Origin of the sequence: Bacillus cereus group sp. BfR-BA-01379 (assembly GCF_022663605.1) — a bacterium.
Classification (GTDB): domain Bacteria; phylum Bacillota; class Bacilli; order Bacillales; family Bacillaceae_G; genus Bacillus_A; species Bacillus_A mobilis.
This window is the reverse complement of sequence record NZ_JAKUFT010000013.1, coordinates 1-57,671: the sequence shown is the minus strand read 5'-3', so window position 1 is coordinate 57,671 and position 57,671 is coordinate 1. Positions and strand designations below refer to the sequence as shown.

Genomic DNA, 57,671 nt, shown 5'->3' with positions numbered 1-57,671 from the left:
TTCATCTAGTTCTTGATTATGTAATTCTTTTAAGCGATTTTCTAATCGTTCACGATATTTTTGCGTAACAATCGGTGCATGCGGAATAATTGCATTTACACAATTGTGAATCTCTTGTAAACGATACGCTATATCTTTATGTAATCGTTCTCCTTCGCCATCTCTCATCGTTTTTAACATATGAGCAGCTTGGCGAACAGCCTCATATAAACTGTTCTCAAATTGTTCATTTACATTTTCTACTTCTTCAATCGCTGTTACTTCTGGCATTGCCATTAATTGCTGAAGTGTAATAGAATCTTGTAATTGAAATTTTCCTTTTATATCTTCCATAATCGATTGGTACTGCTCAAGAAGCGACCAATTCACACTTAATTTTCTTTCAACAAGCCCTTCACCCGTTATACTAATAGACACTTCAATGCGTCCACGCCGAACTTGCTCTGCAATTATTTTACGAATTTTGTCTTCAAATACCATCATTTGCTTCGGAAGTCGAATACTCATCTCTAAAAAACGGTGGTTCACCGATTTCATTTCTACTGTAATTTGAAAAGTATCATTTTCTACTTTCGATCTTCCAAATCCTGTCATACTACAAATCATTTTTATCACATCCAAGCCATGAAATAACTCAATGAAAAAGGTAATAGAGACAAGGCTCTACTACCTTCTGTAAATTATATCACATTTTCATATCATTGACTATTTCAAGTTTAATCCCTTCTTATATAATACTGGCTTTTCCTTCTTCCCCTTTTTCCCTGTTAATAAAGAACCTACTAGTAAGAAGGTCGGAATTGATGACAAACCTCCAATTAACAACCAATCTCTCGCTTGTATTGGCATTGTACTAAAGATCGGTTGTAGTGGTGGGTAATATATAACCACCAACATTAACAGTAAAGAAATGATAACCGCTCCTACTAAATACACGTTCCCAAACGGATTACGGTGGAAAATAGAATGTTCACTTCGGCAATCAAATACATGAATAAGTTGCGCAAGCACCAACGTCGCAAACGCCACAGTTTGTGCATATTTTAGTTCATTTGGATGTTGATTATATGCAATAATAAACGCCACTAACGTCACTGCCCCAATTAGAAAGCCACGACTTATAATTTTCCAGGCAAGCCCTCTAGCAAATACCCCTTCTTTCGGATGACGCGGCGTTCTCTTCATCACGTCTCCTTCCGCCTTATCCAATCCTAATGCCATCGCCGGTAAACCGTCAGTAACTAAGTTCACCCATAAAATTTGAATGGGAACCATTGGCAGCGGTAATGCAAGTAACATGGCAAATAACATGACTAAAATTTCTCCTACGTTTGATGCTAATAAATAACGAATAAACTTACGTATATTCTCGTATATATTTCTACCTTCTTTAATTGCTGATTTAATCGTAGCAAAATTATCATCTAGCAAAACAAGAGAAGAAGCTTCTTTCGCAACGTCTGTTCCTGTAATTCCCATCGCTATCCCAATATCCGCTGTTTTTATAGCCGGAGCATCGTTTACTCCATCACCTGTCATCGCTACTATATGCCCTTTATTTTGCAACGCCTTAACAATTTTCAATTTATGTTCAGGTGATACTCGAGCAAATACATACGTATCTTCTACAACACTTTCTAGTTCCTCTACATCCATATTCGCGAGTTCTACTCCTTCAACAACACGTCCACCAGGTGGTAAAACCCCTAATTGTTCCGCAATTGCCATTGCTGTCACTTTATGATCTCCTGTAATCATCACTGTTCGAATACCAGCTTCTCTGCACTCTTTTACAGCCTGTTCTACCTCTGGTCTTGGCGGATCAATCATTCCCTGTATCCCGACCAACATAAAATCTTTTTCAACGTCTCGTTCATGTTCAATAGAATCTGTTACTTTTAATGGCTTAAATGCAACTGCAATTGTTCGAAGCGCTTGACTACCTAAACTATGAATAGCCGCCTGTACTTCTTTTCTATACAACTCACTTAACGGTTGTTGCTTATCCCCCCATAAAATCGTTTGACTCATTTGCAGGAGGACATCTGGTGCTCCCTTCGTAACAAGAAATTTTTTCCCCTCTCTATCTCGCACAATAACACTCATCATTTTTCGAGTTGAATCGAATGGAAATTCACGAATAATTTCAAATTTCCCTTTCAGTGCCTCACGCGTTATCCCCGCTTTCATTGCTGCAGCTACAAGTGCTCCCTCAGTTGGATCTCCATCTAATACATACGCCTTTTTCTTTTGAATAATATTTGCGTTATTACATAGTAAGCCAAATGTAAGTAGTTGATACAGTGCTTTTGTTTTAGCTGGATCGAATTCTTTTTCACCTTTCAAAAAAGAACCATTAGGTTCATATCCTTGCCCCGTCACTTTCCATAACTCTCCACCTGACCACATATGTGTCACCATCATTTTGTTTTGCGTCATTGTTCCTGTTTTATCAGAGCATATAACAGAAGCGCATCCTAACGTTTCTACCGCTGGTAACTTCCTTACAATTGCCCTCTTTTTAATCATACGCTGTACACCAAGCGATAAAGCTACTGTAACAATTGCTGGTAACCCTTCAGGAATAGCAGCAACAGCTAGCGACACGCCTGCTAAAAACATATGATACACTTCATTCCCTTGATACACACCGGCTAATACGACAAGTGCTGTCAAAATAAGAGCCACAATAATTAATATTTTTCCGAGTTGCTCTAATCTTCTTTGCAGTGGTGTTTCCATTTGCTCTGCATTTTGTAACATATTTGCAATTTGACCCATCGCTGTATTCATACCCGTCGCTACAACGACCCCTGTTCCAGCTCCTCGTGTAATCATCGTACCCATAAAAGCCATATTTTTTTGATCACCAATTGAAACATCTTGCCCTTGCAGAGCTTCTACCTTCTTCTGCACCGGTACTGACTCTCCTGTCAAAGCTGATTCTTCGATATATAAACTCGATGCCTCAACAAGACGTACATCCGCTCCAATACGATCACCACTAGAAAATTTAATAACATCCCCTAAAACGAGTGCTTTAGACGGTGCCTTTACCCACTTTCCATTCCGCAGTACAGTAACTTGCGGGGCGGCTAGCTCTTTTAAAGCTTCCAATGACTTTTCAGCCTTTCTTTCTTGGAAAAAGCCGAGAATACCATTGATAATAACAATTGCCACAATCGCAATAGAATCAATGTATTCCCCTAAAAAAGCCGAAACGATTGTTGCACCAAATAAAACAAGTACCATGAAATCTTTAAATTGCGCTAAAAAGACCATTAGTGCAGAAGGCCTTTTTGCTTCATCCAATTCATTTGTACCAAATTTCTTTATTCGCCCTTCTGCTTCTTTCTCTGTCAGTCCAACCTTCACATTCGTATTCGTTCTTTCTTCTACTTCATGTGCGCGCATTCCATACCAGTTCATCCTGCTATCGACCTCCTGATTCCAGACATACTCTATTGAAAGCTTATTCAGCCTCGTCCAAAAAAATGCTATAATTAACTTTTAGTTAGAAAGGAGTGTTCATTTATGGCATTCGATGGATTATTTACAAGAGCAATTACACATGAAATTGCAAATTCTCTTTACACAGGAAGAATTTCTAAGATATACCAACCTTCAAAATACGAGATTTTATTACATATTCGAGCAAACGGAAAAAATCAAAAACTGATTCTTTCCGCTCATCCGACATATGCACGTTTACACTTAACAAATCAAAATTACGATTCACCTGCACTTCCGCCAATGTTTTGTATGCTTCTTCGTAAGCATTTGGAAGGTGGATTCATTGAAAAAATTGAACAAATTGATTTAGAGCGCATTATTCAAATTACAGTTCGCAGTAGAAATGAAATTGGTGACGAATCGCAAAAAACATTAGTAATTGAAATAATGGGACGACATAGTAACATCATTTTAGTAGACACAAAAACAAACAATATTTTAGATAGCTTAAAACACGTTTCTTTAGCAGTAAACCGACATCGAACTGTATATGCTGGAGCGGAATATGTTGCACCACCAGCACAACATAAAATTAACCCACTTCAGATCGAAACAAATGATGAATTTATTAGACCGCTAGACTTTCTATCTGGAAACATGGATAAACAGCTTGTCGGCACCTTTACGGGAATATCGCCGTTATTTGCAAAAGAAGTAGTGAAAAAAGCAGGTATGGTAAATGAAAAAGCATTAGCGGACGCATTTTTCTCCATACAAAAACCTTTACTAACCCATACATATTCACCAACAATGACTACTTCAAATGGGAAAGAATTCTTTTATCTTTTCCCTCTTGCACACTTGCAAGGAGAAAACAAGACATTCTCATCTGTTAGTGAATTGCTAGACCGTTTCTTTTTCGGAAAAGCAGAGCGCGACCGTGTAAAACAACAAGCTTATGATTTAGAGCGCTTTATGCAAAACGAAAAAAATAAAAATGAGAAGAAGCTCATTAAACTAGAAAAAACATTACAAGATGCCGGAAAAGCAGATAAATATCAGCTATTTGGAGAACTACTTACAGCCAATATGTACGCTTTGAAAAAAGGTGATAAAGATATTGAAGTCGTTAACTATTACGACGAAAATGGCGGAACTGTAAAAATTACATTAGATCCTTTAAAAACACCATCTGACAATGCGCAACGCTATTTTCAAAAGTACCAAAAAGCGAAAAATTCAGTTGTTGTTGTAGAAGAACAAATCGAAAAAACAAATGAAGAAATTCTTTATTTTGATAGCTTACTTCAACAAATGGAAGCTGCTTCTTCAAAAGATATTGAAGAAATTCGTGAGGAATTAGCTGAAGAAGGTTATATGCGCAATCGTAAAACGAAAAACGCAAAGAAAAAACCTACCAAACCAGTATTAGATAAATATTTTGCAAGTGATGGTACAGAGATTTTCGTTGGTAAAAACAATAAACAAAATGATTATTTAACAACTAAGTTTGCCCGTCGTGATGAAATTTGGTTACATACGAAAGATATACCTGGGTCTCATGTTGTCATTCGTTCTCTTGAACCTACCGAAGAAACTTTGTTAGAAGCTGCTAAAATCGCTGCCTATTTTAGTAAAGCAAAAGATTCTAGTTCTGTTCCTGTAGATTTCACCAAAGTACGCCATGTCAAAAAACCGAGTGGTGCAAAGCTTGGGTTTGTTACGTACGATAATCAGCAAACCGTATATGTAACACCGGATGCTGATACTGTAATGAAATTAAAAGCGTAAATATAAAAAATGCGTTGTTTATAAGCAACGCATTTTTTATTTTTTTTCAATTTAGTTGCTATATCCATTCAATATTGTCAAAAAAATTGACAGTGTCATTTCACGTTTGTATAAATTTTTTTACAGCATGTAAATAAAGTACGAGGGTAACTCCAATCAATATTTTTTTATCCCCCTGCTATTTATTGAAGCAATCTGGATTTTATGAATAAACCGTCTCCCGCAAATGGTGGGCTATTTTCTTATCTCCCCTAAAATATATGTTTTCCCTACTATCCTTTCTTCAAATATACATTTTGGCACACTATTTGCTTTATTCAATACTGTGAATAGGGGGAATGAACATGATTTTAAAAATTAATAAAATCCAAAATCAACTACAAAACTATGAAATTGACGGATTACTGATTACAAAAAAAGAAAATCGCCAATATGCAACAGGCTTTACAGGTAGTGCTGGCGTCGTCTTAATCTCTGCGGATAAAGCTGTTTTTATCACTGATTTTCGCTATGTAGATCAAGCGAAATCACAAATAAAAGATGCTGAAATTATTATGCATACAGGAAATTTAGAAAAAGAAATTGCAAATCAAGTATCGAAATTAAACATTCAAAAACTCGGAATTGAAGAAAACAACATGACATTGCAACAATATAAAAACTTACAAAAATACGTACATGCGGAAATGGTTCAAGTGTGCGAAATCATCGAAAATATTCGTATCATTAAAGACACGCCTGAAATAGAAACAATGAAAATCGCAGCTAATATTGCTGACGAAGCATTTCACCACATCCTTACGTTTCTAAAACCAGGAATTAGTGAAAATGATGTACGAGATGAATTAGAATTTTTCATGCGAAAAAAAGGGGCTACATCCTCTTCCTTCCAAATCATTGTAGCTTCTGGCGTCCGTTCTTCACTTCCTCATGGAGTTGCATCAAATAAAATAATCGAACGAGGCGACGTCGTTACATTAGATTTCGGTGCACTTTATAATGGATATTGTTCCGATATAACACGTACTGTAGCAATTGGGGAACCGTCAGAAGAATTCAAAAAGATATACAATATTGTACGAGAAGCGTTAAAACGTGGGACGGAAGCAATTAAACCTGGGGAAACTGCGAAAAATATCGATGATATAACGAGAGATTACATTACAGAACATGGATACGGTCAATATTTTGGACACTCTACTGGTCATGGTCTTGGGTTAGAAATTCATGAGCCTCTCCGCTTATCCCAAGAAAGTAAAGCTACTTTAGAAGAAGGTATGGTTGTTACAGTGGAACCAGGCATTTATATACCAAACTGGGGCGGTTGTAGGATTGAAGATGATATTGTCATTACAAAAGACGGATATGAAGTTATTACAAAATCAAATCGGGAACTAATTGTTATCCCTTGTTAAAATCATAGCCTTTTTAAAGGAGTTTTTCGTTGCACATAGAATTCTTTCTCTGGAGTCATCGTTTAAAGAGGGGGAATTTAAATTGAATTTTGTAATTGATAAAATAGATGGTTTACAGCCTGAATTTTCAAAACTTGTTTCCATGATGAATTATGCTCGCTACACAACAATGCAAGCGGTGGAAGGTTTAACAATTGAAAAACTTGATTATTTGTATGATGAAGAAGCAAATTCAGTCGGCATGTTATTGTACCATATGGCCGCTATTGAATTTTACTACCAGATTCATACTTTTGAAGACCGTGAACCTACGGAGGCCGAGTTAGAACGGTGGTTACCTGCTATTGAGTTAGGAGCTCTTGGCCGCGAGAAAATAAAAGGAAACTCTATAGAATTTTACATAAACACATTACAAGAAATACGTTCTAAAACGATCGAGACTTTTCAATCGTTACCTGATGAATGGCTATTTAAAACGACAGACTTTTGGTATGACAAACCAGCAAACAACTACTTTAAATGGTTTCACGTTTTTGAAGATGAAATCAATCATCGCGGACAAATTCGTTTAATTAAAAAGATGCAAAAAGCTCCTTCAGTAAAATGAGAAAATGCCACCGAATAAGGTGGCATTTTCTTTTATTCATTAGTGAATAGCTTTTCATTTACTTTTTTGGCGACTACCGCTACCAACGTTAAAATGCATATTAAATATATCAATTTCGCAATAAATAACCACCCTTGAAACATTACAATTCCATCTATTATCTCATTTCCTTTCAATAACAAAAATGGAATCGTGCTTATTACAATGATAAACTCGATGCTGAAAACAATTTTCTTTTTTCGGCTATATGCCTTCCATTCTTTCCAGCGATACATAGGTGCAAAAATCAATACTCCTATACATAATATAACTGGCACCCATTCACTTTTAAGAAATTGCCCTGAAACAACTGATAATAGTAAACAAACGAGCACGCCATAATACCCTATTCTCTCTCTCATTCATAATCCCCCATTCTACTTCTTCTTTAATATGTAACTTGCTATGCTTATAACAATTTTTAGAAAAATAACTACTACAATGACAATATAAAGACCTTTTACAGACGACATCCATTCTTGAAAAATAGACATTTTCTCCATTTGCTTCTGCCCTTCTATTAAAATAAACCCTACGACAAACGAACTAACAACAATGATACCTATCATAACTCCAATACTTTTCTTACTATATTGTTTCATATCATCCCAGTTATATAAAAATATAAACACAAACCCGAAAACAGATATGATACTGATCCATTCATTGTTTGTAAACAGGTTTAAAATGATTAATAGACTACAAGATATAACGAATCCCCAAAATCCAATTTTTTTGTGCATAAGCCCTCCTTAAATTCCATTTTTAGGATTAATTGTATTGTAACATCCATTTACTATTACAGTACATGAAATTTCACTTTTTCTTTTTCCTATACTCACATACTTTCACTGCTTTCATACAATGAACTACACGAACGCCTAAAGGATGTGAATGTTATGGGAGTTGAATTAACGCTGTTACATGCTCTCTATATTCTTTGTTTACTCACTATTATTACCTTTTTTATTCTCCGGAAAGATACGACGATTATTTGTATCGTTTTTATCTTTTTATTAGCATTAACTGCTACAAGTTCTATCCCTCTTGCCATTAGCGGTATTTTTCAAAGTTTCATTTATGCTATTACTGAACTATTACCAACTATATTAATCATCTCCATTATCGTATCCATGAGCAATCTACTCGTTCATACTGGCATAAATGATACGATGATTTCACCATTTACAAAGATGATTCGTACCCCTACCCTCGCCTACTGGATTATCGGCCTTTTAATGATGACTATTTCTTTCTTCTTTTGGCCTTCTCCGGCTGTCGCCTTAATGGGAGCTATTTTATTGCCTGTCGCTGTACGCGTCGGTCTCCCCCCAATTGGAGCTGCCATTGCTATGAACTTATTCGGGCACGGCATCGCCTTATCTGGAGACTTCGTTATTCAAGGTGCACCGAAATTAACAGCAGATGCTGCTGGTCTTCCTGTTTCCAGCGTTGTTTCTGCCAGTGTTCCGCTCGTTATCGTTATGGGCATTGTGACAACTTCCGTCGCATTTTTCTTCTTACGAAAAGAATTTCATACAGGCTTATCGATGCAAGAATCTATTCCATCAACCGAGTCTTCTAAAACGCTCACTTCATTATCTTCTCGGACAAAAAAATGGCTCGCTATTTGCATTCCAATCATATATGCCATCGATATCCTTTGCATGATTCAATTTAAACTACAAGGCAGCGACGCAACTGCACTTATCGGCGGGACGACTGTTATTATGATTATCATCATCTCCCTTATCGCCTACAAAGGTAATGGACTAAATAAAACGACCGATTATTTTATAGAAGGGCTACAATTTGGATTTAAAATCTTTGGTCCAGTTATCCCAATTGCCGCACTCTTTTATTTAGGAGATAGCGGGTTTGTGAAAATTATCGGGGACTATTTACCGAAAGGTTCACATGGAATCATTAACGACTTAGGGATCGCCTTATCTCAAACTGTCCCTTTAAACCAATATGTATCAGCGGGAACATTAACTATCGTTGGTGTCATAACAGGCTTAGATGGATCTGGCTTTTCTGGTATATCACTTGCTGGTTCGATTGCCAATCTTTTTGGAACAGCACTTGGGCATGGAACAGCTACATTAACAGCACTTGGACAAATTGCTGCAATCTGGACCGGAGGCGGGACTTTAATTCCTTGGGCGCTTATTCCTGCCGCTGCCATTTGTAAAGTGGATCCGTTTGAACTTGCACGTCGAAACTTTTTACCAGTTATGATTGGCTTAATTGTAACCACCATCGTTGCGATGTTTATCCTATAACATAAGCAAGTGTTCTCTTGCTTATGTTTTTTCATTGTAAAATTCATCATGAATTATTGGCTTTCAAAAGGGATTATGTATATGTTAGCGAAGTTATATTAGGAGAGTATTTATTTCAAAACGTTTACGAGAAACAGATTACTTCCATTCGAAAAGGGGACATAACTATGAATGAATTGATTTTCGTCTTATTAATTTGTCCATTACTTATCTTTATCGTTTCTGTTATTGGAACACGCAAGACGAAAACGTATTACGTCATGCCGATTGTAACGTTTGCTAGTTTTTTAATAATAGGTGTTATCGCCTTTACTCCAAAATTTTTCTTTTGGGTTGGCATGTACAGCATCTTCTCATTTATTGTTTCTTATATGACGCTATTGTTTGTGAGAGGATATGAGGTTGCGGAAAATGCTAAATAGTTATTAACGAGGAGATTGTCATATGATTCTTTTTGATATTGATGGAACTTCATATGAAATTGTAACAATAATATAAAAAAACGACCGCGTTCCCCCGCGGTCGTTTTTTTTTCGTGTTACGCTGTGATCCAAGCTTCGTTTGCTGGATTTTTACGCCACTCTTGTAATTTTTTCATTTCAGCTGGTCCGATCATACCTTTTTCTGCTGCTACTTCAGTTAATGCACTGTAGTCGCTTAAAGAATATGATGCTACGTTAGCTGATTCTAGTTTTTCTTTTCCTGCTTCTAGCTCGTATGTGAAGATTGATACGATTCCTAATACTTCACAGCCAGCTTCGCGAAGTGCTTCTACACATGTAATTGCACTACCGCCAGTTGAAATTAGGTCCTCTACTACTACTACTTTTTGACCTTTTTCAGCTTTTCCTTCGATTTGGTTCCCTTTACCGTGACCTTTTGCTTTACTACGTACGTAGCACATTGGTAAATCCATACGATCACTTACCCATGCAGCGTGCGCAATACCAGCAGTTGCTGTTCCTGCAATAACTTCTACAGTTGGGAAGTGCTCTTTAATTAACTCTTCTAATCCAGCTGCAATTGCTTGACGTACTTTTGGATAAGATAAAGTTAAACGGTTATCACAATAAATTGGTGATTTCATACCTGAAGACCAAGTGAATGGATCATTCGGTTGTAAAAATACTGCTCCAATTTCTAATAAATGCGATGCGATTTCTTTTTTCATACTGTTACACCTTCCCACTGTTGTTTTACTGTTTTATACGCTTCAAGCGGATTTTCTGCTTTTGTAATACTACGTCCAACTACGATGTAGCTTGAGCCAAGTTCCCTCGCACGTTTCGGTGTTGCTACGCGCACCTGGTCATTTACATCATCGCTTGCAAGACGAATCCCCGGTGTTACTGTTACAAATTCATTTCCGCATACTTCACGTAATTTTGGAACTTCAAGTGTTGAACAAACAACGCCATCAAGTCCACTTTCTTTCGTTAGTTTTGCATAATGAGCAACCGCTTCTTCTAACGTTTTCTCAATGCCGATCTCTTTTTTCATCATAGCTTCCGAAGTGCTTGTTAGTTGTGTAACTGCAATACAAATCGGTCTCTCTTTTCCTTCTTGCTTACCTTCCTCTAATCCCTCAATCGCAGCTTTCATCATACTGCTTCCCCCAGCAGCATGAACATTTACCATATCAACATCTAGACTAGCTAGGCTACGCATAGCGCTTTTTACTGTATTCGGAATATCATGAAGTTTTAAATCTAGAAAGATCTTATGTCCTTTTTCTTTTAAGTACGTAATAATCGCAGGGCCTTCTTTATAAAATAACTCCATACCAACTTTGACAAATAACTCTTCCCCTTCAAAGTGGCGCAAGAATTGTTCTACATCTTGTTTCCCTGGAAAATCTAGTGCAACGATTAACGACTGTGACATGTTTGCTTCCAGCTCCTTCCTTGACATTCCGAAATGTGATCAAATCCTAATTCATCTAATAGTGCTGGTAACTCTTCAATAATTGTCGGACATACGAACGGATCGATAAAGTTCGCTGTACCTACTGCAACTGCGCTTGCGCCAGCGTAGAAGAATTCAATTACATCTTCCGCTGTTTCAATACCACCCATTCCGATAATTGGAATGTTAACCGCTTGGCTTACTTCATGTACCATACGAATCGCTACTGGCTTAATCGCAGGACCTGATAATCCGCCTGTACGGTTTGCTAAAATTGGTTTAGCTGTTTTTAAATCTAGACGCATACCAAGCAATGTATTAATCATCGTTAAACCGTCTGCACCTGCATTTTCAATCGCTTTTGCAATTTCCACAATGTTTGCCACGTTCGGTGACAACTTCACGTATACAGGTACTTCAGAAACCTCTTTTACTCGCTTCGTTAAATCAGCAGCAATTTCAGGATTTGTACCAAAGGCGATACCACCTGTTTTTACGTTCGGACAAGAAATATTTAATTCTAGTGCGTGGACATTAGGCGCTTTAGAAATTTCCTTTGCAACCGCTACGTAATCCTCAGCTTGTGAGCCTGCAACGTTCGCAATGATTGGAAGATCAAATTGTTCTAACCATGGTAATTCAGAATTCATTACTTTTTCTAACCCTGGGTTTTGAAGTCCGATTGCATTTAACATGCCGCCCGGTGTTTCAGCAACACGAGGTGTCGGATTTCCATAACGTGGTTGTTCTGTCGTCGCTTTGATCATGATTGATCCTAGTACACTTAAATCGTAAAACTGTGCATATTCACGACCAAATCCAAAGCATCCAGATGCCGGTATAATTGGATTTTTTAATGATAATCCCGGTAATTCAACTTGCAATCTGTTCATAGTACAACCTCCCCGATTGGAAATACTGGTCCGTCGCTACACACCTTCTTGTAAGAATGTCCACTTGGATCTTCTTGTAAGTGGCATACACATGCGAAACAAGCTCCAATGCCACAGCCCATACGTTCTTCTAAAGAAATATAAGCTTTTTTCTCTTTGTAACGTCCTTCTAATGCACGAAGCATCGCTAACGGACCACATGAATAAAGAATATCAAAGTCAATTCCGTAATTATCAATTACATCTGTGACAAATCCTTTTGTGCCGTGTGTACCGTCTACTGTCGCAACGTACGTATCACCAAGTTCTGCAAATTTCTCTTCATAGAAAACGACATCTTTCGTTTGAAAACCTAAGATGTGAATTACGCGTACACCTTTTGCAACAAGGCGCTGTGATAATTCATAAAGTGGTGGTACGCCAATCCCCCCGCCGACTAGTAAAGCTGTTTGACCAGCTTCTGCTTCTTCTACAGGAAAACCGTGTCCTAGTGGTCCTAGTACGTCTACCATTTCACCTTGTTTTCTAGTTGCTAATGTTTTTGTCCCTTGTCCTTCTGCACGATATAGCATTGTAAATTCGTTCTTCTCTTGATCTACATTACAAATACTAATCGGGCGGCGCAGAAGGGGCGCAATGCCCTCTGCTACCTTAATGTGTACAAACTGCCCTGGTTCGTTCATTTGCTGTACTAACGTTCCTTGAAGCACTAATTCGTAAATGTTTTTTGCGATTTCTTTTTGATTAACGACGATCATATTTTGCTTTTGCATCATGCATGTACCACCTCGTGACGCTTCGTTTGCGTAATTTCTTTCATTGAATGAGCTGAGAATGTCATAGATTCTAGTACTCGTAAGATTGCTCTCGTTGTATCAAGTGATGTTAAGCAAGCCACACCATTTTCTACTGATTCACGGCGAATGCGGAAACCATCACGCGCTGGTTGTTTGCCTTTTGTTAATGTATTGATTACAAACTGCGCTTTTCCTTGACGGATAATGTCTAGTAAGTTGTAGTCTTCAGAATCAATTTTGTTTACAACTTGTACTGGAATATTTTGCTCTGCTAACGATTGTGCTGTTCCAGCTGTTGCTAATAAGTTATAGCCGATTTCATGGAAACGTTTTGCAATTTCCATCGCCTCTTCTTTATCTTTGTCCGCTACAGTAATGATTACTGATCCGTGCGTTGGAATGTTAATTCCAGAAGCAACTAACCCTTTGTATAATGCTTTTTCAAGTGTTAAGTCTTTCCCCATTACTTCCCCTGTTGACTTCATTTCAGGTCCTAATGTTGTATCAACTGAACGTAGTTTCGCAAATGAGAATACCGGTGCTTTTACATACACTTCTTTCTCTTCTGGGTGATAACCAGTTCCGTATCCTTGCTCTACAAGATTTTGACCTAAAATAACTTTCGTTGCAACATTCGCCATCGGTACACCTGTAATTTTACTTAAGAATGGTACTGTACGGCTCGCACGTGGGTTTACTTCAATTACATACACTTGATCTTCAAATACTACAAACTGGATATTTAGTAATCCAACAATATTTAAACCTTTTCCAAGTGCAATTGTATGTTCAATAATTTGTTCTTTCAGTTTTGCAGATAAGCTTTGTGGTGGATATACTCCGATTGAGTCACCAGAGTGAACTCCAGCGCGTTCAATATGTTCCATAATACCTGGAATGAATACATTCTCACCGTCTGAAATTGCATCTACTTCAATTTCTTTACCAACCATGTAACGATCGATTAATACTGGGTGATCAGCGTGAACTTTTACCGCATTTTTCATGTAGTGCAGCAGTTCTTCTTGACGATATACGATTTCCATCGCGCGTCCACCTAATACGTAAGATGGTCTTACTAATACTGGGTACCCAATTTTGTCAGCGATTGCTACCGCTTGCTCTACAGTCGTTGCTGTTTTACCAACTGGTTGCGGGATACCAAGCTGTGTTAGAGCTGCTTCAAACTTATCACGATCTTCTGCACGGTCTAAATCTTCAAGTGATGTTCCTAAGATTTTCACACCGTGAGCTTCTAATTTAGCAGCTAAGTTAATTGCCGTTTGTCCACCGAATTGGACGATAACACCTTCTGGCTTTTCTAAATCGATAATGTGCATTACATCTTCGATTGTTAATGGTTCAAAGTATAGTTTGTCAGAAATACTGAAGTCTGTTGAAACTGTTTCTGGGTTGTTATTAACAATGATTGCCTCATATCCAGCCTCTTTAATTGCCCATACAGAGTGAACTGTTGCATAGTCAAACTCAACACCTTGACCGATACGGATTGGACCAGACCCTAGTACGACAACACTCTTACGATCTGTTCTAACCGATTCATTCTCGTCACCATATGTGCTGTAATAGTATGGTGTTGCAGATTCAAACTCTGCCGCACAAGTATCTACCATTTTATAAATAGGAGTTATATTGCTTTCTTTACGCATATCGTAAATTTCACGCTCTGTTTTGTTCCAAGCTGCTGCAACGTAGTGATCACTGAAGCCCATTTCTTTCGCAGATTGTAGTACTTCCATATTTCCTACATTTGCTTTTACTTCGCGTTCCATATTTACGATGTTTTCAACTTTTTGTAAGAAGAAGAAGTCCATTTCACACCAATCGTTGATCTCTTCTTTCGTTACACCTTGACGAATTGCTTCTGCTACAATAAACAGTCGCTCATCATCAGCTTTTATAATGCGTTTTTTCATTGTCTCTTTATCAAGCTCTTTTAAATGCGCTAACTCTAAGTGATAAACGCCAAGTTCTAAAGAACGGATCGCTTTTAATAATGATTGCTCTAGGTTACGTCCGATTGACATAACTTCACCAGTTGCTTTCATCTGCGTTCCAAGCGTTCTGTTTGCTGATTCAAACTTATCAAATGGCCAGCGCGGAATTTTTGAAACAACATAGTCTAATGCTGGTTCGAAACAAGCGTATGTTTTTTGTGTTACTGGATTTATAATTTCATCTAATGTTAAACCGACTGCAATTTTTGCCGCTAGCTTCGCAATTGGATATCCAGTTGCTTTAGATGCTAGTGCAGATGAACGACTTACACGTGGGTTTACTTCGATTACATAGTATTGGAAGCTATGTGGATCAAGTGCAAGCTGAACGTTACATCCACCTTCAATTCCTAATGCACGAATAATTCGTAATGAAGTGTTTCGTAACATTTGATATTCACGGTCACTTAATGTTTGGCTCGGTGCTACAACGATAGAATCACCTGTGTGAACTCCAACTGGATCGATATTTTCCATGTTACATACTACAATCGCGTTATCATTTGAATCACGCATTACTTCATATTCAATTTCCTTACAACCAGCAATACTCTTTTCTAATAAACATTGTGTTACTGGACTATGTTTTAATCCACCTGATACGATTTCAATTAGTTCTTCTTCATTACTACAGATTCCGCCACCTGTTCCCCCCATTGTAAATGCTGGGCGAACAATAACTGGATATCCAATTTCTTTTACAAATTCATGTGCTTCTTCTAGCGTATGGATAATGGTACTAGATGGAATTGGTTCATTTAATTCCTGCATTAATGTACGGAATAAATCACGATCCTCCGCTTGCTCAATTGCTGATAATTTTGTTCCTAAAATTTCAACTCCGCACTCTTCAAGTATGCCTGATTTCGCAAGTTCAACAGCCATATTCAGACCTGTTTGACCACCTAATGTTGGTAAGATTGCATCTGGACGTTCTTTACGAATGATTCGGCTTACGAATTCTAATGTTAAAGGCTCAATGTATACTTTATCTGCTGTTGCAGTATCTGTCATAATTGTTGCTGGGTTAGAGTTAACAAGGATTACTTTGTAACCTTCTTCTCTAAGAGATTGACAAGCTTGTGTACCAGAGTAGTCAAACTCTGCTGCTTGCCCAATTACAATTGGTCCTGATCCGATTACTAAAATTGTGTTAATGTCTAGGCGTTTTGGCATAACTCTTCCCCTTCTTTCTTGAAGTTTTCAATCATTGCTAAGAAATCTTCGAATAAATCATTTGCATCTTCTGGTCCTGCTGAAGCTTCTGGATGATATTGTACTGTAAATGCTGGGAACTTCGTATGACGAAGACCTTCTACTGTTCCATCATTTAAAGCGACATGTGTAATTTCAAGTTCTGTATTTTTAACTGATTCTTCTTCTACTGCGTAACCATGGTTTTGAGATGTAATTGCTACTTTTCCAGTTGCAAGATGTTTTACTGGATGATTTAAACCACGGTGACCGAATTTTAACTTACTTGTATTCGCACCAGATGCTAGAGCGAACAATTGATGTCCTAGGCAAATTCCGAATAAAGGAACTTTACCGATAATGTCTTTTAACATTTCAATTGCTTCTGGTACATCTTTTGGATCTCCAGGTCCGTTACTTAACATAATTCCATCTGGGCTAAGGCGTAAAATCTCTTCTGCTGTTGTATTGTAAGGTACTACAATTACATCACAATCACGTTTATTTAATTCTCTTAAAATACCATGTTTCATTCCGAAGTCTACAAGTACAACTCGGTGTCCACGGCCTGGGCTTGGGTATGGATCTTTCGTTGATACGCGTTTCACGTGATCTGTAAATACTGTCGCTTTTAATTGGCTCACGATGTATTCTACATCTGCATCCATGTTACATAGACGTCCACGTAATGTACCGTATTGACGAATTTTTCTCGTTAATTTTCTCGTATCAATTCCTGCTAAGCCTGGGATATTTCTTTCTTTTAAGTAATCATTTAACGAAATTTCATTACGGAAGTTTGATGGGTGATCACAAATTTCGTTTACGATTAAACCATTTACAGATGGATGAATCGATTCAAAATCGTCACGGTTGATGCCGTAGTTTCCGATTAATGGGTACGTGAATGTTACGATTTGACCGCAATATGATGGATCAGATAATGTTTCTTGATATCCAGTCATTCCTGTTGTAAATACAACCTCACCTGACTTTTCGATTTCCCCTCCGAAACCTTTTCCAATTAATACTGTTCCATCTTCTAAGATAAGTTGTCTTTTCATACTAATGCACTCTCCTTTTGCCATGCGATCTTACCACCAACGATTGTCATTACCGGCCATCCTTGGCATTTCCAACCTGCGAATGGTGTATTTTTTCCTTTTGATAAGAATGTTGTTGGGTCAATCTCTTCTTCTTGTTCTAAATCAATGATTGTAATATCAGCTGTTCTACCTTCTTTCAGGCGACCTGCTTCTAAGCCGAATGTATCAGCTGGCTTTTCTGTTAAGAATTGAATTAATTGTTCTAATGTAATAATTCCTTTTTTCACAAGGTTTGTGTATAAAAGTGGGAATGCTGTTTCAAAACCAGTAATTCCGAATGGTGCTCTTTCAATTCCTTGTGCTTTCTCTTCCGCTGTATGCGGTGCATGATCAGTTGCGATCATATCGATTGTTCCATCTAGTAGACCTTCAATTAATGCTGCGTGATCTTCTTTTCCACGAAGCGGTGGGTTCATTTTAAAGTTAGGATCAGCTGATGGGATATCATCTTCACATAACACTAGATGATGAGGTGTTACTTCTGCTGTTACTTTAATTCCAGCGCGTTTCGCATCACGGATTACACGTACAGATCCTTTCGTACTTACGTGACATACGTGATAGTGACAATCTGCCGCTTCAGCAAGCAGTATATCCCTTGCAATATGTACAGATTCACATACTGATGGGATACCGTTTAATCCGTGTTTCTCAGAAAACTTCCCTTCATGTACACAACCTTTATTAATAAGAGTATTCTCTTCACAGTGCGCAACCACTGCCATATTTAATTTCGCTGCACGCTTCATAGCAGCTAACATCATGCTAGCATCTTGTACGCCTACACCGTCATCAGTGAAAGCGAATGCTCCAAGTTCTTTTAACGTCTCGAAATCTGTCATTTCAGAACCCGCTTGGCGTACTGTAATTGCTCCGTATGGTAGTACGTTGACATGCGCTTTTTCTTTAATACGATTTTGCAAGTCTTCCATATGTTCTCTGCAATCTGGTACTGGGCGTGTATTTGGCATTGCACAAATTGTAGTGAATCCACCTTTTGCCGCTGCTAGTGTACCTGTTTCAATTGTTTCTTTATGTTCACCACCCGGTTCACGAAGATGTACGTGTACATCTACTAATCCAGGTGCGATTAACTTTCCGTTCACTTCGATTACTTCAGCATTATCTGCCGTAATATTTTCTGCTACCTTAGCGATTTTACCGTCTTGTACGAGAAGATCTGTTGCTACGATTTTTCCTTCTTCATTCATATAACGACCATTTTTAAACAAGTAATTCATGTTTCATTCCTCCTAATACATTTGGTAAGGCGCGTTTTAGTACAGCCATTCTTACGTAAACTCCATTTTCCATTTGTTTAAATATGCGTGAACGCTCACACTCAACAAGTTCACTTGCAATTTCAACATCACGGTTTACAGGAGCTGGATGCATAATAATGCTTCCTTCTTTCATACGCTTTTCTCTTTCCACTGTTAATCCGTGTTTCTCATGATACTCTTTCATAATGTCTGTTTCATAATGATCATGACGCTCATGTTGTACACGAAGTAACATCATTACATCCACTTCTGGAACAAGTTCATCTAATGGTTTGTATGTTCCAAATGTGCTGTCTTCATCTTTCCATTCTTCTGGACTTGCAAAGTAAATTGTTGCACCCAGTTTCGTTAATGCTTCTGCATTAGAACGTGCTACTCGGCTATGACGAACATCTCCTACTATCGCAATCTTTAATCCTTCAAATCTTCCAAACTCTTGTTTAATCGTAAGAAGATCGAGTAGGCACTGCGTTGGGTGGTTTCCACATCCATCTCCAGCGTTTAAGATTGGGATATTTACCTGATCTTTCAGTTCATCGAAGTAGCGATCTTGCTCATGGCGGACGATTACCGCTTTTGTTCCGATTGATTCTAGTGTTCTTATCGTATCGTATAAAGTTTCTCCTTTTTGTACGCTAGATGCATCAGCTGAAAAGTTTAAAACTTCAAGTCCTAATCTCTTCTCAGCAACTTCAAAGCTAAATCTCGTTCTCGTACTATTCTCAAAGAACAAGTTCGCAACAAAAGTTTGCTCTGTCGTTTTGCTCTCTTTTCCATTCGCGAAATCTTCTGCGTCTTTTAGGATTTCTGAAATTTCTACTTCCGATAATTCACTCATCGTTAACAAATGGCTCATCGTCATCCCTCATCTTTCTGATTTTTATGTTACCACTTTTGTATATTTATAACAACCTTTGTATAAAAATACCCTAGTCGTGTGAGACTAGGGTGCAAGAAAGAAGCCACCCTTTCCGGTCTCACAGGACTGAATTAAAAGGTTATTATTATGAAGCAATCTGCTTAGATTGTGTTATTTGTTTCGTTTCTGGTAGTAGTAGATTTAATAGTACACCTACAATTGCTGCTAGTGCCATTCCTTCTACTTGGAACGATTCTCCTACGTGAAGTACCGCTCCACCAATACCGATTACTAGTATTACTGATGCAATCATTAAGTTTCGTTTGTCACTTAGGTCTGTTTTATCATCTACCATCATGCGTAATCCGCTTGATGCGATTACACCGAATAGTAAGATTGATACACCACCCATAACCGGTGTTGGGATCGAATGAATCAGTGCAGAAATCTTACCGATAAACCCGAACATGATTGCGAACACTGCTGACCCGATGAATAAGTATACACTGTATGCTCTCGTAATTGCTAGCACACCAATGTTTTCACCATACGTTGTATTCGGTGGTCCACCGATAAGTGATGCGATTAATGTTGCTACTCCATCACCGAAGATTGAACGGTGTAAACCTGGTTTTTCAATTAAATCTCTTTTAATAACATTTCCAAGTACAATTTGATGTCCGATATGCTCTGAAATTGTTACTAGTGCAACTGGTACCATCAAGAGTACAATCTTCCACGAAAACTCCGGAGTATATGTTACAAATGGTACTGTGAAATCTGGTACAACAAACCATTTTGCCTCAGCTATCGGCTTTAAGTCTACTAGCCCTTGGAAGTAAGCGAAGATATATCCGCCGATAATGCCCAGTAACACTGGTATGATACTGAAAAACCCTCTTCCGAATATAGAGCAGATAATTGTAATTGCTAATGTTACTAACGCTACTGAAAAGTGTGTAAAGCTATATTTGCCATCCGCACCGTTCATCGCCATGTTAACTGCTGTATGTGCTAAAGCTAGACCGATTACCATTACTACTGGACCAACTACGATTGGCGGAAGTAATTTCATAATCCACTCTGATCCTGACTTCTTAATTCCGAGTGAAATTAAGATGTACACAAGTCCTGCTAACAAACCACCGAGCATTGCTGCTCCAGGTCCACCTGCTGTTTTCGCTGTTATTATCGGTGCGATAAAGGCGAATGATGATCCTAGATAGGCAGGTACTTGACCTTTCGTTATAAGAAGAAACGCTAGCGTTCCTAATCCACTTGATATTAATGCTACTGACGGATTCAATCCTGTTAAAAACGGAACCAGCACTGTTGATCCAAACATCGCGAACAAATGTTGTATACTTAAAAATAACCATTTTCCCGGTTTCGGTACTTCATTAACGTCTAACACTGGCTTTTGTTCCATTGTTACATCCTCCTTCAGTTTAATTCTTTGCAATAAAAAAACTCTTTGTGCCTGTGCACAAAGAGTCCTACACTTTCGTATGCCAAATTTGACATATGAAAGCCAAGACCCTTTGGCAGCCTCACAGGACTACATTTAAAAGGGCTTTACTTATCGTATATGCTTACTCGATCTTGTTGATCTGTCTCTTGCAAATCAACTTCGATACGCTCTTCACTTGATGTTGGAATGTTCTTTCCTACATAATCAGCGCGAATTGGTAGTTCACGATGACCTCTATCAACAAGAACCGCCAGTTGGATTTGTGATGGTCTACCTAAATCCATAAGAGCATCCATTGCTGCTCGAACTGTTCTTCCTGTATATAATACATCATCCACAAGGATTACTTTTTTCTTCGTAATATCTACAGGGATATCAGAACCTTTTACAAGTGGTTCTTCGTTTTTCGATTGTAGTGTTAGATCATCACGATATAACGTAATATCTAGCTCTCCAACTTCCATTTCTTTTCCTTCAATTTGACCAATTCGTTCTGCCAAACGTTGTGCAATAAAAATTCCACGAGTTTTAATTCCGACAAGAACACAATTATCGACACCTTTATTTCGTTCCACGATTTCATGACTAATTCGTGTTAAAGCGCGGCGAATCATTTGGTCATCTAAAACGACAGCTTTCTCTTGCATGCTCTACACCTCCAAGCTTTTTTTCTTGCGTGAGAGTAATGGTATAAAAAAAGTCCTCTCAACGTGTGCGAGAGGACTTTTGAAAAAAGGGTACAGCATACCCTATGTATTTCAAACCGTTACCTTCTCAACCTCACGGGGCTGTGTTAAAGGATCATTATTTAACTGTTGTCAGTATCTCAGTTTTCTTATGATTTGTCAATACTATTTTCGTAAAACATTTAATGTTTCTTCGAACACTTCTGGAATCGGTGCCTCAAACTGAATATATTCACCAGTACGAGGGTGGTCAAATCCTAAAATACCTGCGTGAAGTGCTTGTCCATTCATGTCTAATGTTTTCTTCGGACCATACTTTGGATCTCCAGCAAGTGGATAACCAATATATTTCATATGAACACGAATTTGGTGCGTACGTCCCGTTTCTAAGCGACATTCTACAAGTGTAAAATCTTTAAAGCGTTCTAACACTTGGAAGTGCGTAACAGCATTCTTACCATTTTCATCAACTGTCATGCTTTGACGCTCTTTCTTATCGCGACCAATTGGCGCATCGATAGTTCCTTTATCATGCGGAATCACACCGTGTACGATCGCTTTGTAACGTCTTGTTACTGTTTTTGCTACAAGTTGATTTACAAGTGATTCATGCGCCACATCATTTTTAGCAACCATTAATAGGCCTGATGTATCTTTATCAATACGATGCACGATACCTGGACGCATCACACCGTTAATGCCTGATAAGTCTGTACAGTGGTGCATAAGACCGTTCACAAGCGTACCACTTGTATGACCTGGTGCTGGATGTACAACCATACCACGCGGCTTATTAACAACGAGTACATCTGCATCTTCATAATAAATTTCTAAGTTCATATCTTCTGCTTGAATATCTAACTCTTCTGGATCAGGAATCGTTACTGTAATTTCATCGTTTTCTCTAACTTTATAATTCACTTTTACCGACTTTCCATTAACTGTAACAACATCATCTTTAATCCATTGTTGTACTTGTGAACGTGACCATTCACTGTTTATTTCTGCAACGAATTTATCAATTCGCTCGCTTTTTTGTTCTTCTGCAACTGTTACTTGTACTACTTCACTCATTCAATTACTCCTTCGTTTTCTTGCCTTCTAATAATGTTTGAATAATAATTAATACAACACCAATACATAATGCTGAATCAGCTATATTAAATACTGGGTAGTTGTACGAAAAAATATACACGTGAATGAAATCCACTACTTCTTGTCTAAATACACGATCAATAAAGTTACCAATTGCTCCGCCTAAAATTAGACCTAATGAAATTCCTAGAAGCTTGTCTGTTTTTGCGTATTTTTTCATATACATTACGATAAATACTACAAAGACAACTGTAATAATGTAGAAAAACCACATTTTATTTTCTAAAATGCCCCAGGCAGCTCCTCTATTTCGATGTGATGTTATGTATAATACATTATCGATAATCGGAATGCTCGTACCCAATTCCATGTTCTTTACAATTAGCCATTTCGATATTTGATCGATGGCAATGACAAATAACGCTATTACATAATATATCATTTTCATTTCCCCCACAAAGACAGTGTACCTCAAAATTTTAGCATAGCTGCAACCTTTTCACAATGAACCTTTATAGAAGAATAAAATAAATTAAAAAAAGGTAATATAATATCGTTGTGCACATTCATACATTTACTTTTTCATAGAAAAATTCATGTATAGTACGGGCAGTCGGCATCGTCTTCATTTGTTTTACCGAAATTATCCTCCCTGTTTCTTCACAAATACCATACATATCTATTTCCATTTTAAATAATGCACGTTCTACATCTTTTAAATCCTCTTTTATATCATGTAATAACAGTTTTTTCTTTATCTCTTCCTTTATTTCATATCCAAGCTCTTCGCTAAACTCTGTATCATATTTGTGCATGACCTCTTTAGCTAGCCTCTCTTGTAACTCTTTTCGCATCAATTGCAATTCTTCTTTGATTTCCATATACATTTCATTCACGTGTACATTCCTCCCAGCTGCAATGTACGATTAGTGTGTCCGAAATTTCTATGCTTACCTCACACACATTTTTCCTTCATAGGAAAGAGAGTGAAAGTTATTTCAATATATCGTCAATAAAAAAACTGACTGCACTTAGGCACAGTCAGTTTTTTTATTATTTTACATAGTTTTCTTTAACAACTGTTGCACAACGCTCACATAATGTTTCATGTTCCGCATCTTTACCAATTGTTTCTGAAACTACCCAACAACGTTCACATGTTTCACCAGTTGCTTGAGCAACAACAACCGCTGTATGCTCATACTTCGGCGCATCTGCTGGCGCTTCTTCCATCATGCCACCAAGTTTATACTCAGAGACGATGAATAATTGCTTTAAGTCTTCGCTAATAGACTCTAACATAGCTTTCATTTCTGCAGTTGGATATAGCGTAATGCTTGCATTTAATGACTTACCGATTACTTTTTCATTACGAGCTACTTCTAACGCCTTTAATACGTCATCACGCAATGTCATAAATGCATCCCATTTTGTTTTTAATTCTTCCGCACCATCTAATTGTACAGCTTCTGGCATATCAGTTAATTGTACACTTTCTTCTGTTACACCTGGAACGTATGGCCATACTTCATCAGCCGTATGCGGTAAGATTGGTGTTACAAGTTTCGTCAACGCAACAAGAACATCATATAATACAGTTTGAATTGCACGACGATCTTCATGGTTTGCACCCTCAATATATAAAATATCTTTTGCAAAGTCTAAGTAGAATGAACTTAAATCAATTGTACAGAAGTTATGAATTGCATGATATACAGCAGCGAAGTCGTATGTTTCATATGCTTCTTTTACTTTTGTAATTAAGTCATTTAATTTCACTAACATGTAACGATCTACTTCACGAAGTTCAGCTACAGCTACTGTATTTTCACTTGGCTTAAAGTCATCTAAGTTTCCTAATAAGAAACGGAATGTATTACGGATTTTACGATACACTTCTGCTACTTGTTTTAAAATATCATCTGAAATACGTACATCAGATTGATAGTCAACAGAAGATACCCATAAGCGTAAAATGTCTCCGCCTAATTGATCCATAATTTTCTTCGGTACGACGATGTTTCCAATCGACTTACTCATTTTACGTCCTTCACCATCTAATACGAAACCATGGCTTAGTACGCCTTTATATGGAGCTTTACCTGTTACAGCAACTGCTGTTGATAATGAAGAGTTAAACCAACCACGGTACTGGTCAGATCCTTCTAAATATAAATCAGCTGGACGTTGTAAGTCATCGCGCTCTTCTAATACCGCTTGGTGAGAAGAACCTGAATCGAACCATACATCCATGATGTCTGTTTCTTTACGGAATTCACCATTCGGGCTACCTGTATGTGTAAATCCTTCTGGTAATAGATCTTTCGCTTCACGCTCGAACCATACGTTAGAACCGTGCTCACGGAATAAATCTGCTACATGGTTAATTGTTTCATCTGTAATAATTGGATCGCCATTCTCTGCATAGAATACAGGGATTGGTACACCCCATGCACGCTGACGAGAAATACACCAGTCACCACGGTCACGAACCATATTATGAAGACGAGTTTCTCCCCATGCTGGTACCCATTTTGTTTCCGCAACAGCTTCTAATAATTCTTTACGGAACGCTTCAATAGATGCAAACCACTGTGCTGTCGCACGGAAAATAATTGGTTTTTTCGTTCTCCAATCATGTGGGTATGAATGCGTAATGAATGTTAATTTCAGTAACGCGCCTACTTCTTCTAATTTCTCTGTAATTGGCTTGTTAGCTTTATCATAGAATAAGCCTTCAAATCCAGGTGCTTCATTTGTTAATACACCTTTATCATCAACTGGACAAAGTACTTCTAATCCATACTTTTTACCAACAACGAAGTCATCTTCCCCGTGTCCTGGTGCTGTATGAACACAACCTGTACCTGCATCTGTTGTTACGTGATCTCCTAGCATAACTAATGAATCACGATCGTAGAATGGATGTTTTGCAACTGTATACTCAAGTTCGCTACCTTTTACCGTTTTCACAACTTCAGTATTTTCCCACTCTAACGTTTTTGCAACTGTCTCAAATAGTTCAGAAGCAATAATATATTTTTCATCATTTACTTTTACAATAGCGTATTCAAGTTCTGGGTGAACAGAAATACCTAAGTTTGCAGGTAACGTCCAAGGTGTTGTTGTCCAGATAATGAATTTCTCATCACCTTCTAATACGTTCTTTCCGTCTTTTACAGGGAATGCTACGTAAATAGATGCTGATTTTTTATCTTGATATTCAATTTCAGCTTCTGCTAAAGCTGATTCACTCGTTGGAGACCAGTAAACTGGTTTTTGCCCTTTATAGATATAACCTTTTTTCGCCATATCACCAAACACTTTAATTTGTTGCGCTTCATAAGCTGGCTCTAAAGTAATGTATGGGTTATCCCAATCAGCACGTACACCTAAACGCTTAAATTGTTCACGTTGACGTTCTACTTGTTCATATGCATACTCTGCACATAACTTACGGAACTCCGCAACTGTCATTTCTTTACGCTTTACACCTTTATTTGTTAAAGCTTGCTCAATTGGTAAACCGTGTGTATCCCAACCTGGTACATATGGTGCACAGTAGCCAGTCATTGATTTATAACGAACAATAAAGTCTTTTAACACTTTATTTAACGCATGTCCCATATGAATGTCACCATTCGCATATGGAGGTCCATCATGCAATACAAATAAAGGACGACCTTTCGTATGTTCTTGTACCTTTTCATAAATATTCATTTCAGCCCACTGTTCTTGCATTGCAGGCTCACGTTTTGGTAAATTCCCACGCATTGGGAACTCTGTTTTTGGCATTAGTAATGTATTTTTGTACTCCATGCTCCATTCCTCCTTACATGTATAAAAGAAACACTTAAAAAACGGAATAAAAAAGAGACCTTCTCATCCCAAAAAGGGACGAGAAAGTCTCCCGCGGTACCACCCTAGTAGATCCTATACATATGTATACAATCCTCTTTATATTCTTAACGCGAATATACGCCTACGCTTACTCTATTTGTTCAGCGCGGAACTCCAGGGTGATATTCCCATTATCTCCTTATCCTGAGCTTACACCATCCTCAGTTCGCTATATAAGGTATGAAAAGGTACTTATCCCTATCTTCGTTTTTCTTAATAAATATGTTGTTTAAAATTATATGTAATAATGAGAAAAACGTCAAGCTTACACTGTTTCTTCTTTTTTCAACAGTTCATCTACTTCGTCTTCTAACTCAATTAGTTTATCCCAATCATCGTTGTTTAACATTTCAAGCTGTGTTTCTAGTAACATACGGAAACGAGTGCGGAATACTTTCGCTTGTTTCTTTAGCTCTTCAATATCAAAAGCAACTTTTCTTGATTTTACTAACGCTTCGTTAATAATACGGTCTGCATTCTTTTCAGCTTCACGTACGATTAATTTTGCTTCTTTTTGCGCATTACGTTTTACTTCTTCCGCTGCTTCTTGTGCAACAACGATCGATTTGTTTAACGTATCTTCAATATTAGAGAAATGATCTAACTTTCCTTCTAATTGCGCAACTTTTTCTTCTAAAGCTTTTTTCTCACGAATGACTAATTCATAATCTTTGATAATTTGATCAAGAAACTCATTTACTTGATCTTCATCATAGCCACGGAATCCGCGACCAAATTCTTTGTTATGAATATCTAATGGTGTTAACGGCACAACGCCACCTCCAAGTAATTATCTAAATTTCCTCTTTCAATTATATCTTTTCTTCGACAAAATAGGAGGATTTCCTTCTAAAAAAACCATCATTTTAGTATACCATACAAAATTCTCCATTTGTCGCGCTTTGTTCTACCTTCTACAGAAAACAATTTACTTCGTCCATATCCTCTCACTGAAAAAACATCTCCTGGATAACATTCATAAGAAGTTTGCTCCACTGTTTTCCAATTAACCTTTACTAAACCATTTTTTATGAAAGGTTGTACTTTTTGTCTGGATATATGTAACATTTCAGCTAACATAACATCTAAACGAAGTGAAGAAACCGTTCCAGATTTCTCTCCCCACGTTTCTTGCATCTGTAGAATTTTTTCGCCTTGCACTGGTGATAAGGAAACTTTCGTTTTCCCTATAGATTGTAAGTTCATCTCAATATAAGATAGAACTTCTTTTGCGACTACAATTTGGGCACGATCTTCTTGAAGCAAAATATCACCACATTTTTCCCTCGTTAAACCGAGAGACATAAATGTACCTAATATTTGCCTATGCTCTAGCGTATAAAACTTAGAAGGATAGTCAATTTCCAATACTTCTACTTGAAATTCCTCTTCATTCACTACTAGATAGTCCGGATAAATGAGTGCTCTTTTACGCTCCGCATGAGGCGTTGCACCATCAAACTGTACAGCAACATCCCCTTGTCCTATCACCATAGTGACAATTTGTTGTTGTCTTGGATCAAGAAAGTCTGTTAACTTCACTTGATGGTACTCCGCTACTCGCTTCCACTCTAACACCTTATCCACAAAGACCTCTTCATCGGGTCTGAAATGTTCATAGATGCTCATGTATTTAACCTCTTACTATAAGAAATAGCCGAATATACTTACTAAACCCTTCGTAGCAAGCTTTAATGTAAAAATCGCAACGAGTGGAGAGATATCAATCATACCAAGCGGCGGGATAAATCTGCGAAATGGCTCTAAATACGGTTCACAAATACGCGCAAGAATATCTCCAAAAGTTGATTCCTTTGCACCTGGGAACCATGATAGGAGAATGTAAATAATAAGTGCCCACGAGTAAATCTCGATAGCAGTAATTAAAACGTTTAAAACTGTTACCATGGCGTATTACCACCTCTTTATATTTGTGTCTTCTTCTTCACCGAATAACTCTGAAATTGCACCAACAATATCTACATTTTCAGGGGTACACATAAATGTTTTCGGTCCTATTTTTTGAATGTCCCCGCCTATAGCGTATACAGTACCACTTAAAAAGTCAACGATACGTACAGCTTGATCAGTAGACATTCGTTGTAAATTAATTACAACAGCTCGTCTACCTTTTAAATGGTCCGCAATCCCTTGCGCTTCTGAATATGTGCGTGGTTCTAATAAAACAACTTTTGAAGATTGCTTTGCCGTTTCAATGCTCACAACATTTTGTTTCGGTTGCGCTTTTGGAAACGTAACATCTTGTTGTTCTGGCGGATCTTGCTGCTTCTTCATGTCTGTTTGCTCCTTTTCATAACTATATTGAGCTGCTTCTTTTTCTTCCGGTGTATCAAAAAAGAAGTATTTTACTTTTGACCAACTCATAATAAGATTCTCCTTCCTTTTACGCTTTTCCTACTAAAATCGTCCCCAAACGAATATATGTAGCACCTTCTTCAATTGCAATCGTGTAATCATTAGACATTCCCATTGATAACTCTCTACATGGCGCATGTAATAATTCTAGCTCCTGCACCTCTGTTTGCAGCTTACGTAACTCCTTAAAACAGCGTCTGATTTCTTCCTCTTCTCTTGTAAACGGAGCCATTGTCATTAGTCCAACCACTTCAATCTTATCCAGTTCTTGCAAACTTTGAATAAAAGAAATAGTTTCTTCTACTGCCAATCCTTGCTTTGATTCTTCAGATGATGTTTTCACTTGAATAAAACATTTCACTTTCTTATCAGCACGTTTTTGAATTTCTTTTGCAAGTGAAAAACGATCTAACGAATGTAAATAATCAATTTCATTAATGATTTCTTTTACTTTTCTCGTTTGTAATGATCCAATAAAATGCCAATTCACTTTCGAACCGAAATGTTCGTACTTCTGTAAGAAACCTTCATTTCTATTTTCACCTAAATCGATAATTCCAGCTTCAATTACTTCGTTTGTCTTTTCAATTCCTACCGTTTTTGTAACTGCAACAAGTTTAATATCTTGCAACGAACGTCCCGCTCGTACGCAAGATTGTTTAATTGCTTCGTTTACAGTTGTTAATTTTTTTTGTACTGTCACTTGCTTTCTTCCTCCTTAAAACCTATGAAACTCAACATTCTCCCTGTCTTACCTTGATCACGGCGATGAGAGAAAAATAGTTGCTCTTCACAGCTTGTACAAAGAGATGACATTACAATATTCTCTTCTTTTATGCCTGCTTGTACACATAATATACGATTAATTTCTTTTAAATTAATTGCGTACTGCCCATCAGAAACTTTTTTATAAGGGACAGAACCGTTTACTACTTGCTCTGCTGCTGTTAACACTCTATCATCAACAACGTAACAACAAGATCCAATTGCTGGTCCGATTGCAACATGAATTTCATCGCTTGAAATGCCTTCTGCATTCCATTTTTGAATCATTTCCTTTGCAATCTCTTTTACAGTCCCTTTCCATCCAGCATGCGCAAGTCCTATCATACCATGTGATGGCGCATAAAAATAGAGTGGAACACAATCTGCGTAACAAGATGTTAGAAGAACATCATTGTTAGTCGTATAAATGCCATCTGTTTTTGAAATGCCGTCTTCATATGAATAGACGCCACTTCCTTTTTCTTGTTGTCCTACTTTTTCAACATGATGATCATGAACTTGTTCAGAGCAAATCCAGTTTTCTAATGGTTTTTGTAACTTATTTGCTAAAATGCGTCTGTTTTCATGAACGTTCTCCACGATATCATTCACATGTAATCCTAAATTCATCGCATGAAAGGAGCCCGTACTTACCCCACCATCTTTTGTCGTAAATCCAGCAGTAATGTTTCCAAGTTCTTTCCACGCTTGTAAATACAGTATACCGTCCACATATTTAAATGGTTCTCTCATAACAAAGCGACCCCTTTTTAATTAAAATATCATAAAAAAGCATGGTACTTCCTGTCTATTTTACCATACTTTTATTTTTTCATAATCCCAACAGAAAAAAAAGAGGAATTTGTAATATTCTTTATGAAATTGTCGGTGTTTGTATTGATTCTGTTACAGAATTAACAGGATTTACTCTAACAAGTATGACATCTTCCCCAATTTTCACAATTTCCTTCCAAGGAATTACAATTTCTACATCTTTCCCAAAAATCCCTAACATACGTGCCTGTTTGGAAATAATAATAGACCCGATCTTCCCTGTGTTCATATCAATTTCGATATCTCCAATATTCCCAAGCCTTTTTCCATCTGAAACATTTATTATCTCTTTCATCTGCAACTCCGAAATTCTGATCATTTGCATCCTCTCCCTTATATATGACGAATTGAAAAAACACTATTTCTCAAATTTACAGGAAGCACCCTCTACTAATCCCATATAATTTTCATTATATGAACACAACTTCCCTACTATGAGCGAAGACAAACTATATTACATATAAAAAGGTTTCACCATAAATGGTGAAACCTTATCCTTGAATCGTCTTATTCATTTGTTTAATAGCCGATTTCTCTAAACGTGACACTTGCGCTTGAGAAATCCCAATTTCTTCTGCAACTTCCATTTGTGTTTTTCCTTGGAAGAAACGTTTTCGAATAATCATTTTCTCACGATCATTTAAACGCTTCATCCCTTCTTTCAAGGCTAACTCTTCAACCCACTGCTCGTCCTTTTGTTTTTCATCACTTAGCTGATCCATAACAAAAATAGGATCTCCCCCATCGTTATAAATCGGCTCAAATAATGAAACTGGGTCTTGAATCGCATCTAAAGCAAAAACAATTTCTTCATGAGTCACTTCAAGCACTTTTGCAATATCCATTGCTGTAGGTTCTTTTGAATTTTCTGCAATTAATTTTTCTCTTACTTGTAACGCTTTATACGCAATATCTCGTAATGATCGAGATACGCGAATCGGATTGTTATCACGCAAATATCTGCGTATTTCCCCAATAATCATCGGCACAGCATACGTTGAAAATTTTACATTTTGGCCTAAATCAAAATTATCAATGGATTTCATAAGTCCGATGCAACCAACTTGAAATAAATCGTCAACATATTCTCCTCTGTTATTAAATCTTTGGATGACGCTCAGTACAAGACGTAAGTTTCCATTCACTAATTTCTCTCTTGCGCTTATCTCTCCACTTTGCATTTCACGAAATAATTTACGCATTTCATCATTTTTTAGTACGGGAAGTTTAGCTGTATCAACACCGCAAATTTCTACTTTGTTTCTCGTCAAAGTGTTCCCTCCTATCGGGAGTTGCTGTACAGTGTAAAGTATTTCCTTTGAAGGGGATTTTATGCATGCGGTTTTCTCTTCATTTTTCATTTTCGTTGTCTCTTCTCATACAACGAAAGAGAAGAAGACCAGCCTAGATAACGGCTGGTCTTCTTCTTTACACCATTTTATTAAATTCTTTTCGTAATCTTTTTATGATTCTTTTTTCTAAACGTGAAATGTATGACTGTGAAATTCCAAGCATATCCGCCACATCTTTTTGCGTCTTTTCCTCTTCTCCAGCAAGCCCAAACCGGAGTTCCATAATTTGTTTTTCACGATCATTTAATTGATGCAATGCTTTCATTAGAAGATGACGATCTACAGTAGCTTCTAAATCTTTTGTAATAATATCATCATCTGTACCTAATACATCCGATAATAAAAGTTCATTTCCGTCCCAATCGATGTTAAGCGGTTCATCAAAAGAAACTTCTGATCGGTTTTTATTATTCCGGCGCAAATGCATTAAAATTTCATTTTCTATACAACGCGAGGCATATGTTGCTAATTTTATTTTCTTTTCTGGATTAAATGTATTAACCGCTTTAATAAGGCCGATTGTTCCAATACTAATCAAATCTTCAATATTTATCCCTGTATTTTCAAACTTTCTTGCTATATATACAACTAGCCGTAAGTTACGTTCAATCAGTAACGATCTTGCTGCCTGATCTCCTTTTGGCAATTTATTCAAAAGAACTTCCTCTTCTTCTTTCGTTAACGGTGGTGGCAACGCTTCACTTCCACCAATATAATAAATTTCATCGGTCTTAATTCCTAATTTCAACAATACTTTATACCAAAGGTATACTAAATAAAATTTTAATTTCATCATATTATCCCGCCTCCCATTATTAAGCAATTACTACTTTTTGCGAAATTAACATTTTCGGATGCACAATACATTGATACTCTCCATTGGTTGACAACTGTTGTGTATTTAATCCAATCAATACTTTGCTAACTACAATAGAACTACCTTCATAATCAATTTGCACACTGTCTGGCTTAACGGCCCATAAAAATTGACTCTCTACTCCTACTGCTCGGAAAGGAATTAATCTTAATTTTGTCGCCCACCCAGAATCATTCTCTGGTATTTGAGGAATCTCTGTTTTGGAATAAATTTGTTCTGTTAACCACGCTGGCAAGCAATGTTCTAATGATGAAATATGCATAATCATAACGGGTGTTTTTGTTAACGGGTCATAAAGTTGGTTCCCACTATCAATTAAACCTGCGAGTTCTAGTTCCTCTTCAGCTAATTGAATTTTCAATTTCACAATTTGATCATAGTGTATTTTTGTAACCTCTACGCTTTCAATACGCTTTTTAGAAAAATAATAAATTACTGGAAAACCAAAAACAACAAACAACCAGCTAATTGGGTCACCATAAGAAATGGATTGAGATTGAACCAATCCATTTACCATTTCATTCGTTTGCAAAAAGAAATGAGTGCCAATTAACCCTCCGCCAACCATAAAGGTTACAAAGTAAAAAGTAAAAACAGTTTGTGCATAATTTCTAAACGTTGTAAACCCAAATGCTGTATACACAATTAGTAACGAGTACAGTAGTTTCATAATTGGATGTGTCATCATAGAAGCAAAAGGAGTAAAGGCAAAAATAACAATGGTTGAACCTATAAATGCCCCTAACACAAGCCTCCATCTTTTGATCTTCTTTTTTAGCACGGTAGCTGTTAATAAAAGTAAAAGAAAATCAATGCAGGCGTTTAACAACCAAACAACGTCGGCGTAAACAACCAAACAATTCACCTCTTTTTTTGAGTTGAGACTAGTATAATGCATATCCAATAGGAAAGTGTGTCAATTTGCGGAGGTGTTTTTTTGTTATTTTGTGCTTTCTAGACAGAATCTGTCGGTAAAAAATAAAAGTATACATTTCATAGAATACTATACTTGTTTGCTTACATATAAAGTGAAACTTTACAATCCTCACAAATCGGGCTTTTACGAGCAGCCGGACAAATCGAAATATATAAAATAAAAAAAGACCTGCTTAGCAGATCTTTTTCCTGTATAAAACAAAAAAGGAGCATAAAAGCTCCTTTTCTTTTATCGTCTACGACGATTACGTAAGAATGCTGGAATATCGATGTCATCTGAATCTGTATGACGCTCATGCACAACCGGCTCTTCACGTTTCATTTCACGCTTAACTTCACGTTGTTTTGAAGGTTGAGCTACTTGCTGTTGCTGTTGTTGCGTGTGATTCGCAGTCGGACGAATAATCGGTTTTGGTGGCTGTGTTGCAGCACTATCATCAAAACCAGTTGCAATTACAGTTACAACGATATCATCTTTTAATCCTTCGTTAATAACAGAACCGAAGATCATATTTACTTCTGGATCTGAAGCTGAAGCTACAATGTCTGCCGCTTCTTGTACTTCATATAAGCTTAAGTTAGCTCCACCCGTAATGTTCATGATAACACCTTGAGCTCCGTCAATAGATGTTTCTAATAATGGACTAGAAATCGCTTTTTTCGCAGCTTCAGCAGCACGATTTTCTCCATTACCAGAACCAATACCCATTAAAGCAGAACCTCTATTAGACATAATTGTCTTTACGTCTGCGAAGTCTAAGTTAATTAAACCTGGTGTTGCAATTAAATCAGAAATACCTTGAACACCTTGGCGTAATACGTTATCTGCTTCACGGAATGCTTCTAACATCGGCGTATTTTTATCAACAATCTCTAATAAACGATCATTTGGAATTACAATAAGTGTATCTACATTTTCTTTAAATGCCGCAATACCAGATGCTGCTTGTGTTGCACGCTTGCGTCCTTCAAATGTAAATGGACGTGTTACAACACCAACTGTTAATGCACCTAATTCTTTTGCAACTTGAGCAACAACTGGAGCTGCACCAGTTCCAGTTCCGCCGCCCATACCAGCAGTTACGAAGACCATATCTGCACCACGAAGTGCTTCTTGGATCTGTTCTTTACTTTCTTCTGCAGCCTTTTTCCCTACTTCAGGGTTTGCACCTGCACCAAGTCCACGTGTTAATTTTCCACCAATTTGCATTTTTGTTTCAGCTTTTGATAGATTTAATGCTTGTGCATCAGTATTCACAGCGATAAAGTCTACACCTTGTACACCGTGTTCAATCATACGGTTTACAGCATTGTTTCCGCCACCGCCGACACCGATAACTTTTATATTCGCTAATTGATCTTGAGTAGTATCAAACTCTAACATGTCGAAATCCCCCTAGAACCTCATTTTTCGTGTCCAATTTTAATCCCATAAATAACGGAATACACGTTTTACTTTTGACATCATACGGTCATCATTTTGATTATTATTGTTTTGATTACGAGTTTTTTGTTTTGCAGGTTGCTGTTGTACCGGCGTTGGTGCTGGTGCTGGTACTGGTTCAAAATGTTCTTGTTTTTCCTGCACATTTTTTCCACGTAATTTAGCTTTTTGATAAGAATGTTTAATTAATCCTACTCCACTTGTATATTGGGGCTCACGCACACCAATATAATCAGGAGTCGCTATACGAACATTTTCATGTAAAATATCATATGCAAGATCAAGAACACCCGGCATAGAAGCAATTCCACCAGTTAGTACATAACCAGAAGCTACTTGCTTTACTCCTAACTTACGCACTTCATCTTGAACAAACATTAAAATTTCCTCTACACGAGCCTCTATTATATCCGATAATTCCAACTGAGAATATTGTTCTGTTTGATCGCTTCCCATAATAGGAACCGTAAACATCTCTTCTTCAGATGCTGTATCATAAAAAGCATGTCCATATTTCAACTTAATTTGATCTGCATTTTCTGTTGAAGTTTTCAACCCAATCGCAATATCCTTCGTTATATGTTCTCCACCTAACGGTAATACGCTCGTTGCTTGTAACTCTCCATCTTTAAAAATAGATAAAGTTGTAGATCCTCCCCCCATATCAACAAGGGCTACTCCTCTATGTTTTTCATCTGAAGATATAGCAACTGTTGCAGCCGCTAAAGGTTGAAGACAAATATCAACTATTTCAAGACCTGCTTTTTCTACACAACGAAGTAGGTTATGTAGTAAAGTTCTCGAGCCTGTTATAAGTGTACCTTCCATTTCTAATCTTACACCGATCATCCCGCGTGGATCGTTAATCTCGTCAAGACCGTCTACGATGAACTGTCGAGGTACCACATCAATAAACTCACGTTCTGGAGCAATTGACACAACTTGTGCTGCATCTAGAACGCGTAAGACATCTTCATTCCCGATTTCACGATCTTCATTTGAAACAGCGACTACTCCATGACAAGGAAGTAGCTGTACCTGGTTTGCATTGACACCTACTACAACTTGCTCAATGTGGATTCCCACCATGCGCTCAGCTTGTTCAATTGCTTTTTTAATTGATCGAACAGTCTCGTCTATATCAACTATCGATCCCTTCTTTAAACCATTTGATTTTACATTTCCAACACCAATAATGTTTAAGCTGTCATTAACCATTTCACCAATGATGACTTTAACATTGGATGTACCGATGTCAAGACTAACATATATTTCATTGCTGTTCATTCTTTGGCACCTCCTTCTTTATTTATACCATACAACTCAATATATGGAACAACAATCGCAACTTTACTATTTATAAGAAAAATATTCAACGTCTTTATACGTTTCCCTTTTTTAACCCTATATTTTTCTTATTTTTATTTAACATTCATTTAAGAATATCGCAGTAAACTGTGAATAACTGCTTATCTTGAAATAATTCTATTTCAAGTGTAAAGATTACCGCCAAGTATAAGTCTACACTAAGATGTACTCATAGAAAAGTGAAACTTGTACCAATCCTAGTATGAATCTAAGAATTTTTACATCTTTTTCATCAAATGAACCATTCTTGTAAATTCAGATGCATCAAGTAGAACGTTCGTTTCGTTTTTTCTACAATAACGTAGTGAAAACTATCTTTCTATTCTTTTTTTTCTTCCGCTCCTAATTCTTTCGTATACGCTCCTACTTCTAAGTCAATTAATACCTTTTTCCCCGGCTCAATTGTTTTTAAGATAAGCGGATAAGCTTCCATACGCTTTGCGAAATTTTGAATCGTAGTGCTCACTTCGTACCCTTCATTCATATATAAAGTAAGATGATCTTCATTCGCATTCGTTGGTGAATAACGAATTTCAGAAATAGACCTTAAAATAGTTGGTGTTAATTTTTCAAGCTCGGCAATTAACTCCTTCATTTTCTCTTCTTTAAAAGGTTCAAAAATTGGCGCTGCAACAGGGAGTTTTCCGTTCGGAAGTACATCGAGTGTTTTCCCGTTCTCTAATAACGGTTGTAATTTCCCATCTTTGTTTATATAACCAATCGTTAAATATTCTTCGATATGAACATCAATTTTATTTGGAAAACGTTTTTTTACATTTACCGCTTTAATTTCTTTTCGTTTCGTTAGGTTTTCTTCTGCTTTATGTGCTGTCACTCGGAAATAACTTGTATCATACGTCACACCTGATTCCTTCATCACTTGTTCATCTGTCATATAATGATTTCCAAACACACTTATCTTTTTGATATTGCTTAGTGGAGACCGAAAGTAAATTAAAAAGAGCACTAATAAAAATAAAATTGATATGTATAAAATCAACCGATGATTAACATTTTTCTTGTTTTTCTTCTGTTGATTTTTTAACTTTGGTACACGATCCTGTAGTTTAATCACTTTACTATTTTTCATGTACGATCCCCCTACGTAACATAAAGAACGGCATGTTCCTCATGCCGTTCTTATCTTCTTATTATAACATAAATGATAATGAGCGGAACGAATAACCGTTATCTTCCAATGATTTCTACTTCTGTATGCATTTCTACACCAAATTTATCCTTGATTGTTTGTTTTATGAATGCAATTAAAGATAAGACATCTTGCGCACTGGCTCCCCCAGTATTAATAATAAAATTCCCATGCATTTCAGAAATTTGAGCTCCGCCTATTTGATAACCACGAAGCCCTGCCCTTTCTATTAAGTTTCCTGCAAAGTATGGGATTGGATTCCGAAATATACTTCCTGCACAAGGATGATTCCACGGTTGTGTTTCACGACGATAATCTTTATTCTTTTGCATGACGCTTACGATTCCCTCACGCTCTCCTACCTGCAAGTGAAACTCAGCTTCCAAAACAATACCAGGATGTTTCGTTTGCAATACAGACGTACGATAGGAAAACTCCATTTCTTCATGCGTTAACCAATTAATTGTTCCGTTTTCAAACAAAATAAGAGCTTTTGATAATATGTTTGATATATCCGATTGATGTGCTCCTGCATTCATATACACTGCACCACCAACACTTCCTGGAATACCACTGGCAAATTCCAGACCGGATAATCCTTGACGACTAAGTAAAGTTGATAATTTAATAAGGGGATACCCACCACCAACTCTTACTCTATGTTTTTCGACTTCTAAGTGGTCTAATCCTTCTCCTAAACGAATAACGACACCTTCTATACCTAGGTCAGATACAAGAAGGTTCGAACCGCGACCAATTACAGTCCACTTTGTTTTATATTTTTTTACTAACTGCAACGTTTTTTCAATACCGGCAACATGCTTTGGCACAATTAAAATATCAGCTGGTCCACCTATTTTCATAGTGGTATAACGCGCTAACGCCTCATTCACTAACACGCGACCAACATTTGCTTCTATAAGCTCATTTACTAATTGCTCCATAAACAATCTCCCCCATACTAAGTATCCTTATTACAGTAGTATGCAGGGCTTTCACCTAACGTTATTTTTTTACAAGCTTATTCATTACTTCATACAGCTTATTTGCTGCATCTGGAATACCTAATTGTTCAGCAGCCAACTTCATATTTTGTAATGTTTGTGCATCTAATAAAATCTCATCAATATCACGAATAAGCGTTTCTGCTGTTAAATCTTTTTCAAGCAACATTTTTGCTGCTCCTTTATCGACAACAGAACGTGCATTCTTTTCCTGATGGTTATTTGTTACGTAAGGACTCGGAATTAACACACTTGGCTTACCTAACGCGGTTAATTCTGCAAGTGTTGTTGCTCCCGCTCTTGAAACAACAAGATCTACACCTGTAAGTACCTCTGGCATATTATGAATGAAAGGTTTAATAATAACATTATTCGGGTTCCCTTTTTGCTTCACAGCTTCCATCACTTTATCATAATGAACTTCACCGGTTACATACAATATTTCGTAACTTTTATTTCCAAATTGTTCAATTGCCTCTACGAAAGCATCGTTAATCGGTCTAGCCCCACGACTTCCACCAAAAATAAGTACGGACTTTTTAGGAAGAGATAAACCTACGGAACGTTTTCCTTTCATTCCATTCTGATCCATTACTTCTGATGCTCGTGGATTTCCTGTCATTACCACTTTTGACTGTGGAAAATGTTCTGCAGCCGCTTCAAAACAAACTGCAACTTTATCAACATAGCGGCTTAAAAATTTATTCGTTACACCAGGTACACTATTTTGTTCATGTACAATAGTTGGAATACCTAATTTTGCCGCAGCATATACAACTGGTCCACATACATATCCACCCGTTCCAATCACAATATCCGGATTAAAACGACGAATATATCGTTTACTATCTTGTACACCTTTTAGGAAACGCATCACCGTTTTCACATTATCTAATGATATTTTACGCTTAAATCCACTTATAACAATAGATTGAAACGGTATACCTGCTTTTGGCACGATTGTGCTCTCTAATCCACTCTCCGTACCAATATATAAAAACCTTGCTTCCGGATTTAATTTTTTTATTTCTCTTATTAAAGCAAGAGCCGGATAAATATGACCTCCAGTGCCCCCACCACTTACTAATACACGCACTACTAACTCCTCCGCTTCTCTTTTCTAATTTCAGTCGTATTTATTTTTATATACATCATGTTTCTTCGCACACATACGAAAAACCCTGTCTTATAAAACAGGGTTTAGTAGCGAGAATGGCGACTTATATTTAACAATACACCTACTGCCATTAACATTAATGTCAAACTTGATCCACCATAACTTAAAAACGGCAAAGTAATACCCGTAACAGGCATCAATCCTGTTACAACACCAACATTAATCATTACTTGAATCGCAATCATCGCCACAATACCTACTGCTAAAAACGTACCATATAAATCTGGCGCTCCTAAAGCTATACGAATCCCACGCCATAATAACAGACTAAATAATAATAACACAAATGAACCACCAATAAAACCTAATTCCTCAGATAAGATTGCAAATATAAAGTCTGTTTGTGGTTCAGGTAAATAAAGAAACTTTTGTCTACTTTGTCCAAGTCCGAGCCCGAATAATCCACCAGGTCCAATTGCGAGTAACGATTGAATAATTTGAAATCCACTTCCAAGCGGATCTGACCACGGATCTAAATATGATGTAATACGTTTCATTCGATACGGTGCTGATGCAATTAGCCCTACAAATCCTGCTACACCAAGCAAACCAAACATTGCAAAGTGAAAGACTCTTGCTCCCGAGACAAATATCATAATGATACATGTCCCAACCATTACCGTTCCTGTACCAAGATCTGGCTGTAACATAATCATTCCAAAAGCAAGAAATACAAAACCTAGTGCTGGTAGTAAACCACGTTTAAACGAGGTAATTAATTTTTGTCGTTCCGCTAAAAATTTCGCTAAAAAAATAATCATCGCAAACTTCATAAATTCTGACGGTTGAATGGAAAATGCCCCGATTCCAATCCAACTTCGCGCTCCTCCTCGAACAAGTCCTACTCCAGGAATAAGAACAAGAATAAGAAGAATGAAGCAAACTAGCAAAATTACTTTTGAATACGTACGCCACACCCAATAATCAATTTTCATAATAAAAAACATAGCCACTACACCTAGACTTGCAAATAGCAATTGCCTTTTTGCAAAAAAGAATGAGTCCCCCATTTTATAAGAGGCCCAAACCGCACTCGCACTATACACCATAATCATTCCGATTGTTAACAACGCAAGTGTAACGATGATGAGAATAAAATCAGGCGTTTTCTTCATTACCCATAAACACCACCTCTTTAGGCAGAAACTTTTGCCCTATGTAACAAAACATCAGTAGGTGTTAGCCTACTGATGTTTTGATTTACTTTATATAAGTTTATGCACAGCTTGTATAAAAATGTCTCCTCTTTCTTCAAATGTTTTAAATTGATCCCAGCTTGCACATGCTGGAGAAAGAAGAATTACATCACCATCTGTAGAATGAGCATAAGCTTTCACTACAGCTTCATCTAAAGTATCGACACTTTCAATTGTATCTAATCCCGCTTTTTCTGCAGCTCTTACTAATTTTGGAGCTGTTTGTCCAAATGTCACAATTGCTTTTACATTTTTGAAATACGGAATTAAATCATCGAATTCATTTCCACGATCAAGCCCACCTGCTAATAACACAATCGGTTGTGTAAACGCAGATAAAGCTTTCTCAGTCGCTAACATATTCGTTGCTTTTGAGTCATTATAAACCTTACGATTGTTAATAGTTGTTACATATTCTAAACGATGTTTTACACCTGTAAAACGTTTTAACACCCCCGTAATCGCTTCATTAGAAACACCCAATAATTTCGCGATACTCATCGCTGCTAAGATATTTTCTAAATTATGTTGACCAGGTAAAACGATATCAACTACTTCAACAACTTTTTCACCTTTAAAATAAAGAGCATTCTCTTTTATACACGCACCATCTTCAATTTCTTTCGTTGTCGAGAATAGTAATTTTTGCCCTTTACTATAAGCAGATAAAGCCATCACATCTGCATCATCTGCATTTATTACACTATAATCATTTTCTGTTTGGTTTTTAAAAATATTTGCTTTTGCTAAACCATATTCCTTCTTCGTCCCGTGATAATCTAAGTGGGCCTCGAATAAATTTAAAAACGCAGCAATTTTAGGTTGGAACAATTCTACTCCCATCAGTTGGAACGATGAAAGTTCTGTAACTACAACTTCATTTTCTTTTGCATCCTGTGCTACTTCACACGCTACAGTTCCTATGTTCCCTGCAATTATAGGATGCTTTTGTCCTTCTTTTAGCATTTCAAATGCAAGCATTGTCGTCGTCGTTTTACCGTTAGACCCCGTAATCCCAACAAATGGCGCTTCTGAAATACGATATGCTAATTCAACTTCCGTAACAACCGGAATTTGCTTTTCTTTCGCAGCAACTAATATTGGATTAGAATACGGGATTCCTGGATTTTTTACAACAAGAGAAATATTTCTCTCTAACAATTCTAAAGGATGACCACCGCATACAACGTCCATTCCTTTTGCTTGTAATTCTGCAGCAAGTACATTATCCGCTAAAGGCTTTCCGTCATTTACAATAACATTTGCCCCTAATTTTTGTAACAGCGTAGCAGCTGCATAACCACTTTTTGCAATGCCTAATACAAGAATATTTTTATTTTGAAATTCAGTTACAGTTTTCAATTACATCCACACCCCGATATAAATTCCTAACACAGCTAATAAAAATCCTACAGACCAAAACGTCACAACAACACGCCACTCTGACCAACCACATAATTCATAATGATGGTGTAATGGACTCATTTTAAAGACACGTTTTCCTGTTGTTTTAAACGAAATGACCTGAATAATAACAGATAAAGTTTCCATTACGAATACTCCACCAATGATTACAAGTAGTAATTCTTGTTTTAATAAAATCGCTACAGCTGCAATGGCTCCACCTAAAGCTAAAGAACCTGTATCTCCCATAAACACTTTCGCTGGATTTGCATTGAATACTAAAAATCCAAGTACAGCTCCTACAACTGCCATACAGAATATCGCTACTCCAAATTGCTCTTGTGCGACTGCAATAATACTAAACGCTCCAAATGCAATAGCAGCTGTTCCTGATAATAAACCATCTAAACCGTCAGTTAAGTTAACTGCATTTGATCCACCAATAAGCATAAATAATACAAGTACAAAATACGCCCAACCTAGTTCAAACTTAACATCTGTTCCCGGAATCATGATGTATGTGTGGAACGCTTGCCCTTTTCCAATTAAAAAGAACGCAATAGCAATAACAAGCTGACCTACTAATTTTTGTTTTGATGTTAAACCAAGATTTCTCTTCTTAACTACCTTTATGTAGTCATCTAAAAATCCAATTAATCCGTAGCCAAATGTCACTAATAACAATAAAGAAACCTCTGCACCTAAATGATTAAATTTAATTGCCATAATAAGTGAAGTTACCATCATAGATACATATATGACAATACCACCCATTGTTGGTGTCCCTGATTTTTTTTGATGTGACTTTGGTCCCTCATCACGAATACTCTGTCCGAACTTTAATTTCCTTAAAAATGGAATAAACAATGGCGAAAGGGCAACAGAAATTAAGAATGCTACCCCAGCCGTTACTAATAAACCTTGCTCAAGCACATGTAGTCCTCCTCTCACGTTGTTACTCTTCGTTGTTTAAACGCTCTGTAATTGCTTCTTTAGCGACTTCACGATCGTCAAAATGATGAACGTCTTTACCAATAATTTGATACGTTTCATGACCCTTACCAGCAATAATGATAATATCTTCAGCTTTCGCGTTAGCAATTGCATGGTATATCGCTTCTTTTCTATCAATGATTACTTCATAATTATTCCCATTTGCACCCTGCACCATATCATCTAAAATAGCCCCTGGCTCTTCACTTCTTGGGTTATCTGAAGTGTAAATTGCATGAGTTGCATATTCTGTTGCAACACTTGCCATGATTGGTCTCTTTGTTCGATCTCTATCTCCGCCACAACCGACGATACAATATACATTGCCTTTTGCAAACTGTTTTGCTGTTTTTAATACATTCTCTAAGCTATCTGGTGTATGTGCATAATCAACAATAACTGTATAATTTTGTCCACCATCAACTACTTCAAAACGTCCTGGAACTCCAGCTAGTTGCTTTATCACATCAATAACCGTTTCTAAACTTACACCAGAAACAAGTCCTGCCGCTGTTGCCGCTAGTACGTTATATACATTAAATTTCCCAATCAATTTCATCGTAACATTTACACTTTCATACGGTGTTACAAGCGTAAATGTAGTTCCACCACTCGTCATAACGATATCTTTGGCCATAATATCACTTGTTGTATCAATTCCATATGTTACAACAGTTGCCGCAGTACTTCTCATATATTCCGCAGTTACAGCATCATCGTTATTCAATACCGCGTACTTTTCACGATTATGATTATAACTATTGCCAAGTTGTGCAAATAGCAACCCTTTTGCATGTTTATATTCGTCCATCGTTTTGTGATAGTCTAAATGATCCTGTGTTAAATTTGTAAATACTGCTACATCGTAATCACATCCGTGTACACGACCAAGATCTAAAGCATGTGACGAAACTTCCATTACTGTACTATCTACACCGTGCTCAACCATTTTTGAAAATGTATGTTGAAGTGTTAGTGCATCTGGTGTTGTATTTTTCACCTCAAATGTTTCATCACCGATTTTCATATTAATTGTTCCAATTAACCCCGTTTTATGACCATGTGCGCGCATAATCTCATCCATAATATGCGATGTTGTTGTCTTTCCATTTGTACCTGTAATTCCGATTAAATGTAACTTGTGTGTTGGTTGACCATAAAAATAATCAGCTAAAACCGCTAACGAACGAAAAGTGTTTTTCACAAGTACAACTGGAACGTCAACATCAATTGGTCTTTCCGCAACAATAGCAGCCGCTCCTTGTGCCGCTGCTTGCTTAGCAAAATCATGGCTATCAACCGTATATCCTTTCATACATACAAATAAGCTTCCCTCTTTCACTTTACGTGAATCAGCTTCTATAGATGTGATTTCTGGATTTTCTTTTGGAACAACTGGAAAATCATGCAAACATGATAAAAGTGTATGCAACTTCATTTCACTAAACCCTCTCTACATTGTGTATTTATCTCTTTTTTTAATAAGCAACACGTTACCTCCTAAGTATGTAAAATAGGAGGTAAGTGCTAATGTGTCTAATAAATAGACTTATTTATAATTGAAACTCTTACGGTCTCAAATTAAGTAACTCTTCTATAAAGAACTCACTTCCACCAATTGTACCATAAAACGTACTAGGTTACCTTTAATTCCCGAAGTAAATTCTAATTTTTGAGCCTTCTTTCACTTTAGCTCCTGCTTCTGGGGATTGTTTAATTACTTTCTCTCCGTCTCCACTTATATCAAGCTTCAAATCGACGAGTTGTGTCTGTAAGTCTTTCTTTTTCATACCAACTAAATTCGGAACTTCCACAGTTGGTGTATCGCCCCATTTGTATTCCCTCTCAACTTGTTCTTTTCTCGGTTTCACTCCCATAACAGGAAGTGCATCCCGAAGAATATTCCCAACAATTGGAGCTGCTACTACTCCACCAAATTGCGTTACACCTTTCGGATTATCAACAGCAACATAGACAACAATTTCCGGATCATCTGCTGGAGCAAAACCGATAAAAGATACTATATAATTATTCTCTAAATATTTACCATCTTTCACCTTTTGGGCCGTACCTGTTTTTCCACCTACACGATACCCATCAATGAAAGCACCTTTACCAGATCCCTTCGCTACAACATTCTCTAATGCATACCGAACTTTTTCTGAAGTTTCCTTGGAAATAACTTTTCTTTTTTCCACAGGTGTCTTTTTACTTACAACTTGATTATTTTTCGGATCAATAAATTCCTTAGCTATATACGGTTGATACAATGTCCCACCATTTACAGCCGCTGCTACTGCTGCTACTTGTTGAATTGGTGTTACAGAAACTCCTTGACCAAATGAAGTAGTTGCTTGCTCGACCGGACCAACTTTATCTAAATTAAATAAAATCCCACTACCTTCACCTTGCAAATCAATTCCCGTTTTCTGTCCAAAGCCGAAATTACGAATGTATTTAAACAATCGGTCTTTGCCAAGACGATCACCAAGTTCAATAAATCCTGGGTTACAAGAGTTTTGAACTACTTCTAAAAACGTTTGGCTACCATGGCCTCCTGCTTTCCAGCATTTCAATCTAGCTCCACCCACTTCAGCTGCTCCATCATCATAAAACGTATCTTTCTCTAAGTCTACTAGATTTTCATTTAAGGCTGCTGCTAACGTAATGATCTTAAATGTTGAACCAGGCTCATACGTACTCCATACTGGTAAATTTCTATTATACACTTCTGGAGAAACACTTTGAAAATCTGCTGGATCAAAGCTCGGCCGACTCGACATACCTAAAATTTCACCATTTTTTGGATTCATTGCAATCGCAATCATACCATCTGGGTTATAAGTCGACTCTGCAATATTCATTTCTCTTTCCATAATTCTATTAATACGTGCATCAATTGTTAAACCTAAATTCAAACCAGCTTCTGGTTTTTTGAAATCATCGCCAACATTAGGCATCCTTTGTCCTTTTGCATCTGCAAAGAAACGCACATGACCTTCATCACCATTTAGCTCTTTATCATAATATTTTTCTAGTCCCATAAGACCTTGGTTATCACTACCTGCAAACCCTAATACATGTGATAAAAAGTTTCCAAATGGATAGTACCGGATAGAGTCTTCTGCGATATAAACACCTTTCAAACTTAATCCTCGTACCTCTTTCGCTTTATCATGTGATATTTTCCTTCCGCCTTTATCTAACCTTACAATTGATTCTTTTTTCGTAATCCTCTTATAAATCTCATCTTTTTCCACACCTAATACTGCAGCTAACTTCTCTGCAGTCTCTGCTGGTTTTTCAATTTGCCTCGGTACAACAAAGACAGTTGGAGCACTTTTATTCGTAGCAAGTTCCACACCATTTCGGTCTAAAATTTTCCCACGTTCAGGTTCAAAAGTAATATTACGACTCCATGAATCTTTCGCACGATCCGTTAACATATTGCCAAGAAAAAATTGCACATATCCAAGACGAATATCGATGATAGTGAAAATAAGTATACCTGATATGAGTATAAAAATAAGTCGTTTTCTAACCGTTACATTTGATACACGCATATTGGAACAAGCCTCCCTTACGCCTAGCTTGTTCCAATATATGCTTGTACTTATTTAATTAGAACTTCTTCTCTTTTACTATTACGGTTTTTCTGCTTCTTGTTGTGGTTCAAGTGGCGGTACAAGTGTTACACCTAACTCTGTACCAGGTTGCAACAATGTTCCTTCTGCCACACTTTGTTCAGTTACGTATCCGGTACCAGTAGGTTTTAGGTTAAGCTTTAATGTTTTCGCTAAATTCATAACATCACGCAGTGCCCAGCCCTGTATATTTGGCATTGTAGGTTTATCTCCTACTAAGAAGACTCGGTCACCCTTCAATGTTTGTTCAGTCGCTTTCGGTACTTGTTGCTGTACTTTCCCTTCACCTAATACGATTGGACGAAGTTTTGCTTTATCAATAGCTTTTTTCGCTTCTTCCATCGTTTTTCCGGTTACATCTGGAACAGCTGTTTGCTGCTCTTTCACATATTTCTTCGGATCTTTCACTTCATTAGGCTTAATCTTTAAATACTCTAAACTATTCTTCGTTACATATTTAAAAATATCAGCTAAAGGTTGTGCGCCACTCTCATCATCTTTCAATTTCGGTTGTTTAACAGCTACATATACAACAAGTTGCGGATCATCCATAGGTGCCATACCTAAGAACGAGAATATATAATTCTCTCTTCCTGTCATATAGCCACCTTTTCCATCCGGAATTTGCGCTGTTCCTGTTTTACCACCAACTGAATAACCATCGACTTTATAAGCCGTTCCTGTTCCTTTCGGCGATGTAACAACACGTTCTAATAACTGTCTTACTTGCGCTGCTGTTTCTTTTGTAACAGGTTTTCCCACTTCTTCTGGCTTATGTTCTAATTTTACTTCGCCTGTTATTGGATTTACAATTTTATCAACTGTATAAGGTTTCATCATTTTCCCATCATTTGCAATAGCAGTTGCAGCTTGTACAAGCTGAATTGGTGTTACAGTAGAACCTTGTCCAAAAGCTGTTGTTACTTGCTGTATTTGCTGATCGAATACAATTGTATTTGAACCTTCACCAGGTAAATCAATATTCGTTTTTTCATCTAATCCAAAACTATGAATATATTTTCGGAATCGTTCTGGGCCAAGTTTTTGGTCCCCTAAAATTGCAAACGCTACGTTGGAAGAGCGCTCTACCCCTTCATCGAATGTGATAGATCCCCATCCAGCGCCGCCGTTATGATCTTTTATTTTTCGGTTTCCGACTTGATATGTACCAGACTGATAATAATCTTGCCCTTTATACACACCTTCATTAATAGCTGCCGCTAGCGTGAAAATTTTCATTGTTGATCCAGGTTCAAATGCATTTGCAATTGCGTCATTGAAAAAATATTTAATTTGACGACTATTTGGATCATAACTAGGTTTACTAGACATTCCTAATATTTTCCCTGTTTTTGGATCCGCAACAATTCCTATTAAGCTTTCTGGTTCATAATGCTTACTCGCAACTTTCATCGCATCTTCTAAATAACTTTGAATACGTTGATCTATCGTTAAATACGCGTTATCACCGTTTTTAGGTGCCTCTACATTCACTTTCCCGCCGTCAAGAGACACACCTTTACGATCGCCCGTATAAGCTACTTTTCCGTTAGAAGCACTTAAATACTTATCTAAACTTTTTTCTAAACCAAATTGTCCTACCGAAGTTCCCTCATCATTCGGTTTAGCATGACCAATAACATAAGATGCAAAATCACCATTCGGATACACTCTTGCATTTTCAGTAATAAAGGATATGCCTGGCAATTTCAATGCTTCTATTTGTTCCTTCTGTTCTTTCGTCAAATCTTTACCTAGCGTTCCAAATTCGACTTGGCTTCTATCTTTTTTATTTAAAGTAGCTAAAATCTTATCTGCATCTTTTCCGAGCACTTCCGCAATTTTCTTTGCCGTATCCTCTTTATTCTCAACCTGATTCGCACCTTTTAATTCCGCTACAAGTTTATACGAGTTTGCGTCTTGCGCTAACACATGACCATTTTGGTCATAAATCGTTCCTCGATTTGCTTCGAGAACTCCTGTTTTACTATGTTTTTGCTGAGCGAGTTTGTCCAAATCCTGATTATGCACTGTTCCTGTTGCTTGTATGTAAAAAAATCGGCCTAATAATAGCAAAAAGAGCAGGAGGAATAAAATCATAAAATACCCTGCTCCCTTATTGGTATGAAATTTAGTCATATTTCTCTTCATTTTCCCTTCACACCTATTGCCTTATTTTAGGCCCTTCACATTATTCGCATTAATTTCTAGCCCGTGTTTTTTTGCAACTTCAGCGATTCGTTCATAGCGACTTAACTTCTCTACTTCAGCCTGTAATTCTTGATTTTCTTTTTGCTGCTGTACAATTTTTTGTTCTATCGTCGCTGCTTCTACATTAACTTGATAAAGGCCTGCTTTATTTCCAATAAACGCTACACAGGCATACAATAAAAAGCCAATAAATGCTACATACAACAGTTTTTCGATTCTTGTAATCTTCGCTTTAGCTTTTGGCTGAACCTTATGCTGTGGGGGCGTTTGAATCTGTACCTCTTCTTGCGCTTGTTGTTTGTACTTTACAGCTAAGTTACTCATACCTCTCTCCCCTTTTTATCGTTTTTCAGCGATTCTCAATTTCGCAGAACGCGCTCGATTATTTTCTTCTAACTCTATATCAGAAGGTAAAATCGGTTTTCTTGTAATAAGCTTTAATTTCGGCTTAAATTCATCAGGAATAATTGGTAATCCTGGTGGCAATTGTGGCGTTGTACTATTTCGCTTAAACGTCGTTTTACAAATACGGTCTTCTAAAGAATGGAATGTGATAACACTAACCCTTCCACCTGGCTTGACCATCTCAATTGCAGATTCCAACGCTTCTTCAAATACTTTCAATTCATCATTTACAGCAATACGGATCGCTTGGAACACTCGCTTCGCAGGATGTCCACCCGTTCTACGAGCAGGAGCTGGAATACCCTCTTTAATTAGTTCTACTAATTCTCCTGTCGTTTCAATAGCTTTATTCTCACGATACGCTTCAATTTTCCTTGCTATTTGTTTTGAAAATTTCTCTTCACCATACTGGAAGAAAATTCTTACAAGTTGTTCATATGACCAGCTATTTACAACATCATATGCTGTTAATGGGGCATCTTGATCCATTCGCATATCTAACGGTGCATCATGATGATAACTAAAGCCACGCTCTGGTGTATCTAATTGCGGGGATGAAACACCTAAATCAAATAAAATACCGTCTACTTCTGTTATGCCTAATTCCTGTAGTTTTTCAGATAAATAACGGAAATTGCTTTTTACTGTTATGAACTGCTCACCGTATGAAGAGAATTTTTCTTTCGCATTTTGAATCGCTATCTCATCTTGATCAAACGCGATTAACTTTCCGCCTTCAGTTAATTGGGACAATAAATAAGAACTATGTCCTCCTCCCCCCAGTGTACAATCTACATATGTACCACCTGGCTTTATATCTAAGCCGTCTACTGTTTCCTTTAAAAGCACTGTTACGTGTTTAAACATTGTTGCACCTACTCTTTTTCCAATTAATTATGTTGAATGCATCTCCTCCCCTAAACGTACATTTCACGATTAGAGAACGAAATACTATGAAAGAACGACTCATTTAACTTGCCTACAAAGGCAACATACTATACAAATCGCTAATTTCTTTTATTATATACTAAATTTTATCATCTTTTGCGGGAATTTAAATAAAAAACTGTCGAAAAAGATAATAATACGTTTACATTTTGTGCTATTTTGTCATATATTTAAGTATCCTGCATAATTACGATATCTACAGTTTTTAAATTAATAATTCAGAAAAATTTCACTTCACAGTAAATTCAACAGAACAAAAATAAAATCCTGCTCCTAAGAGCAAGATTCTATAGTTTTATAACATGATGTTTTCCGTCCCAAGAAAACGTGTTTTCCATTACACGATCAACAAAATCCAAACCGAATTGATTTAAATAGTAACATACATTCCACACACGCTCTTGCGGCGCCCCTAATGGACGAAGTGCAAATTGTATGCGCCGGAATTTATTTAGCTGCACTTCATGTTTTTTCTCAACATTTCTTTTCAACATTCTTTCCAACAGTTCAATTTGTTCATTAATTTTGAATTCATTTTTCCCCGCAAACGCACTTAATCCAGGATCTATTTTCTTCACAAACTGTTGTAATGACGTATGGATATCAATTATTTCTTTTTTCGCCTCTACAAATCGATCATCTATCGATTCCTCTATTTGATTAGATAACCAGTTTTCACGCAGCGTATCTACTTTATTTAAAAACGGGTCACTCTCTTGCAATTGTAAATCGTGTACATCTGTCGCTATATCCCTCTCTATATAAGTGATTGTAATACGCGGAACGACAGGTGGCATTCGGAAACCGATAGTATGGAAGACTTGTTGTAATTCACTCCAGTAAGCTAATTCCCCTGGCCCTCCAATAAACGCCAGTGTAGGAAATAGATACTCTTGCATAAGAGGGCGCGTCACAACATTATTACTAAATCGTTCCGGGCTTCTCTCCATCTCTTCCATCAATTCCTCATACGAAAAGGAATACGCACCATCCTTCCCAACAAACTTCCCTTGATCATCTTCAAGTAATACTCGCTCATTATCAATTTCCATGAATATATGCACTGCATTATACTTTGTTTCAATAATCGGTTTATATCCTAATTCTTTAATTATTTCCTGTTGGTTATGAAGTCCCTCTTGCACTTCTTTATACTTACCTATAATTTGTTTGAAAAACGGCACTTCTAATTTTCTTAATTCAGGATGATGCGAATCGACAAGAATTAAACCAGAATTCACGAACATTTTCATAATAAGATGGCCAAAGAAATCTACATACGTATTCGATTTCCCCAAAGAATCATCAATAAATTGCAGTACATCCTTTGTAAAATTCGTTTCAGGGTATGTTTTGAAAATTTCTTCAATCCACTGTCTACAGTCTTCCAAAGAAAGCTCAGACTCTGAAGCACTCGCCTTTTTCGGATTACGATCATGAAAAATAGTCTTTTTTATTTTTTTATTCTTCGTTACAAAAGTATGATTAATTTCATCCATATCATGATCTTCACCAGCAATCCAGAAAACAGGAACAACTTTAACACCTAAACTTTCTTCCTTTTCCCTCGCAAGCTGTAAAACTGAAATGATTTTATGAATCGTATAAAGTGGTCCAGTTAATAACCCAGCTTGTTGTCCAGCTATAACAACATATGTATTTTCATCTCCAAGCGCTTTTACATTTTGAATCGTAGCTTCTCCCGCTTGTAATTTTGTATTATATTCTAATAAATGCGCTACTAAATCTTGGCGGAAAAACTCCCTCTCACGCAAATCATGTACACGCTGTTTAAAAGCATCTTCTGTTAACATATAGTCAAAACACGACTGTATCTCTTTTTTACCGTTCATATAGTCCGCTACAACACCTTGTTGCGGAACAGAGATTTCTTTTATCTCCATATAATTCTTCCTTTCGTATCCTGTTCTCTCACCAATCCACATTGTAGTCAATGTTGCACGTAAAAGCAAAGAATTACACTTATTCTTTTACTTCTAATCCTTTTATTGCATCGAACAAAAATTGAAGTGTCGGAACGGATCGTTGCTGTTTCTTAGCTTCCTCTAATACATATCCAACAATCGCACCAATTTCCGTTTGTCTATTCGCCCTTACATCTGCCAGCATAGATGATGTATTATGAGACGTTCTTTCGCATACGCGGCGTACCATTTCCCATACCGTTTCTTTTTCTTCTTTAACGAGAAAAACGACTTCCTGAAATACTTGCTCCATCAATCGATAAAAAAACGGGTTCGTAATCAACTCTCCGTTCTGGACTTGTAATAATGCTGTCAATGGATTGATACATACATTGACTACTAATTTTTTGTGCATGACATCCTTCCAATCATCTTCTATTTGAATCGGAAAATGAGGAAAAGGAAAGCAATTTAATATTTTTTCAAAATGTATAGACTGGCCGTGCACGATTCCAAACTTCGTTACACCTATCCCCGTATGATAAACAGTATGCCTTTCTTCTTTTTTCGCACCATGCTCTACAATCCCAACTGCAATATTTTCATTCCCAATTTTCTGCATAGCATGAAGATGCGACATTCCGTTTTGCAAAAAGATTAATGAGGATTCCCCTCGTACAAAAGGCAGTATGTCAGTTATATGATATTGCTTAACAGCAATAAATATATAGTCTAGCTTCTGGTCTAGCATACTTTCTATTGGCAAAACAGGTGGAAATACCGTTTCGCGTTTTCTCTCCCTCATACAAGTTACACCCGTTATATTCAATTCATCAGCCTGTTTAGCTGTCCTTGTAAACAACGTAACATCTTGATTACTTTTTTGTAAATAAAATGCGTATAACAGACCGATAGCTCCTGGTCCCACAACTCCGATTTTCATTTTCACTCAAGGAACTCATATAAATACGATACACAAGTCCCTTTTCCCTCCCCTTTTTATCCCGCAAACACCTGATTGGTACGGAATCATAATTAACTACAGGTGAACAAATCCCACCGATTACAGTTTCACTTTATCTTTCTCAATTCCATGAATACAGTTTACAATTTCATTTCTCTTTGACAAACAAATGCAACCTCTTCTTTCAATATGTATATACTACCTATTAATATGCTTCTACTCTTAGTTTAGCAAATCCTCAAAAAAATAATAAAAGAAATATACTATCATCTTCATAAAATTAAAAAAATGAGTTATAATATTATTATAAATATTTTTACTTTTCTGCATTCAACGAGACAAGAAAAGGATGTGATGTTATGGGATTCCCAAAAGTTGAGCGTTTGCTCATCAATTATAAAACATTAGACGAATTTAAAAAATTTAAAGGTTGCGGAGCTCAAGAACTATCCATGTTAGAAGAATTACAGGCAAACATTATTGAAAACGATAGTGAATCTCCATTTTACGGTATTTATTATGGCGGATCATTAATTGCACGTATGAGTCTATATATGAAAAGAAACGGCGGGGAACCATTCGAAATTACAGGTACTTACCTAGAACTCTATAAACTTGAAGTGTTACCAACTTTCCAAAAACAAGGATTCGGAGAAATGCTTGTAAATTATGCGAAGGGGCTACAGTTCCCAATTAAAACGATCGCACGTATCCATTCAGCTGGTTTTTGGGATAAATTAAATTTCCAGCCTGTATCAGTACCTGATGGTGATTTTTATGTTTGGAACCCAGAAACAAATTTGAATACGGTTACAAATGAAGAGTCTGCATAAGAAATAAAAAAAAACAGCTACATAGCAGCTGTTTTTTTATTTCTTTAACTTTTCTAATTTCCCATTCGAACGAGCGCTATTTCTTTCTGCTACCATTACACTTCTTTTTTGATCGATATAATCAAGCAATGTTCTATATTCTTCCTCATATACTGATAATCGCTCCAAAAGACTCTCTCTCTCTGTTTGTAACGATTCAATTTGCTGTTGCAACACCATTAAGGAGTTTTCATCTTTATAATTTTGCAAGAAATCAATAACATCATTCAACGTAATTGACGTGGGCTCTAATACCTTCGTCTCTTTCACTTCATAATTTTCTACTTTACGTAGTTGCTTTGCTTCTTCGATACGTTCTTTGTATTGCTTTCTAACGTAAGAATTCCATCTAAAGCCACATGCTGCTGGTGTACGAGATAAATGTCTTCCCACTTCTTTAAAGGCAGATAATTGCGTTCCACCTTCTTGAATATGCCGGAGTACTACTTCTGCCAGAAGCAAATCTTCATCATCAGTCCAAGCATCTTGTCTTGTTGTCGCCATTTCTCTAGTCCTCCCTATGCATTTTTTATTAAACATATGCAGTTACTAGAAAAGATAGAATACAACAAATGAAGAATAAGACAAAAAAAAAAATAAACGCAGAAGATATCTTCTACGTTTATTTCCCGCAATTACTTGCTGATTACTTCTTTACCTTTGTAAGTACCGCATGCTTTACATACACGGTGAGCTAATTTCGCTTCACCACAGCTTGGGCACTCTACCATACCAGGTACTGATAATTTGAAATGCGTACGACGCTTTCTTTTTACTGTTTTAGAAGTTCTTCTAAAAGGTACAGCCATTCTTCCCACCTCCTTAAAAGAAATAGTTATTTTCATATGAAGGCCTAAACCAGTCTTCCGATTATTTGTCAAAAAACTTTGCAAGTCCTGCTAATCGTGGATCAACAGTCTTTTCTTTGTTTTCTTCCGAAATCACTTGCCAGTCTTGACCTTGCATCGGTGCTCCACCAGAAACATCATCACTGAAAATTTGCATTGGAATCTCCAAAAGTATATTTTCCTTGATTACGGGCAGTAAGTCAAGTACTTCTCCTTCTAAACAATGAATTTCAGCTTCAGTTTCAAATTCTTCTTGTGAAGTTTGGAACACCTCAGTTGTTTTAATGTCAAATGGTAATGTCACATCTACTAAAGAGCGAGAACATGGTAAAACCATGCTTCCAGTTATATGTAGATGGAACGTAAACTTACCGGAGCCAAAATCAACTCTTCCTGTTACATGAACAGGATTAATTTCACGAATATCTTTCTCGACCTCTTGTAGCTCACTTACATCTACCATCTCATCCAATGTCAATCCTTTATTTCTCAATTTATTCAATTGATGGATGGACCATTTCATATCCTATCACCTCAAGGCAACAAACAAAATTATAGCTAGCCATTTTATATTTGTCAATGTTTTTTCTTTACACTATAATGAAGTCATCATAGTAAATATTATATAGAGTATCACGTTTTTCAAAAAGATGCTACATCGAAAGGAGAGATTACCATAAAAGCCAGTGGTATTGTTGTTGAATATAACCCTTTTCATAACGGTCATGATTATCATGTGCAACAAACAAAAAAGTTAACACACTCTGATATTACAATCGCCGTTATGAGTGGCCCTTTTTTACAGCGTGGTGAGCCCGCACTCCTATCCAAATGGTATCGCACCAAAATGGCCTTATCATGCGGCGTAGACCTTGTTGTAGAGCTTCCGTATGCCTTTTCAACACAAAAGGCTGAAACCTTTGCAAATGGCGCTATTTCCATTTTAAACGCCCTACACGTTTCTGAAATTTGTTTTGGTAGCGAAGATGGACAAATCGAAAATTTTTATAACACCATTTCTGTGCAAAAAAAGGAAGAAGAGACTTTCAATCGTCTTGTAAAGCAATTCATGAATGCAGGTAATAGTTACGCAAAAGCTACATCTGAAGCTTTCCTACACATTTTATCTTCTGAAAAAAACATAGACATGTCACAACCGAATAACATATTAGGATTCCAATACATGAAATCAATTTGCTTACAAAATAGTTCTATGCAAGCACAAACGATAAAAAGATTCGCATCTCATTATCATGATGAAACATTTAGCGATCAACATATTGCAAGCGCAACTAGTATTCGCAAACAACTTTTTAGCGACAATAGTTCTTTTACAGAAATTGAGCCTTTTATCCCAAAAGCGACCGCTTCTCTTTTAGCCAGTTACAAACAAAACTACGGGATTTTACATAATTGGGAACAGTACTTTTCATTTTTTAAATACAAACTCATGACGATGTCTTCAGAGGACTTACGACATATATATGAAATAGAGGAAGGTTTAGAGCATCGTATTTTATCAAAAATACAAACCAGTTCCTCCTTCCATTCATTCATGGAAGCATTAAAAACGAAGCGTTATACATGGACTAGATTACAAAGAGCTTGTACACACATTTTAACAAATACAACAAAAGAAGAAATACATAGAGCAAATATAGAGCAGCATGCACCGTACATTCGTCTACTAGGCATGTCACAAAAAGGACAAACTTACCTTTCAAAAAACAAGAAAAAAATAGAACTTCCCATCCTTACCCATACAAAAACATTTGATCATCCTACTTTACGTATAGAGCGAAAAGCCAATTCTGTATATTACTCCATCATGCAAGAACCATTACGAACACAACTACTAAAACAAGATGCAACACACCATCCAATTCGTTATGATGAAACAACTGCAAAATTTCTATAAAAAAACCTCTCTTTTTCAGAGAGGTTTATTTTTTCTCGCCCATTTTTTCCAAATACATTAATGCATCATCCAGCGTATCCACTGGCACAACTTTCATTTTTGTTTTAATATCTTTCGCAGCCTCAAGTGCATCTTTGTAATTCGATTTCTCCGCATCTTTTTCATTTGGCGCAAAGAACACTTCAGCACCAGCATCACTTGCAGCTACCACTTTTTGCTGAATACCACCAATCGGGCCAATTTCTCCCTTTTCATTAATCGTC

The 57,671-nt window shown here is 37.0% G+C and carries 54 protein-coding genes and 1 other annotated feature (1 of these 55 running past the window's edge); of the genes, 7 read left to right on the top strand and 47 right to left on the bottom strand.

From position 1 onward, the window contains the following. Positions 1 to 606, bottom strand: partial view of a YicC/YloC family endoribonuclease gene (locus MR113_RS07620; protein WP_242253063.1) — the 5' portion only. 270 nt of this gene lie to the left of the window's left edge; the window shows 606 of its 876 coding nt (coding positions 1-606); it begins with the start codon at positions 604 to 606; the stop codon falls past the left edge of the window. A 99-nt stretch (positions 607 to 705) separates the two neighbouring features. Next, on the bottom strand, positions 706 to 3,429 hold the full coding sequence (locus MR113_RS07615; RefSeq protein ID WP_242253062.1) for a calcium-translocating P-type ATPase, SERCA-type: 2,724 nt from the start codon (positions 3,427 to 3,429) through the stop codon (positions 706 to 708). A 105-nt stretch (positions 3,430 to 3,534) separates the two neighbouring features. Between MR113_RS07615 and MR113_RS07610 the strand changes: the two genes are divergently transcribed. From MR113_RS07610 to MR113_RS07600, 3 genes are all read left to right on the top strand, one after another. Further along, positions 3,535 to 5,244, top strand: a complete 1,710-nt coding sequence (locus MR113_RS07610) for an Rqc2 family fibronectin-binding protein (RefSeq protein ID WP_242253046.1) — start codon at positions 3,535 to 3,537, stop codon at positions 5,242 to 5,244. 344 nt (positions 5,245 to 5,588) lie between these two features. Beyond that, positions 5,589 to 6,659: a M24 family metallopeptidase gene (locus tag MR113_RS07605; RefSeq protein ID WP_242253035.1), complete on the top strand. Its 1,071-nt coding sequence runs from the start codon at positions 5,589 to 5,591 to the stop codon at positions 6,657 to 6,659. A gap of 82 nt (positions 6,660 to 6,741) precedes the next feature. Continuing rightward, the gene (locus tag MR113_RS07600) at positions 6,742 to 7,266 is read left to right on the top strand and encodes a DinB family protein (RefSeq protein WP_242253033.1); all 525 of its coding nucleotides are present in this window, start codon (positions 6,742 to 6,744) and stop codon (positions 7,264 to 7,266) included. Positions 7,267 to 7,298: 32 nt separating this feature from the next. Here MR113_RS07600 and MR113_RS07595 read toward each other — a convergent pair whose 3' ends face one another. Both MR113_RS07595 and MR113_RS07590 read right to left on the bottom strand, forming a co-directional pair. Beyond that, positions 7,299 to 7,667, bottom strand: a complete 369-nt coding sequence (locus tag MR113_RS07595) for a YoqO family protein (protein ID WP_242253031.1) — start codon at positions 7,665 to 7,667, stop codon at positions 7,299 to 7,301. 15 nt (positions 7,668 to 7,682) lie between these two features. Then, complete coding sequence (locus tag MR113_RS07590) at positions 7,683 to 8,048, bottom strand: YoqO family protein (protein WP_242253029.1); 366 nt, start codon at positions 8,046 to 8,048, stop codon at positions 7,683 to 7,685. Between the two features lie 156 nt (positions 8,049 to 8,204). Between MR113_RS07590 and MR113_RS07585 the strand changes: the two genes are divergently transcribed. Further along, a complete protein-coding gene (locus tag MR113_RS07585) occupies positions 8,205 to 9,590 on the top strand; it encodes a hypothetical protein (RefSeq protein ID WP_242253024.1) in 1,386 nt (461 codons plus the stop codon). Positions 9,591 to 9,757: 167 nt separating this feature from the next. Continuing rightward, on the top strand, positions 9,758 to 10,012 hold the full coding sequence (locus MR113_RS07580) for a YbeF family protein (RefSeq protein WP_001003934.1): 255 nt from the start codon (positions 9,758 to 9,760) through the stop codon (positions 10,010 to 10,012). 116 nt (positions 10,013 to 10,128) lie between these two features. Here the strand turns inward: MR113_RS07580 and pyrE are convergent, their stop codons facing one another. From pyrE to panE, 39 genes are all read right to left on the bottom strand, one after another. Beyond that, positions 10,129 to 10,761, bottom strand: a complete 633-nt coding sequence (gene pyrE, locus MR113_RS07575; RefSeq protein WP_242253022.1) for an orotate phosphoribosyltransferase — start codon at positions 10,759 to 10,761, stop codon at positions 10,129 to 10,131. After that, positions 10,758 to 11,474, bottom strand: a complete 717-nt coding sequence (pyrF, locus tag MR113_RS07570; RefSeq protein ID WP_000083496.1) for an orotidine-5'-phosphate decarboxylase — start codon at positions 11,472 to 11,474, stop codon at positions 10,758 to 10,760. The genes pyrE and pyrF overlap by 4 nt, the downstream gene beginning before the upstream one ends. Beyond that, on the bottom strand, positions 11,459 to 12,388 hold the full coding sequence (gene pyrD / locus MR113_RS07565; protein WP_001081057.1) for a dihydroorotate oxidase B catalytic subunit: 930 nt from the start codon (positions 12,386 to 12,388) through the stop codon (positions 11,459 to 11,461). Before pyrD ends, pyrF begins: the two co-directional genes overlap by 16 nt. After that, on the bottom strand, positions 12,385 to 13,164 hold the full coding sequence (gene pyrK / locus MR113_RS07560; protein ID WP_000983359.1) for a dihydroorotate oxidase B electron transfer subunit: 780 nt from the start codon (positions 13,162 to 13,164) through the stop codon (positions 12,385 to 12,387). Before pyrK ends, pyrD begins: the two co-directional genes overlap by 4 nt. Then, positions 13,161 to 16,379, bottom strand: coding sequence for a carbamoyl-phosphate synthase large subunit (carB, locus tag MR113_RS07555; protein WP_097816870.1), 3,219 nt, complete (start codon positions 16,377 to 16,379; stop codon positions 13,161 to 13,163). The genes pyrK and carB overlap by 4 nt, the downstream gene beginning before the upstream one ends. After that, positions 16,364 to 17,461 (bottom strand): carbamoyl phosphate synthase small subunit, encoded by a 1,098-nt coding sequence (locus tag MR113_RS07550; RefSeq protein ID WP_000828668.1) that lies wholly within the window; start codon positions 17,459 to 17,461, stop codon positions 16,364 to 16,366. Before MR113_RS07550 ends, carB begins: the two co-directional genes overlap by 16 nt. Beyond that, positions 17,458 to 18,744, bottom strand: a complete 1,287-nt coding sequence (gene pyrC / locus MR113_RS07545; protein WP_061678235.1) for a dihydroorotase — start codon at positions 18,742 to 18,744, stop codon at positions 17,458 to 17,460. Before pyrC ends, MR113_RS07550 begins: the two co-directional genes overlap by 4 nt. Then, positions 18,728 to 19,642: an aspartate carbamoyltransferase gene (gene pyrB, locus MR113_RS07540; RefSeq protein WP_000018864.1), complete on the bottom strand. Its 915-nt coding sequence runs from the start codon at positions 19,640 to 19,642 to the stop codon at positions 18,728 to 18,730. Before pyrB ends, pyrC begins: the two co-directional genes overlap by 17 nt. Positions 19,643 to 19,790: 148 nt before the next feature. Beyond that, a complete protein-coding gene (gene uraA / locus MR113_RS07535) occupies positions 19,791 to 21,074 on the bottom strand; it encodes a uracil permease (protein ID WP_097816872.1) in 1,284 nt (427 codons plus the stop codon). 146 nt (positions 21,075 to 21,220) lie between these two features. Beyond that, positions 21,221 to 21,763: a bifunctional pyrimidine operon transcriptional regulator/uracil phosphoribosyltransferase gene (gene pyrR / locus MR113_RS07530; protein WP_001156490.1), complete on the bottom strand. Its 543-nt coding sequence runs from the start codon at positions 21,761 to 21,763 to the stop codon at positions 21,221 to 21,223. 204 nt (positions 21,764 to 21,967) lie between these two features. Next, positions 21,968 to 22,876, bottom strand: a complete 909-nt coding sequence (locus MR113_RS07525) for an RluA family pseudouridine synthase (protein WP_242253013.1) — start codon at positions 22,874 to 22,876, stop codon at positions 21,968 to 21,970. 4 nt (positions 22,877 to 22,880) lie between these two features. Then, positions 22,881 to 23,339 (bottom strand): lipoprotein signal peptidase LspA, encoded by a 459-nt coding sequence (gene lspA, locus MR113_RS07520; RefSeq protein ID WP_001980603.1) that lies wholly within the window; start codon positions 23,337 to 23,339, stop codon positions 22,881 to 22,883. Positions 23,340 to 23,463: 124 nt separating this feature from the next. Continuing rightward, on the bottom strand, positions 23,464 to 23,793 hold the full coding sequence (locus MR113_RS07515; protein WP_242253011.1) for a TraR/DksA C4-type zinc finger protein: 330 nt from the start codon (positions 23,791 to 23,793) through the stop codon (positions 23,464 to 23,466). Positions 23,794 to 23,950: 157 nt separating this feature from the next. Beyond that, complete coding sequence (gene ileS2 / locus MR113_RS07510; protein ID WP_063260447.1) at positions 23,951 to 26,716, bottom strand: isoleucine--tRNA ligase; 2,766 nt, start codon at positions 26,714 to 26,716, stop codon at positions 23,951 to 23,953. Between the two features lie 71 nt (positions 26,717 to 26,787). Next, positions 26,788 to 27,011 (bottom strand) — a binding site (T-box leader). A gap of 51 nt (positions 27,012 to 27,062) precedes the next feature. Further along, positions 27,063 to 27,569 carry a septum site-determining protein DivIVA gene (divIVA, locus tag MR113_RS07505; protein WP_001131611.1) on the bottom strand — a complete coding sequence of 169 codons (507 nt, stop codon included), beginning with the start codon at positions 27,567 to 27,569 and terminating at the stop codon, positions 27,063 to 27,065. Between the two features lie 89 nt (positions 27,570 to 27,658). Beyond that, positions 27,659 to 28,426 (bottom strand): YlmH family RNA-binding protein, encoded by a 768-nt coding sequence (locus tag MR113_RS07500; protein WP_242253009.1) that lies wholly within the window; start codon positions 28,424 to 28,426, stop codon positions 27,659 to 27,661. Positions 28,427 to 28,441: 15 nt separating this feature from the next. Next, positions 28,442 to 28,705 carry a YggT family protein gene (locus MR113_RS07495; protein ID WP_097816876.1) on the bottom strand — a complete coding sequence of 88 codons (264 nt, stop codon included), beginning with the start codon at positions 28,703 to 28,705 and terminating at the stop codon, positions 28,442 to 28,444. A 6-nt stretch (positions 28,706 to 28,711) separates the two neighbouring features. Next, positions 28,712 to 29,182, bottom strand: a complete 471-nt coding sequence (locus MR113_RS07490; RefSeq protein WP_000119136.1) for a cell division protein SepF — start codon at positions 29,180 to 29,182, stop codon at positions 28,712 to 28,714. A gap of 19 nt (positions 29,183 to 29,201) precedes the next feature. After that, positions 29,202 to 29,876, bottom strand: a complete 675-nt coding sequence (locus MR113_RS07485; RefSeq protein ID WP_242253007.1) for a YggS family pyridoxal phosphate-dependent enzyme — start codon at positions 29,874 to 29,876, stop codon at positions 29,202 to 29,204. Then, positions 29,873 to 30,691 carry a peptidoglycan editing factor PgeF gene (pgeF, locus tag MR113_RS07480; protein WP_242253005.1) on the bottom strand — a complete coding sequence of 273 codons (819 nt, stop codon included), beginning with the start codon at positions 30,689 to 30,691 and terminating at the stop codon, positions 29,873 to 29,875. The genes MR113_RS07485 and pgeF overlap by 4 nt, the downstream gene beginning before the upstream one ends. Before the next feature lie 121 nt (positions 30,692 to 30,812). Further along, a complete protein-coding gene (locus tag MR113_RS07475; protein WP_142285755.1) occupies positions 30,813 to 31,091 on the bottom strand; it encodes a YlmC/YmxH family sporulation protein in 279 nt (92 codons plus the stop codon). A 172-nt stretch (positions 31,092 to 31,263) separates the two neighbouring features. Further along, positions 31,264 to 32,043, bottom strand: coding sequence for an RNA polymerase sporulation sigma factor SigG (sigG, locus tag MR113_RS07470; protein ID WP_000197753.1), 780 nt, complete (start codon positions 32,041 to 32,043; stop codon positions 31,264 to 31,266). Between the two features lie 157 nt (positions 32,044 to 32,200). After that, positions 32,201 to 32,920 (bottom strand): RNA polymerase sporulation sigma factor SigE, encoded by a 720-nt coding sequence (gene sigE, locus MR113_RS07465; RefSeq protein ID WP_000976947.1) that lies wholly within the window; start codon positions 32,918 to 32,920, stop codon positions 32,201 to 32,203. Positions 32,921 to 32,939: 19 nt separating this feature from the next. Continuing rightward, positions 32,940 to 33,857 (bottom strand): sigma-E processing peptidase SpoIIGA, encoded by a 918-nt coding sequence (gene spoIIGA / locus MR113_RS07460; protein WP_061678244.1) that lies wholly within the window; start codon positions 33,855 to 33,857, stop codon positions 32,940 to 32,942. A 309-nt stretch (positions 33,858 to 34,166) separates the two neighbouring features. Further along, on the bottom strand, positions 34,167 to 35,321 hold the full coding sequence (gene ftsZ, locus MR113_RS07455) for a cell division protein FtsZ (RefSeq protein WP_000888981.1): 1,155 nt from the start codon (positions 35,319 to 35,321) through the stop codon (positions 34,167 to 34,169). Between the two features lie 39 nt (positions 35,322 to 35,360). Then, entirely contained in the window at positions 35,361 to 36,668 is a 1,308-nt protein-coding gene (ftsA, locus tag MR113_RS07450) for a cell division protein FtsA (RefSeq protein WP_242252998.1), read from the bottom strand. Positions 36,669 to 37,068: 400 nt separating this feature from the next. Next, positions 37,069 to 37,839, bottom strand: a complete 771-nt coding sequence (gene divIB / locus MR113_RS07445) for a cell division protein DivIB (RefSeq protein WP_000798232.1) — start codon at positions 37,837 to 37,839, stop codon at positions 37,069 to 37,071. 98 nt (positions 37,840 to 37,937) lie between these two features. Then, positions 37,938 to 38,843, bottom strand: coding sequence for a UDP-N-acetylmuramate dehydrogenase (gene murB, locus MR113_RS07440; protein WP_242252996.1), 906 nt, complete (start codon positions 38,841 to 38,843; stop codon positions 37,938 to 37,940). 61 nt (positions 38,844 to 38,904) lie between these two features. Beyond that, positions 38,905 to 39,999, bottom strand: a complete 1,095-nt coding sequence (gene murG / locus MR113_RS07435; protein ID WP_001265423.1) for an undecaprenyldiphospho-muramoylpentapeptide beta-N-acetylglucosaminyltransferase — start codon at positions 39,997 to 39,999, stop codon at positions 38,905 to 38,907. Positions 40,000 to 40,103: 104 nt separating this feature from the next. Further along, entirely contained in the window at positions 40,104 to 41,195 is a 1,092-nt protein-coding gene (gene spoVE, locus MR113_RS07430) for a stage V sporulation protein E (protein WP_000753515.1), read from the bottom strand. 90 nt (positions 41,196 to 41,285) lie between these two features. Next, complete coding sequence (gene murD / locus MR113_RS07425; RefSeq protein WP_242252994.1) at positions 41,286 to 42,638, bottom strand: UDP-N-acetylmuramoyl-L-alanine--D-glutamate ligase; 1,353 nt, start codon at positions 42,636 to 42,638, stop codon at positions 41,286 to 41,288. After that, entirely contained in the window at positions 42,639 to 43,613 is a 975-nt protein-coding gene (gene mraY, locus MR113_RS07420) for a phospho-N-acetylmuramoyl-pentapeptide-transferase (protein ID WP_000893058.1), read from the bottom strand. A 22-nt stretch (positions 43,614 to 43,635) separates the two neighbouring features. Then, positions 43,636 to 45,111, bottom strand: coding sequence for a UDP-N-acetylmuramoyl-L-alanyl-D-glutamate--2,6-diaminopimelate ligase (murE, locus tag MR113_RS07415; protein ID WP_242252992.1), 1,476 nt, complete (start codon positions 45,109 to 45,111; stop codon positions 43,636 to 43,638). A 208-nt stretch (positions 45,112 to 45,319) separates the two neighbouring features. Next, on the bottom strand, positions 45,320 to 47,236 hold the full coding sequence (locus MR113_RS07410; RefSeq protein WP_242252990.1) for a stage V sporulation protein D: 1,917 nt from the start codon (positions 47,234 to 47,236) through the stop codon (positions 45,320 to 45,322). Positions 47,237 to 47,317: 81 nt separating this feature from the next. Further along, a complete protein-coding gene (locus tag MR113_RS07405; RefSeq protein WP_472927133.1) occupies positions 47,318 to 49,468 on the bottom strand; it encodes a penicillin-binding protein in 2,151 nt (716 codons plus the stop codon). Between the two features lie 21 nt (positions 49,469 to 49,489). Then, on the bottom strand, positions 49,490 to 49,852 hold the full coding sequence (gene ftsL / locus MR113_RS07400) for a cell division protein FtsL (RefSeq protein ID WP_242252988.1): 363 nt from the start codon (positions 49,850 to 49,852) through the stop codon (positions 49,490 to 49,492). 15 nt (positions 49,853 to 49,867) lie between these two features. Beyond that, positions 49,868 to 50,800 carry a 16S rRNA (cytosine(1402)-N(4))-methyltransferase RsmH gene (gene rsmH, locus MR113_RS07395; protein WP_242252978.1) on the bottom strand — a complete coding sequence of 311 codons (933 nt, stop codon included), beginning with the start codon at positions 50,798 to 50,800 and terminating at the stop codon, positions 49,868 to 49,870. A gap of 368 nt (positions 50,801 to 51,168) precedes the next feature. Beyond that, the gene (gene bshC, locus MR113_RS07390) at positions 51,169 to 52,785 is read right to left on the bottom strand and encodes a bacillithiol biosynthesis cysteine-adding enzyme BshC (RefSeq protein WP_242252970.1); all 1,617 of its coding nucleotides are present in this window, start codon (positions 52,783 to 52,785) and stop codon (positions 51,169 to 51,171) included. A 79-nt stretch (positions 52,786 to 52,864) separates the two neighbouring features. Then, the gene (panE, locus tag MR113_RS07385; RefSeq protein WP_242252960.1) at positions 52,865 to 53,755 is read right to left on the bottom strand and encodes a 2-dehydropantoate 2-reductase; all 891 of its coding nucleotides are present in this window, start codon (positions 53,753 to 53,755) and stop codon (positions 52,865 to 52,867) included. Between the two features lie 374 nt (positions 53,756 to 54,129). Between panE and MR113_RS07380 the strand changes: the two genes are divergently transcribed. After that, positions 54,130 to 54,603, top strand: coding sequence for an N-acetyltransferase (locus tag MR113_RS07380; protein WP_000506704.1), 474 nt, complete (start codon positions 54,130 to 54,132; stop codon positions 54,601 to 54,603). A gap of 36 nt (positions 54,604 to 54,639) precedes the next feature. Here MR113_RS07380 and MR113_RS07375 read toward each other — a convergent pair whose 3' ends face one another. The 3 genes from MR113_RS07375 to MR113_RS07365 form a co-directional block, all read right to left on the bottom strand. Then, positions 54,640 to 55,146 (bottom strand): RsfA family transcriptional regulator, encoded by a 507-nt coding sequence (locus MR113_RS07375; protein ID WP_061678254.1) that lies wholly within the window; start codon positions 55,144 to 55,146, stop codon positions 54,640 to 54,642. Positions 55,147 to 55,277: 131 nt separating this feature from the next. Then, a complete protein-coding gene (gene rpmF / locus MR113_RS07370; protein ID WP_001984764.1) occupies positions 55,278 to 55,451 on the bottom strand; it encodes a 50S ribosomal protein L32 in 174 nt (57 codons plus the stop codon). A 61-nt stretch (positions 55,452 to 55,512) separates the two neighbouring features. After that, complete coding sequence (locus MR113_RS07365) at positions 55,513 to 56,013, bottom strand: YceD family protein (RefSeq protein ID WP_061678255.1); 501 nt, start codon at positions 56,011 to 56,013, stop codon at positions 55,513 to 55,515. Between the two features lie 153 nt (positions 56,014 to 56,166). Between MR113_RS07365 and MR113_RS07360 the strand changes: the two genes are divergently transcribed. Further along, a complete protein-coding gene (locus MR113_RS07360) occupies positions 56,167 to 57,408 on the top strand; it encodes a nucleotidyltransferase (protein ID WP_270729191.1) in 1,242 nt (413 codons plus the stop codon). 25 nt (positions 57,409 to 57,433) lie between these two features. Here the strand turns inward: MR113_RS07360 and MR113_RS07355 are convergent. Then, positions 57,434 to 57,671: S16 family serine protease (locus MR113_RS07355; protein ID WP_313895077.1), on the bottom strand; the 238-nt coding region annotated here is incomplete at its 5' end.

Bases quoted from the DNA above. Each gene is read 5' to 3' on its own strand.
- MR113_RS07595 (WP_242253031.1), bottom strand. From the start codon at position 7,667: ATGAGAGAGAGAATAGGGTATTATGGCGTGCTCGTTTGTTTACTATTA.
- MR113_RS07375 (WP_061678254.1), bottom strand. From the start codon at position 55,146: ATGGCGACAACAAGACAAGATGCTTGGACTGATGATGAAGATTTGCTT.
- pgeF (WP_242253005.1), bottom strand. From the start codon at position 30,691: ATGAGAGAACCATTTAAATATGTGGACGGTATACTGTATTTACAAGCG.
- MR113_RS07615 (WP_242253062.1), bottom strand. From the start codon at position 3,429: ATGAACTGGTATGGAATGCGCGCACATGAAGTAGAAGAAAGAACGAAT.
- sigE (WP_000976947.1), bottom strand. From the start codon at position 32,920: ATGATGAAATTAAAATTTTATTTAGTATACCTTTGGTATAAAGTATTG.
- MR113_RS07605 (WP_242253035.1), top strand. From the start codon at position 5,589: ATGATTTTAAAAATTAATAAAATCCAAAATCAACTACAAAACTATGAA.
- murE (WP_242252992.1), bottom strand. From the start codon at position 45,111: ATGAAGTTGCATACACTTTTATCATGTTTGCATGATTTTCCAGTTGTT.
- ftsL (WP_242252988.1), bottom strand. From the start codon at position 49,852: ATGAGTAACTTAGCTGTAAAGTACAAACAACAAGCGCAAGAAGAGGTA.
- spoVE (WP_000753515.1), bottom strand. From the start codon at position 41,195: ATGAAGAAAACGCCTGATTTTATTCTCATCATCGTTACACTTGCGTTG.
- ftsA (WP_242252998.1), bottom strand. From the start codon at position 36,668: ATGAACAGCAATGAAATATATGTTAGTCTTGACATCGGTACATCCAAT.
- rsmH (WP_242252978.1), bottom strand. From the start codon at position 50,800: ATGTTTAAACACGTAACAGTGCTTTTAAAGGAAACAGTAGACGGCTTA.
- pyrD (WP_001081057.1), bottom strand. From the start codon at position 12,388: ATGAACAGATTGCAAGTTGAATTACCGGGATTATCATTAAAAAATCCA.
- MR113_RS07410 (WP_242252990.1), bottom strand. From the start codon at position 47,236: ATGCGTGTATCAAATGTAACGGTTAGAAAACGACTTATTTTTATACTC.
- uraA (WP_097816872.1), bottom strand. From the start codon at position 21,074: ATGGAACAAAAGCCAGTGTTAGACGTTAATGAAGTACCGAAACCGGGA.
- MR113_RS07490 (WP_000119136.1), bottom strand. From the start codon at position 29,182: ATGAGTTGGTCAAAAGTAAAATACTTCTTTTTTGATACACCGGAAGAA.
- MR113_RS07590 (WP_242253029.1), bottom strand. From the start codon at position 8,048: ATGCACAAAAAAATTGGATTTTGGGGATTCGTTATATCTTGTAGTCTA.
- MR113_RS07500 (WP_242253009.1), bottom strand. From the start codon at position 28,426: ATGAGCATCTATGAACATTTCAGACCCGATGAAGAGGTCTTTGTGGAT.
- MR113_RS07475 (WP_142285755.1), bottom strand. From the start codon at position 31,091: ATGATCAGAATTTCGGAGTTGCAGATGAAAGAGATAATAAATGTTTCA.
- MR113_RS07585 (WP_242253024.1), top strand. From the start codon at position 8,205: ATGGGAGTTGAATTAACGCTGTTACATGCTCTCTATATTCTTTGTTTA.
- lspA (WP_001980603.1), bottom strand. From the start codon at position 23,339: ATGATATATTATGTAATAGCGTTATTTGTCATTGCCATCGATCAAATA.
- pyrR (WP_001156490.1), bottom strand. From the start codon at position 21,763: ATGCAAGAGAAAGCTGTCGTTTTAGATGACCAAATGATTCGCCGCGCT.
- bshC (WP_242252970.1), bottom strand. From the start codon at position 52,785: ATGGAGATAAAAGAAATCTCTGTTCCGCAACAAGGTGTTGTAGCGGAC.
- MR113_RS07405 (WP_472927133.1), bottom strand. From the start codon at position 49,468: ATGAAGAGAAATATGACTAAATTTCATACCAATAAGGGAGCAGGGTAT.
- pyrE (WP_242253022.1), bottom strand. From the start codon at position 10,761: ATGAAAAAAGAAATCGCATCGCATTTATTAGAAATTGGAGCAGTATTT.
- MR113_RS07495 (WP_097816876.1), bottom strand. From the start codon at position 28,705: ATGGTAACAGTTTTAAACGTTTTAATTACTGCTATCGAGATTTACTCG.
- ileS2 (WP_063260447.1), bottom strand. From the start codon at position 26,716: ATGGAGTACAAAAATACATTACTAATGCCAAAAACAGAGTTCCCAATG.
- carB (WP_097816870.1), bottom strand. From the start codon at position 16,379: ATGCCAAAACGCCTAGACATTAACACAATTTTAGTAATCGGATCAGGA.
- divIB (WP_000798232.1), bottom strand. From the start codon at position 37,839: ATGAAAAATAGTAAAGTGATTAAACTACAGGATCGTGTACCAAAGTTA.
- rpmF (WP_001984764.1), bottom strand. From the start codon at position 55,451: ATGGCTGTACCTTTTAGAAGAACTTCTAAAACAGTAAAAAGAAAGCGT.
- MR113_RS07550 (WP_000828668.1), bottom strand. From the start codon at position 17,461: ATGAAAAGACAACTTATCTTAGAAGATGGAACAGTATTAATTGGAAAA.
- pyrF (WP_000083496.1), bottom strand. From the start codon at position 11,474: ATGTCACAGTCGTTAATCGTTGCACTAGATTTTCCAGGGAAACAAGAT.
- MR113_RS07580 (WP_001003934.1), top strand. From the start codon at position 9,758: ATGAATGAATTGATTTTCGTCTTATTAATTTGTCCATTACTTATCTTT.
- pyrC (WP_061678235.1), bottom strand. From the start codon at position 18,744: ATGAATTACTTGTTTAAAAATGGTCGTTATATGAATGAAGAAGGAAAA.
- MR113_RS07525 (WP_242253013.1), bottom strand. From the start codon at position 22,876: ATGAGTGAAGTAGTACAAGTAACAGTTGCAGAAGAACAAAAAAGCGAG.
- MR113_RS07365 (WP_061678255.1), bottom strand. From the start codon at position 56,013: ATGAAATGGTCCATCCATCAATTGAATAAATTGAGAAATAAAGGATTG.
- murB (WP_242252996.1), bottom strand. From the start codon at position 38,843: ATGGAGCAATTAGTAAATGAGCTTATAGAAGCAAATGTTGGTCGCGTG.
- pyrB (WP_000018864.1), bottom strand. From the start codon at position 19,642: ATGAGCCATTTGTTAACGATGAGTGAATTATCGGAAGTAGAAATTTCA.
- MR113_RS07610 (WP_242253046.1), top strand. From the start codon at position 3,535: ATGGCATTCGATGGATTATTTACAAGAGCAATTACACATGAAATTGCA.
- MR113_RS07380 (WP_000506704.1), top strand. From the start codon at position 54,130: ATGGGATTCCCAAAAGTTGAGCGTTTGCTCATCAATTATAAAACATTA.
- pyrK (WP_000983359.1), bottom strand. From the start codon at position 13,164: ATGATGCAAAAGCAAAATATGATCGTCGTTAATCAAAAAGAAATCGCA.
- ftsZ (WP_000888981.1), bottom strand. From the start codon at position 35,321: ATGTTAGAGTTTGATACTACTCAAGATCAATTAGCGAATATAAAAGTT.